Consider the following 57,671-nt stretch of genomic DNA (forward strand, 5'->3'; position numbering starts at 1 on the left):
CAATAAGTTTCGCGGGGTTTTGGAAATGAAGACCATGGGAGCGATGAATTACGACATCGTGACATTGGGAAATCATGATTTCGATATCGGGATGGAAGCGTATAAAAATGCGTTGTCACATGCTTCGTTCAAAGTCGTGAATGCGAATTACGAACTGAGTTCTACGCCGCTTTCGGAAGTTGTTTTACCGCATACGATTGTTCAGAAAGCCGGGTATAAAATCGGGGTTTTCGGTGTGGGAGTTGACTTGCAGGGATTGGTTCCGAACGAAAACTGGAAAGGAATGACTTACCAGGATCCGGTTCAGGCAGCACAGAAGCAGGCAGATCACCTGAAAGCCGAAGGCTGTGATTTGATCATTTGCCTTTCACACCTTGGGTATGAATACAATACAAACCAGGTGTCTGATAAGGTACTGGCAGCTTCCACTTCCGGGATCAACCTGATCATCGGGGGACACACACATACGTTCCTGGAAGCTATGCAGGAATTCAAAAACAAAGATGGACAATCGGTATTCGTGAACCAGGTTGGTTACGGAGGACTGAAATTAGGTCGCATTGATGTGGATATGGTTCATGAAGGGGGCAAATTTACAATTGGAGGACTGGCTTCCGATAACCGCTTCCTGGATGAACAGATTGCTTGATACAAGATCAAACAGTATAAAAACAGCCGGGGCGTTCGATTATCGAGCGCCCCGGTTTGTTATAACAGATCGTTTGATTATTCCACCATGGATTCCAGTTCTTCTTTGGGGAGTTTGATGAGCGCAATCCGGTCAAAGCTTCCCATGATTTTAGCCTGAATGAGGATATTTAGTCCGTTGTCTGCCGTCTCGATGAAGTCACAAACGGTATAAGGCGTGTTCTTTCCCAGGTACTTTTTCCCGATTAAATTCCCGCCGGGAGCGTATACGCTCAGCAAAATCTGGTTGCTTCTCGTAGACGATAAGAACGCTTTGTATTTCGCTCCTTTAATGGAAATCTCTTTGATCAATACCGGTTTTTTCGCATCCAGCTCCGAATGGCCCTGTGCGGGAATCGATGCTGTGATGTCAATGGTCGTTGGAGTCAAAGCCGCGTTGGGATTGTAATACAGATTATCAAAAGAGAAACGCGCCAGTGCGAATTGTGAACTTCCTGACGGAGAAATAGCTGCCAGTCCGCCGTCGAAACCTGCGCCGTTGTATACGCCGGCAAACGTGAGGTCAGGGTTGAGGAAAATCAACGAAAAACTGTAATTGTAAAAGCCGTTCATGACGATGTAATTCTGCTCGGGAGTACTGCTCACGAAGAACGGAATCCGGCTTCCATTGTACGTTACGTGATTCACAATCCGTTCTTCCACATCCGTATAGATATTCACGCTTCCGGATTGTACAATGGATGAAAGATCCGTGGACAAATGATGGATTTCCGTCTGGAAAGTCGTCCGGTTGTAATTCTGGATATATACATCCTGCCCGGAAGCATAAGCATAAGTCGGATACAACACATTCTGAAAATTGGAAACTTCCGTTACCGAATGATTTCCTTCATCAATCTTCAATACGATCGCAAACAAGCCCACTGCGTCCATACAAACGAGGTAGTTTTGTCCGTTTTGGGTAATCAGGTTCGGAACCGCGTTGACGTAGTTGTCCGGAAGTTCGTAGTTCCACACAAATTCACCGGCTTTGTCAACCTTCATCAGGTGGATTCTCCAGCCGTCATAAGCGCTCATAACCACATAGCCGTCATCAACAGATGATTTGGCAATGCTGAGCGGGTAGAAGTGCTTGTTTCCGTTCTGGTCGTCGTAAATTTTGATATAGGAATCCTCTGGTTTGGAATCTTTCTTACAACCCGGTAGCAAAAAAACGGCTCCCAGGATCAGTATGCAGGATATAAACAATTTCATAATCAAGTTCTATACGATGAATTAATGTCTTCTTTTTCTGAGAATTCCCAGTGAGATCGAATTATCGATCGGGAACATGATACTGAGCTGGAAATCCAGGCTCATCAGCTTCAGTTGGTCGAGTACGTCGAGGTATTGAACACTGAAACCGGTGTAATCGGCATAACGGTTCTTGTCATTGACCTGTGAACGGAATCCGTAGCGGAAATTGCTTTCGAGGCTGATTGCAAAGTAATTGGAAAAGAACGTGAGACCTGCACCGGCAGAGATTCCGAAGTTTGCCTTGTTGATGTGTTCCGTCAAATCGGCTTCCTGCGTTCTGTCGGCAGATTTTTTGTCCACGCTTTCATCGATCGTGTAATCGTAGAAAATGGTTTTCCGCGCGTGGTGTCTGAAACTGGTAAAGATTCCGGCCTGGATAAAAGGAGAAAACTGGTTGACCGTAAAGTCCCAGCGCACCATCAGTGGCAGGTTGACCGAGGAAATTTTTTGCTGATGCATCATTTCCATCGCGAAATCGGAACCATTGACGGTATCGGACCACCAATACGCCGTGCGGTAGTTAAAACTGCTCGTTTGGTATGATGGTTCGAACACAACGGAGAATTTTCGGGTGAATGAGAACGACAGGTACAGCCCGTATTGAGAACCTTTGTTCTTGAAGAGGGGTTCGTAATGCTTTTCCATGGGATCACTGCCTGATTGAGGCGTATTGACCAACACGGAATAATCATCCACCACATGCGGTTTGCTGTAGTTCAGACCTCCAAAAAGCCCGATGTATACTTTGTTTTGACGGTGCACGGTGTAGTTTTGTGCTTGTCCGTAATATGAGAACAAAAGAATTGAAAGAAGAAGTCGGATTTTATTTGGCATCTGTTATCTTGAAAGGATTACTTTTTCAGTGAGCGTGACAGTTTCATTGGTCATGAGCGTAACGATATAGGTTCCGTTCGAATAGCGCGACAAGTCAAAATTCACGGCATGTTCTCCCGGGACGCCCGGTGCGTTTGAAATCTTCCCTACGGTTCGTCCGGAAATATCTTTGATTTCAATGTGTACCGTGGCTTCTTTTTGCATCATATAGGTAATGTTGACAGAAGCATTGGCCGGGTTCGGATAACAGCGCATCCATAAATTTTCCTTGAAAAATTCGGATGTACTCAATTCTTTACATTGAATATAGTCGACGCGATTGCTGATAAAATCTTCGAATTTGACGTGTTCAATCGCCGCATCCGGAGCCTGGAACCAGTCTTTGACCACCGAACTGAACACCTGCCGGTAATCATACTGCAATGGAATATTGCCATTCTGCAGGTTCTGCAGATCCGGGTTTTCGCCATAAACTCCCGGATTCAGACAAGTTCCGTAAATCATCATCGGAGCGGCATTTCCGTGGTCTGTTCCGTAGCTGGCATTCGATGCTGCCCGGCGTCCGAATTCCGAAAAAGTCATGGTCAAAACGCGGTCGGCGAGTCCCAGACTGATCAGGTCGTCATAGAATGCTTTCACTGCAGATGAGATGTGATACAGCAATGCGGCATGCGATCCCATCGAGGTGTTGGAATTGATCACCTGGTTGGCGTGCGTATCAAATCCACCGATGCGGCACAGGAAGATTTTTGTCCCGATTCCACCGCTGAGGAGTCGCGAAATGATCTTTAGCTGAGGGGCCAGCGGGTTGTGCAGCGCACCGCTCGGAGCAATGTACGGGTACAAATCCGGGTAAACAACTCCGGAGTTCGCCCCGGCATTGTAAACGTCTTTCAGGCGCTGTGCGTAGTTGTTAGACTGCTTTTCGATCTGCATGATGTATTCAATCTCGTCTCCGGCATGCGTAGGAGGGAAGTTGACAGGAGGATCAGCCCCCACGCTGTTGATCAGGTTGTAAAAAGCATCCGGGTTTTGAATGGAAAGCCCGGCAGGAATTCCCTGTTCGCGGTGAAACGCCAATGAAACCCCGGTTCCGATTTCCAAAGCCAGCGGATCCGGAACAGTTGGGTTCGGATAGCCGATCGGGTAGTCGGGATAGTAGTGTTCGAAATAACGTCCCATCCATCCCGAGTTGAAGTATTCGTTGTAATCTCCGCCCATGAACCAAACATCGCGGCTGCGGAAATGCGAACCGTTCATGTTTTCGTAGGATACGTTTTGCACGATTGCCAGGTGTCCGTTGTCGTACATGGCTTTCGTTCCGGTCATGTCCGGGTGGAGTCCGACCTGTTTATTGGCCGGCAAACTACTGTCGAGCGTAATGTATTGCCGCGAACCGCTTTGCGCAATGGCAATATTCGGCCGCAGGTTGTAATAAAGTCCATACTGATTGATCGGAATGACCATGTTCAGTCCGTCATTTCCCCCGTGAAGCTGGATCAGTACCAGAACCCGGTCGTTGAGGCTGGATTTCGCAATCTGCTGCAGAAAACCGTTTCCTTCGGCTGCGTGTAACGGAACACCATTCAGTGTTAACAGCATTCCGGCTCCCATCAGGGATGAAATGCGTACAAAGTCTCTTCTATCCATGTCCGTTCGTTTTAAAATAATTGGTATTCCGGTGACTGCATCATCGCCATGGCAAGTGCTTCCAGTTGCAGGCGCACGTTGACATCGCTGCTGGTATTGACGTAATTATTCCATTCTGCCGTCCAGTTGGAAGCCGGAAGCTGATCCAGTAATACCGTGTCCCGGAAGTAATTGAAACGGTTGGCATCCAGTGTAATCGGTAGCAGCCATTTCACCAGTTCCTGTACCAGGGTGTCAGCATTACCCGGATCGGAGCAGTGAAGATCCACAAATGCTACGATATCCAGCTTCAGTAAAATGCCATTTGTTCCGGTAAATCCGCTGATAAGCAATTCCGAAAACTTGTAGCGGTTCGCCAGGTAATTGGAAGAAATCCAGTAGCGGTGAAAATCCGGGTACTGGAAATAGGGTTCGTAACCGGCTACGTCATATGGTTCGAAAAATTCGATTCCCTGCAGGCTGAGTTGTCCCAGGAGTTGTCCGTACAACTCATAAAACGAGGGAAGTTGCGTGGATTGATCCGGAACTGTGAGGTTAAACAAACGCATGGTTCCGATTACCAGGTCAACCGGCGATTTGATGATCGCACCGATGTTGTTGTCCTGGGTGATCGCATTATCGATATCGTAAAAATGTTCACTTTGGAACAAGGCTTCGAGCACCGGAAGGATTTCAAAGTTGTTTGTCGTCAGGATCGTTGCCAAAGGCTCAATGATATCCGTTTCGATTTCCGGAGTGATCTCGTAGTAGGCAAACTGCCTGTAAATGCGTCTGCAAATGTGTTTGGCAGTATGTGGTGAATTGAAGATCATGTTGATCATATCGTCCAGTTCGGTGTAAACAGCCGTTACCGCCGCATTTGATCCGGTAACATTCCCGGTTTGAATCACCGTATTACTGAAAGCTGCTGAGAACTGTTTCTGGGTGACATCGTGTTGTGAAGACGTCGTTGCACTTCCTTTTACCTTCCCGGTAGCGATGTTTGTCACCGGGTCTACAGTTTGAAAAGTAGTGTCGATTCCCCAGCCGGTCAAAACCTTCGTCAATGCTTTTACATCGTTTTCCGTAAAGTTGGTGTAATCTCCCAAACTCACTTCTTCGCCTTTCCCAACGGAATACAATTCGAGGAATTCCCGAGCAAAATTCTCTTGCGGAACGCCTTTGATATTGAGGTTTCCATCAAGGTGCACCAGCATGGCATTGTCGATACAAATTGCTTTTGTCAGAGCTTTGTAATTCCCCAAGGCATAGAAGCGGAGCAGGCTCAGGTAATCCAGCGCGAATTGCGGACTGCCTTCAATCCGGCTCATGATCATCGGGAAATGGGAGTGGTAGAACCAAACCATGCGTTCCGTAAGACTCGGCCCTGAAATGCGCATGTTTTCCAGCCACCAGCTGCAGGTATAAGCAGATAGTGTCGGGGCATCCTGGTTCGGATCCATACTGTTCGGATAAACCCAGTTGGTTCCGCTCATCGGGTCGATCGGAAAGGGAGGTGCAAGCTGGTTTTGCGAGAGCGTGGTAAAAGCGGCCTGTGCTGTTATTCCCGAAAAGGCGGAAATATCCTGCAAGGTTGGGCCCATAGTAGCCCGCCGGAGCAAATGTGCGGCCTTTTGCTCGCCCAAAGGACCAGTAATCGGATTGAGAGAAGCCATGAGTACTAGTTGTGTTTAGTTCCTAAAATGGTGTTTAAGGATTAAAACCAGGAACTTACGTGTGAAAACATGAAAAAACCGGGCTGTAATCTTCAAATAGCGCATACCTAAGTTAAACCATTTACATCAAACATTCAATAAAAATGAATGAAGGATTTGTTATCAGATGAGAGGTTGGAATGCACTTAACGACACTCCAACCTCTGTAAGTTTGTTGTTTTTCAACTTAGTAAACGACTACTTTTTGCGTTTTAACCAGGCCCTTATCGGATGCGATTGTCATGTTATAAATTCCTTTAGCCCATCCGGTTGAAGAAATGGTCTGTTCACCGGATAACTGGTTTTCAAACTGATTGCTGTAAACCGTTTTTCCGGTCATATCCGTAGCAGTTAAACGGATTTTCTGAAGTTTGTTGAAATTGTATGCTACCTGGATGTTTCCGCTTTCCGGGTTGCCTGAAATTTGAACACCGTTCGAGAAATCGATTTCTTCGACACCTACCGTGCCCGAGAGGAGCAGTTTGACATCGTCGATCAGTACATTGACAGCAGAAGCCCCGGCCAGCTTTTCAAAACGGAATGTCAGGTTGTGTGACCCGACAGCAAGTGTACCGACATTGACAGAGATATTGACATATGCTCCAATTGAATCGCCGGCACTGATTTTACTTTGCGTGACTCCATCCAGCAAAATGGAAAGTGTATCACCCGGATTTCCTTTCATCGGAACTTTTAAATAAAAATAAAGGGTTCCCGTTCCGGAAGTTGTCGTATTGAACGTTTGGGCCGCTGTTCCTACTTCGGCACTACTCGTACCGCCAAACCACACATACCAGGTCCCGCTATGTGGCACACAAGGCCCGCCACAGGTTCCGCAAGACGTCGCATCACAAAAAGAAGTTCCGAAATTGGAAGAAGTGGAACTCCACGGGCTATTTGCCGGCCCGCTGGCTTCAAAAGAGCTATCAGCAAGAATCTGAGCTGATGCACTTGTACTTAAAAAAGCAATAAACACAAAATGTAAAAAATGTTTCATAGTGTTGAATTTATGATTGATACAGTTACAATTTATAACTTTTTTTCTGGTTTAAAAAAAATGATTGGGTGATTTTTATGTTGAGCGGGGTGGTTTTGAGGGGTGATTTGGGGTGGAAGTGAATTGCTGAATCCCCTGCTGATAAAGGGATTTGCCCGCTATTTCGAACAGAACACTCTGAGACAGAATTTTATCCGGTTTTCTTCCTGTCCCGAATTCCGGATAAAAGTTTAATTTAGCCGGCTTTCGGGTTCATTCCTGAAGATTAAATGAATCAAACCATGCTAAATAAAACAATCTTTTGTATCACCTCTTCCCTGATTTTATGTTGTTTGAATGGGTACGGTCAAAGCAAGGAAGAGCGTAAGGTTCATTCGAAAACGTACAGGCTGCAACAACGGGACTCCCTGAAAAAAGCAAGCTACCCGATGACTGACTACATCGCGTATTTCCAGGCCGGTTTCGGAATCGAGAACGAATTATCCCGTGATTTTGTATCGAAGTTGAATGAAGAATTTGGAGCTATTGCTCAAGATAATTTGGCAGCTGGGTCTTTTGGTATTGGGATACATGCTTATAGAGGCATTCAGATCGGAACCAGGTATTCATATCTTTCAAGAAATTTGTCACTCGACTCCGCAAATCTTCATTTCAGTCAGACTATTTTGGACTATGGAATTTCTTACCGAAGAATCTTTTTCAAACGTTGGTTGCTGACCGGTGGTATTTATGCCGGGATGTATTCGATGAAACAAACAATTGGAGTCCAAGCTGGGACAACTACTGTTTTTGAAGCCTACTCCGGGAAAACGTTTAACATGTATTCCGTTGAATCGAGGTTTCGGTTTATTGCCGGAGTACACCTTGATATTGGATACGGAGTAAATAAATACGCAGAACTATTCCTGTCTTCTGCATACTGGATGCTCCCGGGGCGCTCACAAATCCGGGTGGGAGACATTCCTGTTTCCAGAGGAAGCCTGATGCTAACAGGTGGACTTCGTTTTACCCTGAACAATCTTTAAATGGATCATCACCGTGAAAAATCTCCTGCTGAGCTGCAACAAAAAAAGCTGCCACTTCTGTGACAGCTTCATATGATTTTTGTTTGATTTCAATTCTTACAAGTGAATCACTTCACCGTATGCTGCAGCAGCAGCTTCCATGATTGCTTCAGACATTGTTGGGTGAGGGTGAACTGTTTTGATCAGTTCTTCACCTGTTACTTCCAACTTGCGGATTGCAACGATCTCAGCGATTAATTCAGTTACGTTTGAACCGATCATGTGTGCTCCAAGTAATTCACCGTATTTTGCATCGAAAATCAGTTTTACGAAACCATCTTTTGCTCCGGCAGCAGATGCTTTACCTGAAGCAGAGAACGGGAATTTCCCCACTTTGATTTCCAAACCAGCTTCTTTCGCCGCTTTTTCAGTCATACCAACAGATGCAACTTCCGGAGTACAGTAAGTACATCCCGGGATATTTCCGTAATCCAACGGCTCCGGGTGGTGTCCTGCGATTTTCTCTACACAGATAATTCCTTCTGCAGATGCCACGTGTGCCAATGCAGCTGTCGGAATGACGTCTCCGATTGCAAAATAACCAGGGATGTTTGTCTGGTAGAAATCGTTTACCAAAATACGACCTTTATCCACAACGATTCCCAGTTCTTCCAAACCGATGTTTTCGATGTTTGCCTGGATTCCAACTGCGGAAAGAACCACATCACATTCGATTTTTTCTTCTCCTTTTGCAGTTTTGATTGTTACCAGACACCCTTTTCCTGAAGTGTCAACTGATTCAACAGACGCATTCGTCATCACGTTGATTCCAGCTTTCTTGAAGGATTTCTCCAATTGTTTGGATACTTCTTCGTCTTCGATCGGAACGACGTTCGGCAAGTATTCAACCACTGTTACTTCTGTTCCGATCGCATTGTAGAAATAAGCAAACTCCACACCGATCGCACCTGAACCAACAACCACCATTTTCTTAGGTTGTGTTTTCATGCTCATTGCTTCACGGTAACCGATAATCTTTGTTCCGTCCTGAGGCAGGTTCGGCAATTGACGGGAGCGTGCTCCTGTTGCGATAATGATTCCTTTATCTGCACTGTATTCAGTTACTGCACCGTCTTCTCCGGTTACAGCTACTTTTTTACCAGCTTTCAATACTCCGAAACCTTTGATCACGTCAATTTTGTTCTTTTTCATCAAGAACTGAATTCCTTGGCTCATTCCGTTTGCAACTCCGCGGGAACGTTCAATCATTCCACCGAAATCTGCTTTTGAATCCTTTACGGTAATTCCGTAGTCAGATGCATGTTGAATGTATTCAAACACATTGGCACTTTTCAAAAGCGCTTTTGTTGGAATACATCCCCAGTTCAAACAGATTCCACCTAATGCGTCACGTTCAACAATTGCCGTTTTCAAACCCAATTGCGATGCACGGATAGCTGTAACGTATCCTCCGGGACCACTTCCAATAACTATGATATCGTAATTCATTTCTTTTTTCAATAAAATGGTAATGGCACGAAATTAATCAATTCTCATCAATTGTGCATGAATCTGCTTCCGAATTGAAAATTTCTTGAGTCTCCTTCCTTGAGGAGGGATGAAGGGCGGTGGCAGTAACCGATTATGATCCGTCACCCTCCTCAATCCTCCCTGAATGGAGGAAGCGGAATACTTCTGCAAATACACCTTTTTTCTTTTGGGAATTCCTAATTTTGGACAAAAACTCATCCAATGGTTAAGTATCATTTAGCGATCGAACAGGCGAACCAGCAATATATCCAGTTCAAAGTCATTTTTGAAAACGTCGAACCCGGAGCAATTATCCATTTACCCAAATGGAGACCGGGAAGATATGAACTGGGGAATTTTGCGAAGAATGTCAGAGGATTTAAAGTGTTTGACATGGACGGGAAAGTGGTGAATTTTCATAAAACAGACCTGTCTTCCTGGAAAATCGAACTGAAAGAAACGGCAACCATCCGGGTGGAGTACAGTTATTATGCGGCAGAACTGAATGCCGGATCAACGTATTTGAGTAAAGAGATGCTTTATTCCAACCCGGTAAACTGTTTTGTGTACCAGGATGGGAAAAAAGACGAGGGGTGCGAAGTCCACTTGAACATTCCTTCCGACTGGAACATTGCAGGTTCGATGGAGCGCGAAGGAAACGTGCTGCGAGCAGCCGATTTTGATGAGCTGGCAGATTCTCCCTTCATTTGTTCGGCGTCCCTGCAGTACAACCAATATGAATCCGGGGGAACGATTTTCCATTTGTGGTTCCAGGGAGATTGCCAGATTGACTGGCCGGTCGTGATTCGCGATTTCAAAGCATTTACGGATAAACAGATCGAAAAATTCATCGAGTTCCCCGTTCCGCATTACCATTTCCTGTTTCACATTCTTCCATATAAAGCATATCACGGAGTAGAACACCAGAAATCGACAGTGATTGCACTCGGCCCTACCTATGATGTATTCGGACACCTGTATACCGAATTGCTGGGAGTTTCCTCACACGAATTGTACCATACCTGGAACGTGAAAGCGATTCGTCCGATTGAAATGTACCCGTACGATTACCAGCGCGAAAACCTGTCGAAACTCGGCTATTTGTGTGAAGGTGTGACCACGTATATGGGCGATTTGATGTTGTTCAAGTCGGGAGTTTTCGATTTGAAACAATACCTGCACGAATTCACGGGACAATTGCAGAAGCACTTTGATAATTTCGGTCGTTTCCATTACTCCGTTGTGGAATCTTCCTACGATACCTGGCTGGATGGATATGCACCGGGTGCTCCGGGAAGAAAAGTGTCCATTTATACCGAAGGATGTTTGCTGGCTTTTGTTTGCGATGTGAAAATCCGCGAATATTCCGGAAACAAGCATGGATTAGACGAATTGATGAAACGCCTGTATTTCAATTTTGCGTTGGCAAATAAAGGAGTGAGTGAAGCAGATTACATTGGGCTGCTGAAAGAACTGGCAGGCCCGGAAATCGAAGAGCTGATCACGGATTATTTCTATGGAACACGTCCGTTTGAAGCCATTCTGACCGAAGCTCTTGAGACAATCGGTTTGGAACTGACACATAAGCCCAATCACCGGTATTCGTTTGGAAGAACCGGGTTTAAATCACATCCGTTTGGAGCTGGATTCCAGGTTGCGGCCATATATCCCGGATCTCCGGCAGATATGGCGGGTTTGATGATCAACGATGAAATTATTGCTGTGAACGACTTTAAACTGAATGGTGATTTGGATAACTGGCTTTCGTACCTGGATGATCAGAATAAGCGTTTGACAGTGATCCGCCAGGGAAAAATCCTCGAATTGGCACTTCCGGAAGTACAACGCAGTTTCTACCTCGAATACGGGGTAGAGGTGATTGAAAATCCGAATTCCTTCCAGAAAAAAGCATTTGAACACTGGAAATCGTGATGAACGATTTGTAAGTGGTTTAAGATAAGATGCTTGAATCTGAAAGACTGATTTTTTGAACCCGAAGATTTGTGAAGCCCAGTATTTGCAAAGGGTACGACGCTTATCAATGAAGTGCCGGCGAATATAAATTTTGCAAAAAGCAGGTGAATATATCGTGGGAGAATGACTAGTTTTGTCGAAAATTTCACTCAAATGATCAAGCAACAATTATCTAAAATAGCCCTGGCAGGTGCTATTTTTATTTTCTCGAATACGGTATCTGCACAATTCAAATTTTCAAAAGTAAATGTAGCAGACGGTGTAAAAACAGCAGTGAAATCAGGTGATAAAGTGGATTTACGCCTGAGCCCTGCAGGTAATGTTGAACAAAACTTCGTAGTGGATATTGACATTGCAGCATTTAGAAAGGCATATAAGTACGATGTAGTGATCGTAGGTTATTTGCGGGATGATCAAATGAATTTTTCGTACCTCCACGAGTTTGAATCGGTTTTGAATACCAAGAAATACGGAGGAAAGGGAATCGTTCCTGTTTATGCGTATGATACCAAGAAATTCAAAGAAACAGATTACAGAACACTTGCAAAGGATGGTATTGATTACGAAGGTCCGAAGCCTGTAGTACGTAAATTGGCTATCTACGGAAGTTATATTACCGGTGAAGAAGGGTACTTCGATGCAAACGATACGTACCAGTTCCGCAACAAATATTCCCCGGGAGAATTGTTGGGCTACATCGAATTGAATACCGTTTACAATAAAGCTCAAATAGAAGCCTTTGAAGCCAAAAAGAAAGAGCAGGAATACAATCAGGCGGATAGATATATTGATAATATGCAATCCAACTTCGGACGAAGTGTGATTGAGAACGTGGAACAATACCTGGCTCCTGTTGTAGCAACTCCAATGTATATGGCGTTATCAGATGGTTTGAAGGAAGTTTGGAATTGGAGAGTAAAAGCAGTTCGGGCTCAAAAGTCTCCTGAAAATGCCGACAAATTTATTGCTGCTGTTGAAGAACTTACTAAAGATTTTGAAATCATGAATACGATTTCTAAGAAAGACAAGAGTATCTTGAAAGTCATGAACAAAGAAATCAAAGCGAAAGCCACTGAACAGGAAAAATGGGATTACATTAAATCCAAACTGTAATTGGTTTTTGATAAAAGAATTGTTTTAGTAAAAAATGCTCCTTAAATTTTTAAGGAGCATTTTTTGTTTTTGTAACTCTTGTTATGGAGTTTGAGTGATTTTTGATCACCGATATTTTTGTCCCTTACTCGTTTTATTTCATCAAATGCACGTGTCCGGTTTTTGTAATCTTTCTATCTGACCCGGATGATTTAAAACGAATCGTCCAGGTATAGATGCCCGATTTACATAATTCCCCGTTGTATGTTCCGTCCCAGCCGACCAGGGCATCATTGGATTCAAACAAGGTTTCTCCCCAGCGGTTGTAGATCGTCATGGTATAATTGTACGGATCGAAACCGGAAGTGAAAACAGGTACGAATACATTGTTGAACTCGTCTCCATCTGGCGTGAAGGTATTGGGGATGTAGAAAATCAGTTCCTGCTGGATCGTCACGGTCAGTTTTGCCGTATCCGGACAGTTATTAACGGTATTCGCGATCAGGATAATCGTATAGCTTCCTGCTTCTTCCGGGTAAGTATGGGACGGGTTGAAAGCAGTGCTCGTACCTCCGTCACCGAAATCCCACGAATAAGAAGAAGCATTCGTGGAGGAATTGATCATCTGGAAATCCGAATCCATTAATCCGTGAACAGGATTACCGACCGTAAATCCGGCTACGGCATTCGGGAAGACACAAATGGCGGATGGAAATACAGTTGTTGTGGAACATCCCGCTGCGCTGGTCGAAGTAACCGTAATATCATAGCATCCCGGACTGGTAAACTGGTGGTTCACGTTGTTCAACTGGTTGGAGTTGGTGCTTCCGTCTCCGAAGTTCCAGGTAATGGATGCACTGGAAGGCGTACTCAGGTCTACCAATGTGGCAGTAAACGGTGCACAGCCAGATGCAGATGGAATATCAATCTGAACGTCCGGCATGGCATTGACCTGGATCGATAAGTTAGCCGGTGTAGAACATCCTCCGGAAATCGTATAAGTTACCTGGTGTAATCCCGGTCCGGCCTGAGAAGGCGAAAATTCTCCCGATGCAGCATCGGCAATGCCCGTTCCTGACCAAACACCGCCCGGGATATCTGCAGTCAGGTATACGTTGGATGCGGCTTCGCAGAAAGGACCTGCTCCCGCAATGACCGGAATCTGGGTCGAATTGACTACCACATTGGTTGTTGCAGAAGAAGTACACCCGTTTAAACTCGTTGTAACGGTATACGTTCCGGCTGCACTCAACGTAGCAGGAGTCGATGCGTTTTGTGTGGATGCTGTGTATCCGTTCGGCCCGGACCAATTGTATGTGCTTCCTGCTAAACTGGAAGCCTGAAGCTGCAAGGTTTGTCCTTCGCACAAAGGGCCGTTGTTGGATGCGGTTACTACCGGAATCGGGTTGACCGTTACGGTAGTAGTTGCCGTATTGGAGCAGGCTCCGTTTGTTCCGGTAACAGTATATGTCGTCGTTGTCGTCGGGTTGGCGGTCACTGTCGCACCTGTTGTCGCGGATAATCCCGTAGCCGGAGACCAGCTATAGTTGGATGCTCCGCTGGCGGTGAGTGTGGTCGAACTGCCGTTACAAATACTCGTACTCGGAGTAACGCTTACGGTAATCGGAGTCACGGTCACAGTGACTGTTTGAGAAGACGAACAGCTCCCGGTTGTTCCCGAAACGGTATAGGTCGTAGTCGTTGCAGGACTTGCGGTGACGGACGAACCGCTCGTAGAAGACAATCCGGTCGATGGACTCCAGGAATAATTCGTGGCACCGCTGGCGGTTAGCGTCGTGGAAGCTCCCGTACAAATGCTTGCATTCGGAGAAACTGTCAGGGCAAGCGGTGTGACTGTTACTGTCACCGTTTGAGTGGCAGAGCAGGAGCCGCTCGTTCCGGTTACGGTATAAGTGGTTGTTGACGCCGGACTTGCACTCACGCTTGCTCCTGTAGAAGCCGACAAGCCAGTTGCCGGACTCCAGGAATAATTCGTGGCACCGCTGGCGGTTAGTGTCGTAGAAGCTCCTGTACAAATGCTCGCATTCGGAGAAACCGTGAGATTGATCGGAGTTACCGTCACCGTGACATTCGCTGATGCTGAACACGAACCGTTTGTTCCGGTTACGGTATATGTCGTCGTTGTGGTGGGGCTCGCCGTGACGGTTGCGCCTGTTGTGGCAGACAATCCGGTGGCAGGCGACCAGGTATAACTGCTGGCTCCGGTTGCGGTCAAAGTTGCCGATGATCCGGAACAAATCGTGGTATTGGGAGAAACTCCTACCGTTAACGGAGCAACGGTGACGGTGACTGTTCCGGTGCTCGTACAGCCCGCAGTTGTTCCGGTTACGGTATAAGTCGTTGTTGATGTCGGGCTGGCGGTGACGGTTGCGCCTGTTGTAGCAGACAATCCGGTTGCCGGCGACCAGCTGTACGAACCTGCTCCGCTTGCAGTGAGTGTAGCGCTACCACCGGAACAAATCGTTTGGTTTGCCGGTGCGGTTACCGTTGCGCTGTTGACAGTAATAGTTGTAGAAGACGAAGCATTACAGGGTGCTACACCGATCGAGTAGTTGATCGTGTGTGTGCCCACACCTGCAGCTGCAGGGTTGAATGTTCCTGTGGAAGAAACACCCGGCCCTGACCAGGTTCCTCCCATATCTGCTGCAATTAGTTGTACCGGAGCAGATGAAACACAAAATGGTCCCGCAGGAGTAATTGCCGGGTTCGGAGGGCCTGTTTGAGCTCCCGGAGCCGGTCCTAACTGCAACGTAAAATTACTGGATGATCCACTCCAGTTTTCAACGACAATCATGATTTCCTGTCCGGCAGTAACGTATGGAGCCGGCACGGAAGAGGAACATGGAAATGCCGTTCCGAATTGGTTACAGCCGCCTGGCGAACTGGCATAGTTACAACCGATTTGGTTCGATACATTCTGAATGGCCGTACATGGAGCCTGACCGTTCGGAATATTAAAGACCGCAACATCCAGGAATCCCGTGGAGGCATTTCCGTCGATGAGCATGTTTAACGGACCGGATGTTGTGATGTGCAGGATGATATATCCCATATTCGGGCCCCAGAAATCGAGGCAGGAACTTACAATCGGTCCCGGTGTAACAAATCCGAAGGGTCCGGCAGTTCCCGGAGTACAAATGGACGTGTTGGTATTACACTGCGCGCTGACTTGTTGACTATTGAAAATAGAGAAATAAAGGGAGAGAAGGAGAGTGATGAAAGTGAACTTAATGTATTTCATAACCGCTGTATCCAAAGTGAGTAACTAATTCGCTGATGATTGTGGGGGTGAGTTTTTCATTGCAGTTGATTTGAACAGTCGTAAAATCGCTGCTGAAATCAATGTAATTCAGAAAGGGATAATATGCTTTCAGCCGGAGATTGACTTTCTGCTCGCGCTGTTCATTGACCAGCGGCTGATAAGGCGTAAACGAAAAAGTGTAGTCATCTGCCTGATGAATGATGCAGGACGGATTGTTTCCGGATTGATGCAACAGCAGATCAACCTCAGTGGTAGGCTGATTGGAAGCTATCAATTGTGAACGAAGCTGTTTGAGAGAATCAGCCCCGGTTGAGTTCTGACCGAATGAAATAGTTGATAAAACTATTAGTGTTGCGGTTGAAACGCAGCCGATTAGCTTTGTTTTGCAGTAGTAATACATTGTAATTAGTTTCGTGTTCTAATATAGAACGAAACGATTACAAGTTGGTTGCCCCGGAGTGTAAATTAAAAAAGCGTGTTACTAATAACACGCTTTTTTTAAATAAAGTTAAAATTTATAGCTGACCCCTAAACTCGGCAAGATCGGGAACTGATAGATCTTGGCATTCGTTACGCGGTTCACATAGAAGATGTTTTTCCGGTTGTAAACATTCGTTACGGACGCTACGATTTCCAGTTCTGTTTTGTTTTTGAATCGGAATTGTTTCTTAACGGTAATGTCCAAACGGTGGTAGGTCGGAAGTCGTTTGGAATTGAACTCTCCCAACAATACTCCTACAGAAGAAGAGTTGCTGGAAGTATAATCTGTTGTTACTCCCTGACCGAATGTTTCAGGCTGGTAGAATCCTGCTGTTGGTGTGAACGGAAGTCCTGAACCGAAGTTCCAGCGGGCATTGATCTCCAAATCTTTCTTCTTTCCTAAGGTATAGGATGCAACGAGGTTGATGTTGTGTCTTCTGTCGAATACCGGGTAGTATGTGGTGAATCCGTCCCAGCGTGTCGATTTTCCGTAAGAGTAAACTCCCCACAGGAACAATCTGTTCAGTGTATATTTCAACAATACATCCACCCCGTAAGATTTCCCGCTTTCGATCAGGAAGTTCTTTTTGTACACGTCATCTTCTTTCGAGAATTCAGAAACATCTTCGTATAATTTATTCACGTTGATGTTACTCAACTGCGGGAAATATTTAAAGTATCCTTCAACGTTCAGTGAGAGGTTCTTGGTCAGATCGAGTTCCGCTCCCGCAATGGCATGCCAGGAGTACTGGATTCCGTTGCGTGGATTTTTGGTTTTCCCGTTTTCGGTAATGAATGTTTGCTGTACGTTTGTTGGTGCACTCAAAAGCCCGTTAAACAGGTTCACGATATCCCTGTCCGAAGAAGCAGACGTGAAGTTTTGAGAGTAACGTCCTCCGGATACTTTGAAGCGAAGGATATCCGTTGCGTTGTATTTCACACCCAGGCGCGGTTCCAGGGAAATGGTACTCAAACTTGCGTAAGCCTGAACACGCATTCCCGGCTGAACAACAAAACGCTTGGTAACGAATTTGTAATTTACATAAGCACCGATTTCTACGGTGTTGTTCTCATCCTGGATTTTGGAAGCAACTTCGTTGTATGTCAGGTAATCTGTTTTGAAGATGTTGATTCCGATCCCGTAATCGATCTGGCTTTCATTCTTTAAAAAGTATGAAAAGTCAAAGCCCAGATCCGTTCCGAAAATAGAACTGGTTCGCGGCTGGGAGCCCTGCTCTTCGAAATGCGTTTTATAGTTGGAAGCCGTTAAGTGTCCTTTGATGAATGTTTTTCCTCCTCCCGGTAAAAGAATCCAGGACAAACCTCCACCTGCCTGCTGGAAATCCAGTGCAGCAGACTCATTGTAGTTTACTTTGTCGGTGTTGCTGAACCCGAATACAGATATTTTGGATCCCTGTCCGGTGGCGAAGGTTAGTTTTCCGTATAAATCCGTGAAATTGTATGGGAGGCCGTTTCCGTTATTGACGCCGCGGTAAAGTTCTTTTGCCGTGTAGTCCAGCAAGGAATGTTTTGCTGAGAAGATGAAGGATCCTGCTCCCGGTCTTCCTTCCTTCGCACGGTATAGCGGACCTTCCAGTACCAGTTTTGCCAGGAAAGGAGAAGCGGAAACCTTTCCTCCGAAGTTCTTTTTATTTCCGTCGCGGTAAGTAATGTCCATTACGGAAGAAATTCTCCCCCCGTATTTGGAGTCAAAACCTCCGGTGTAAATGTCTACGTTTTTAACCAATTCCGTTTCGAAGATAGAGAAGAAACCGATGGAGTGGAACGGGTTGTAAATGGTCATCCCGTCAAGTAAAACCTTGTTTTGAATTGGTGTTCCACCACGTACGTACAACTGTCCTCCCTGGTCACCGGTTGTTACAACCCCCGGAGTTACGGAAAAGGCTGCAGTAATATCGTTTTCAGCTCCAACCGAAGGAATGCGTTCCAATCCTTTCTTATCCAGTTTCACAACCGACATCAATACTTCTGTGGTTTTCGCTTTTGTCTCTGCAGAAATCACCACTTCTTCGATCCCAACCGCGTCAACCGGGATCAAATCGATGCGAAGCTCCGTTGTTCCTGTTTTTGATTGTACAACGATCTCCTTATTGTATTCCTTGAACTCAATCGTTTGAACCTTCAGGAGGTACGTTCCGACTGGCACTTTCGGGATGGAAAAAAATCCGTTTACGTCCGTGTTGGCTCCGAGAATTGATTGTGTTTTTTCGGTAGGAATAAGAACCACTTTCTCAAATGGAACCACCTCACTGTTTTCATTATTAAAAACGAATCCGCGGATGGTATGATCCTGGGCAAACGAACAGACAGTGATGGCTAGGAAAGTAAATAAGGAGAGTATTTGTTTCATACGGTTTACCATGAATTTAATCAAGTTTCGAAATTACATAATTAACAGGAATTAACTATCTAAATATTTGAAAAATGATAAAACGTACAGATTATTGATTAAACGGGGTTTAAAGGGAATTGATGCTTCGACTCTGCTCAGCATTTTAATTGAAAAGGGAGGGAGAGTCCGGAGGGAGGACCGAATGAGTCAGGAGACAAGACTTTAAACGATTAAATTGAAAACAAGATAGTTGTCATTCATCTTGACTCCGGTCTCCAAAAATCTAGCTTCTTACCCCAATTGTCTTGACTCTTGTCTCCAATAGTCTTGTCTCTTACCTCTAACAGTCATGCCCCTAAATAGTCTTTCCCCAACATTACATTGTCCGCAAAATCAGTTTCGCCTTATCCCAATACACATCCATTTCTTCCAGCGACATTTCGCCCATATTCTGTCCGTCAGCGGCAATCAGTTCTTCCATTTTTTGGAAACGGGATTTGAACTTCTGGTTCGTTGATTCCAGCGCATCTTCCGGGTTCACATCAATGAAACGGGCATAATTCACCAACGAGAAGAGCACGTCTCCGAATTCATCGAGGATGTGATCTTTTTGACCGGATTGCTGCGCCTCGTGCAGTTCCGAGAATTCTTCGATCACCTTGTTTTTGACATCTTCGATTTCAGACCACTCAAAACCGATTCCTTTTACTTTTTCCTGGATGCGCATGGCTTTGATCAGGGCAGGAAGTGTATTCGGAACGCCTTCGAGAACCGATTTCTTTCCTTCTTTCAGCTTGATTTTCTCCCAGTTCGCTTTGACTTCTTCCTCCGAATCTGCTGTCACGTCGCCGTAAATGTGCGGGTGGCGGTGGATCAGCTTATCGCAGATCCCGTTCAGAACGCTGGTCACGTCAAAAGCACCCAGTTCGGAACCGATCTTCGAATAAAAAACCAGGTGGAGGAACAAATCACCCAATTCGCCTTTGATTCCGTTCAGGTCATTTGCCTGGATCGAATCCGCCAGTTCGTAGGTTTCTTCAATCGTTAAATGTCTCAGCGACTGAATGGTTTGTTTCTTATCCCACGGACACTTTTCGCGCAAATCGTCCATAATGTTCAATAGCCTTTCAAAGGCTGCCAGTCTCGGGTCCTGATTTAAATTATCATTAGCTAATTCCATACTACAAATGTACATAGAACAAAATTTGTAATTTTGAATTATGAGATTTACACTACTCTTTTTTTTACTGCCGGTTTTAGGATATTCTCAGGAAAATAAAGTGGACGATTGGTTCTTTTCGGCAAAAGGAAAATCGGGTTTTTTGGCGGCACATCACGGAACGATGGGACATTTGGCGAAGGATCGGCTTTTTGCCGGGGAATTCTCTTTCGGAAAACGTGTTCGTTCCAAAAATTGGAGTCAGGAATACCGGAATCCATATATCGGGGGAACACTTTACGGATCGAACCTGGGAAACCGGAAAATCCTGGGATACGGCTTCGGAGCATATGGGTTTATTGAATTTCCCTGGTCACGCAGCGAAAAGCATGTGTTTACCTGTAAACTGGGAGCCGGAGCGGGAATCATTACCAAAGTGTACGATCCGGAGAAAAATCCGAAAGATGTAGCGATGAGTACCTACCTGAATGCCATCATTTGTTTGGGAATCCAGGGACGCTGGTACATCAAACCGGAACACGCATTGATCTATAGCCTGGATTTGACGCACTTTTCCAACGGAGCGAGTAAAGTTCCCAACCTGGGGGTCAACATGCCGTTTATCGGTTTGGGATATGCCTATACCTTCAAAAAAGAAGAGCACACGAATATCATTCCGGAAACGTTCGAACGCGTACCGTTCTTTAAAAGCTGGAATGCTTCCCTGGTGGGAATTATCTCCGATAAAGAAAATTTCCCGACGGGTGGAAAGCGTTACCCGGTTATTGCATTGAGTGCGATGCTGCACAAACAATTCAAACCGAAAGTCGGGATGGAAGTAGCGCTGGATATCATTTCCAAACAGTCTATTATGGGCTACCGGGATTACATTCCGAAAACACAATGGTCTATTCTGCAGATCGGAGGTTTTCTCGGGTACAACATTCCACTCGATAAATTCCGCTTTGTGATCGGGATGGGAGCATACATCAAAGACCGCTACAACCCGGACGATCTATTTTATCACCGCGTGGGTATGCGCTACCAGTTTCAGAACGGATTGTTGCTGAACCTGGTGTTGAAGTCTCATTGGGCAAAAGCCGATTACATCGAATATGGAGTCGGGTATACGTTTAACTATAAATCAAGATACCATGCGAAGTAGTTTGCTGCTTTTGCTGTCGCTGGCAGTTGTTTTCGCCTGCAAAAAACCGGAAAACCGTACCTGTTTTAAATTGAAAGGCGAGGATACGACCAAAGAAATTGCATTGGAGGATTTTAACCGCCTGGATTTGAGAGAGCATGTCGAATACGTGATTATCCAGGATTCCCTGAACAAAGTGGTGCTTTCCGGGGGTAAAAACCTGCTGAACCTGATTGATGTGACGGTGTCGGATGGTTTGCTGACGATTGAAAACAGAAACCGCTGCGGTTTTTTACGCAATGCAAAGAAAGTGGTCGTGGCAGAAATTCACTGTACGGATCTGATCAATATTCGTTTCATTGGTACGGAACCACTGACATGTCGTGGGGCAATCAATACCGATTATTTTACCTTCTACTCCCGCGATGGAGCAGGGGATGTCAATCTGAATATCAATGCCCTGTATATCGATGCAGAAGCAAATCACGGCTGGTGTAATTTCACGCTCACAGGAACGGCGCAATCGGCGCGGATTTGTGCCAAAAGCAACAGCTATTGCGATGTGACAGGCTTGCAGGTGAGCGATTCCATTTATGTGGCGTCCGAAACGGTCGGGAATATGAAAATCAATGCAGATAACCTCGTGATTCACGGTTACATTACCGAGTCTGGAAATATTCTGTACAAAGGAACGCCGCTTGGAGTGGATGTACTCTTGAACGGAACGGGGAGTGTGAAGCCATTATAGTTGAAATAAAAAAGTCGGGGCGAAAATTTTTTCGCCCCGACTTTTTTATTTGATTTCGTTTATTTTCCTCTTTTTAGCTGCATCAGCACTTTAAATGCTTTGTCAACGTGATCTTGTTTTACGATGATCGTGAATTCATTTGCTGTGGAAACGATCTCAACAATGTTTAGTCCCTCCCAGGCTAAATGCTTCAGGATGTAGTAATAAATTCCATACACTTCTGAGTTTACTGCCGGCAGTTTCACCGTAATGGAAGCCAGGTCGCGGGTATGTGATTTCAACCGTTCGTTGATCAATAAATTCTCAACGCGTTGTGAAATGCTTTGAGAACAGATCACCGTTGTTTCAGTGACACCGCGGCAAATGGTATAGAAAATATCAGATTCGGAGTTTACGAGCTGAACCAGATCCGCTTGTTTTAAGCGCAGAGATTCAGTGTTTTCAAACGTAAAATCTTCCAGGTTTGAACGAACAAGGAAGTCACCCAGTTCGCCAATGATATTCGTGATTTTGATATTTAAACGGTGGTATAGTCCAGGAGACATGCGCTTGATAGCCATCACAATTGCTCCCTCTTTGACCTCTTTTCCGAGTGCTTCTTCAATTTCGGGTTTGATTTTGCGTGCTAACGAAGAAATGTTGATTAGGTCATCGGTCATTGCTTCACGTAAAAACGGGCTTCTACCGATGATTTCCTCTGTTATTTTTCCAATTGATAACATATTTTGGTTTGAATTAATAGGTGTGCAAATTTACACAATTGCAGGTAGAAAAGTCCGTTAAAATGTTAGATTTTATACAGAATGAATAAACTATTGATTTCAATGAAGGAAACTGAATATTTGATGAACATTCTGTTTGACTAAGATTATGAAGCAATTAAATTGGTAAACCTTAGTTATCGTTGGTGTTAAGAGGTTGTTTTATTTTTAACAATGCCCAATACATAGGCCAACTGCTCCTGTTCGTCCATGTCAGAATTGTCCACTACAACTGCGTCTTCGGCTTGTGTGAGCGGGCTGATGGCACGCGTGCTGTCGATGCGGTCGCGGTGTTTCAGGTTCTCAAGAATTTCTTCCAGGCTGTTTGTTTCACCTTTGGCCTGGAGTTCCAGGAAGCGTCTTTTAGCACGGATTTCAGGTTTTGCAGTAATGAAAAGCTTCAGTTCAGCTTTCGGGAATACCACCGTTCCGATGTCTCTTCCGTCCATCACCACGCCACCGTTTCTGCCCAGCTCCTGTTGTTGTTTTACGAGAAATTCACGCACTTCACGGATGGCTGCAACTTCGCTGACGATATTGGCGACTTCCAGCTGACGGATCGCATCCGAAACGTCTTCTCCGTTGAGTAAAACCGCTCTGTTTCCGTTTTGGTCCGCATCTCCGAACTGAATGGTAATCCGCGGAAGGGAATCCACGATGCAGGACAGATTGATTTTGTGCGCTCCCAAAACACAACCGTTTCTAATCGCGTACAAAGCAACGCAGCGATACATCGCTCCCGAGTCGATAAAAGTGTAGTGTAACTTTCGGGCCAGTGCTTTGGCCAGGGTACTTTTTCCGCAGGAAGAAAAGCCGTCGATTGCGATCGTAATGTGTTGCTCTGAATGCATGCTGCGAATTTAACTGAAAAGAATGAAAACCTTCGTTTCCGGGCATAAAAAAGGCCCGTCAGATGACGAGCCTTTATATTTTGTTAGATTTCTCTAAAGATTAGAATCTCCAACCCAAACGGAACATTCCCATTACGTTGTTAGAGAATCCGCTTTGTTTCATTTCGTTACCTTTGTTAGAAACAGTAACACCAGCTGAAGTTACAGAAGCTGTTCCTTCTTTAACAGTGTACGTGTTGAAACCAAGACCTAACTCAACTCCTAAGTAGAAGTTTTCAACGAAGTAGTAATCTGTACCAGCTACCAAACCAATACCGAAACCACCTGTTTTTTGCTCAGACTTCTCAGAGTAGTCAGTTGCAACCCAGTTAGCACCGTCTGTTTGAGTACCTTCAGTTGTAGCTTTACCCATACCGAAGTTGATATCCAAACCTGCGTAAGGAGACAATTTCTCAGTTCCTTTGAAGTGGTATTCACCTCCGATTCCGATAGTTGTTGTTCCCAATTTAGTTACGTAAGTTCCAGAGTTTCCAGAGTTGTCAACTTCGTTTTCGAAGAAGTTCTCAGTTCTTTTTGCACTGCTGAATCCTAAAGACAAACGAACAGCGATCTCGTCAGTTACGAAGTAACGGAAACGCAATCCCGGAGCAACGATAGATGGAGTAGTACCTCCGTTAGTTGTTCCGTTCAAGTTAACTGCAGAAGAGTTACCGAATCCGAAAGCAGACAAACCAGATACTGTTCCTTCCAATGACATTGGAGCTCCTTCAGTTGGCTGTTGAGCCATAACAGCAGTAGATAAAATCACACCACCTAAAAGTAAACTTAACTTTTTCATGTTTTAAATTATTATTGGTTTGGGCAAATTTACGTATTAAATAGATTCAGGTTGCAAAAAAATGTTAACAGATTTTAGTGAATAACTAAGGTGTTCGTTAAGGATGTTGGTTAGGTCTTTGTAATCAGCAGGTTGCCGGCTATTTTTTGGAAAGCAAAAAATTGAGGGTTAATCCGTGCTGGCTGCCTGCCGCGGAGTAGATATACCAGCCGTAGTCGATGCTGAAACGTTTGAATGCCATTCCTGCTCCGAAACTGAATCCTGCCAAACCACCTCTTCCGGTAATGGCAAGTTCTTTTCTGCGCTGGTAATCGAATGCCGTACGGATCTGCAATTTTTTTCCGATCAGTACTTCCAGCTGGATTTTAGCGTGGCGTGCCAGGTTTTCGAGGAATCCGGCATTTTTAACCTGGATGGTGTCTCCTGTTAGGGGATCAACACGTGGTTTGGCGTTCGGGTCCACATAGGAGATATTCCATTTTTGTAAATGTTGCGCCACCAAACTGATTCTGAAAGGAGCGTGTCTTAATTTATGAGAAATCCCAAGTTGTACTTCCAGCGGAAGCGGATTCTTGACGTTTGTATATCCTTTCCACTGAACTCCCAGGTTCTTGATCACACCGACTACATTGATGTTGCGGGCGCTGTCACGGTAAAGTCCGGCAATATCCAGGCTGGTTCCGAATGCGGTGTAAGCATCCAGCTGCGAATAAAGCAGGTTCAAAGTAGCTCCTACCGACATGCGTTCGTTGAAACTGCGCTGACCGCTTACTCCGAGGATAAAATCTCCGGGAGTAAACGTTCCCAGGTTCGTTCCGTCAATATCTGTGCGATCCATTTTTCCGTAAGAAGCGTAACGGAAATGAACCATTCCCATGGTTTTATTCATCTTGCGGGCATAGGTCAGGGCGCCGGTATTGACACCACTGGCCATAATAGACTGGTTGAATCCGAACCGTCCGTGCATTTGATAATTCAGAATAGCGGGGTTGTTCAATCCCAGGTTCTGGTCGTTGTCGTAAATCGTAATTGCATCTCCGCCCAAAGCCATCGTCCGGGCATTGTACTGAGAATTTAAGTTCTGAAAAGCATGAACTCCTCCTGTTTGTGCCAATGAAACAAAAGGAAGAAAGGTTATGAATATGAGTCTCAGTTTGTTTTTCATATGTGGCAATAACGATTAATTTTTGTCTTCATTGTTCAAATCCGATCTTTTTCCGAATTCAATGACCTCCATTTGTTCAATTTTATCTCCGTTTATTTGGAACCGGAGTGCCGTTTGAATCGAGTGGAATCCTTTGTTTCCGCAGGCTCCCGGGTTCAGCCACAGCAGGTTTTTGCTTTTGTCCTGTTGCACCAGCAATATGTGTGAATGCCCGCAGACAAAAATATGGGGTTTGGTTTCGCGGATCAAATCCGATGCATGCTTGCTGTATTTTCCTGGTCGGCCGGCAATGTGCGTCATTGAAACAACTACGTCTTCTACCTGGAAAATCTGGTCTTCCGGGAATTCGGAACGGACGTGCTGATCGTCGATGTTTCCGTAAACCGCCCTCAATGGTTTGAATGCTTTTAAGCGATCCGTTACTTCAAGATTCCCGATATCGCCGGCATGCCAAATTTCGTCCACATCTTTGAACAATTCAAAAACGCGTTCGGGAAGAAAGCCATGCGTGTCCGATAATAAGCCAATCTTAACCATTCCAAGAATTAGAGTCCTCACAAAGCTACACAATTTAATAAAAGTCCAGATTGAAAATAGAGAATGGGCAATTGAAAAGAGCAGAACCTTCATTCCATTCGTAATTCGGCTTCATAATTCGTAATTAGTAATTATATTTGTCCGTTAAACAAGCAAAAATTGGTAAGCATGGCTACGAAAACAGCTTCAAAACCATCAAAAACAACAAATAAAAGTGCACTGAAAAGCACGGCTAAATTCTCCAAAGAAACATATATCAAGTGGTATAAGGATATGCTTTTGATGCGTCGTTTTGAAGAAAAAGCAGGACAATTGTACATTCAGCAGAAGTTTGGAGGTTTTTGTCACTTATATATCGGTCAGGAAGCAGTGGTTGCAGGAACGGTTAGCGCTTCCCGCCCGACGGATAAACACATGACGGCTTACCGCGATCACGCTCATCCGATCGGATTGGGAACAGACGTTCGTGTGCTGATGGCAGAGCTGTATGGTCGTACTACCGGATGTTCGAAAGGAAAAGGTGGTTCGATGCACTTCTTTGATAAAGAGAAAAACTTCATGGGTGGACACGGAATCGTTGGGGCGCAAATCCCGATGGGAACAGGTGTTGCCTTTGCAGAAAAATACAACGGAACAGATAATGTGGTATTCGTTTCAATGGGTGATGGGGCTGTACGCCAGGGAGCACTGCATGAAACATTCAATATGGCGATGAACTGGAAATTACCGGTAATCTACATCATTGAAAACAATAACTACGCGATGGGAACATCCGTAGAGCGTACGACCAACGTAACAGATTTGTCTAAAATCGGAGCTTCTTACGAAATGCCTTCCAAATCAGTAGACGGAATGTCGCCGGAAGCAGTTCACGAAGCAATTGAAGAAGCTGTTGCACGTGCAAGAAGAGGAGACGGGCCAACGTTGCTGGATATCCGCACGTACCGTTACAAAGGACACTCCATGTCTGATCCGCAGAAATACCGTACGAAAGAAGAGGTGGCAGAGTGGATGGACCAGGATCCGATCGAACATTGTTTGAAGATGATCCAGTCTAACAAATGGCTGACAGATAAAGAAATTGAAGAAATTGATGCATGGGTGAAAAAAGAGGTAGAAGAATCAGTGACCTTTGCTGAAAACTCGCCTTATCCGGATGCAGATGACTTGTATGAAGACATCTACCAGGAGCCGAACTACCCTTATATTATTGAATATTAATAGAATCTAATAGAAGAAATCGCAGATGGCTGAGATTATATACATGCCCAAATTGAGCGACACCATGACAGAAGGTGTTGTTGCTGAATGGCACAAAAAAGTTGGCGACCCGGTTAAATCAGGTGAATTGCTGGCTGAGATTGAAACAGACAAAGCTACGATGGAGTTCGAATCTTTCTACGACGGGGTGTTGTTGCACATCGGGGTGGAAAAAGGAAAAACAGCTCCTGTTAATTCCCTGCTGGCAATTATCGGAAATGCAGACGAAGATGTGAAAGCATTGATCGCAGGTGCTGGTTCGGGATCTGAAGCTCCGGCTGAGGAGAAGAAGGAAGAAGCAAAACCTGCAGCTGAAGAGAAAAAAGCAGAAGAAGTAAAAGCTCCTGCAAGCGCTCCGGCGGCAGCGGCTCCTAAAGCAGCAACTCCGGTTGTTTCAAATGTATCAAACGGACGCATCCTGGTTTCTCCGCTGGCGAAAAAACTGGCAGAAGAAAAAGGAGTAGATCTGAGCTTTATTACAGGAACAGGAGAAGGTGGAAGAATCACCAAACGCGATGTAGATCATTATGTTCCTTACGATGCGCCTGCAAGGCCTGCGGCAGCTTCCGGAGCGGCAATGAGCGAATCATTCGTAGACGAGCCGATCTCTCAAATGCGTAAAACGATTGCACGCCGTTTGGCTGAATCCAAATTTACAGCACCACATTTCTACCTGACGATTTCACTGGACATGGATAATGCTATTGCAGCACGTAAAGCCATGAACAGCCAGGAAGGTGTGAAAGTATCTTTCAACGACATGGTGATCAAAGCAGTAGCAATGTCACTGCGTAAACACCCTGCAATCAATTCATCCTGGTTGGGAGACGTGATCCGCAGAAACAGTCACGTACATATCGGAGTTGCAGTTGCGGTTGACGAAGGTCTTCTGGTACCGGTGGTTCGTTTTGCAGACGGTAAAGGCTTGACTCAGATCGGAGAAGAAGTGAAAGTACTGGCGCAAAAAGCAAAAGAAAAGAAATTACAACCGGCAGAGTGGGAAGGAAATACCTTTACGATCTCTAATCTGGGGATGTTCGGAATTGAGCAGTTTACTGCCATTGTGAACCCGCCGGACAGCTGTATTTTAGCTGTAGGAGGCATCTCCCAGGAGCCTGTAGTGAAAAACGGACAAGTTGTTCCGGGGAATATTATGAAGGTAACCCTTTCCTGTGACCACAGAGTGGTTGACGGGGCAACAGGAGCTTCATTCCTTCAGACATTCAAGCAATACATGGAAAACCCAGTAATGATGCTGGTTTAGAAATTGATAAATCAATTAAAAATGCCTCCCGAAGCGGGAGGCATTTTTATTTTTCCACATATTTTTTAAAATAAATAGCTCGTATTCCATTTATTGTTACATCTTTGTTCATCAAATAAAAGAATATGAATAAAGGAACTGTAAAGTTCTTTAACGAAACTAAGGGTTTTGGTTTTATTAAAGAAGATGAGTCAAACAAAGAATACTTTGTACACGTATCAGGATTGGTTGACAAAGTAAATGAAAACGATGCTGTAACGTTTGACCTGGAAGAAGGAAGAAAAGGATTAATGGCTGTGAACGTAAAACACGCCTAATTATATACGTATTTTCTTTGCGGAACCTCATTTGTCAACTGGCAAATGAGGTTTTTTTATTGAATGATTTCCGTTGTTTGTATGAAAAGCGCTTTTCTCCCAGGATCAGCAATACCTTCAGCTTCGGAATTTTTGAGGTGTGAAGGGTAGATTTATCCAGCTGAATGCAATACCCGAAAGCTGCCACCTGTTTTTCATTGAAATACCGGTATGCTTTCCGGCGGCTCAATTCCCGGTGAATGCGCTGTTGAATCTGCTCGTATGTATAGAAATCAAGCGGAACTTCTTCCGGCTCCGGATCTTCTTTTGTTTTCTTTGGTTTTGTTTTTCCTTCATACAAATTGAACCCACCTTCCGGACCATTTTTGTTGTAGTGAAAATGGCCTTGCTGTTTCACCAGCGGAATTTCAAACGAAACCACTTCAATGAGTCCGAAACTGCAGCTGGAACCAAAGAAAATGCGCCGGATTCGTTTTTCCAGCCGTTTCTTCCGTTCATTTCCGGTCGGCATAATCACATGAATCTGCTTCACACACAACGTTGCCAACTCCGTAAGAACCAGGCTCTGTCGTAAAGTGTCGGCCCGGTTGCGATCCGCCTTTTTCAGGAGTTTGTTCAGCAGTTGTTCAACTTGTTCGGTCGAATCGGAGAAATAGTTGTATTTCCCCGAAGCACTGGCATCTGCCTGAAAAGAAAAAAGCGAGTCCCTGCGTGGCAACTGGCACTGCGCATTTCTAACGAACTCGCTTTGAGCAAAGCAGCCGATTGAAAACTGAACGAATAATATGAAAAAGAACCGTCTCATAGAACAGAAAGAATAGCTGAAGAAACTTCATCGGGAGTTTTGTCGCGGATATCGATCAGTGTAATGTTCTTCACCCGTTCTCCTTTCAATGCCTTGGCAACTCCCAGTTTTTTATTTCCCAGGTCAAACACCAGGTAAGAACTCTTGAAACAATTAACCGGCTGTGCAGACAGCGTTTCGAGGTAGAAATTCTTAATCGGATCAACGGTAATTACCTGCGGCGGTGTATCGTGTTGTTTTCCTTCCTGATCAATGAGTTGTGGAGCTGTCTGTACCAGGTAATCTCCCGGTGTTCTTTGGAAAAAATCACAGTTCACCAACCCGAAACTGGCCAACCCGAATTCCAGGCGTCTGGGATCGTTCAGCATGGAAGGATTGTTCGACTGGTTGATCATCGCTATCGCACGACTGATGAGTGACAAACGCAATTGTTCCTCAGCGGTCTCTAATTGACCTTCGATGCTGTTTTCATAAGCGGTTAACTCTTTTTGATCTCTCGTACGTGCCGTTTTGAAACCCGTTTCGAACCGTTGGGTGTTGCGCTGAATGTGTCTGTTTGAACTTCCGCTCAGTGCCACCGGAAGATTCACAACCGAATCGCGGTATTGGAATACCAGCCGGAAATTGTCGTGGGCCGGATCGGGGATGAGTTTCAGGTTGTTTACCAGGCGCGGAATGAACCGTTGCGATTCTGCTCCGGAGAATTTTTTATTCCGCCAGCCGAAGGTTTCCTTTTTCATGATTTTCAACTGCCGCTTCATTTCCGGACTTACCAGCGTATCAATCACCCATTTTTGTTTGGTCATGGTTTTCCCCACGTGGTTGTTCCGGTTTTGGATCACCATTGCATTGTTTTTTCCTACGGAAAGGTATTTGGAATAAAGCGTGATTTGAGTTCTGTCGAGACGTGAAAATTTCGGGTAAAGGGAGAAAACACGTTCGTTCACTGCTCTGGGAACCATCTTTTTGAGATCCAGTTGGTTGATGGAGTCCGTGATGCGCTTGATGCGTTCGTTCAGGTTGGTAGAGCTCACAGTATCCGAAAGCGTTTTCCATTGGGAAGTCCGGTCATTGAAAGCATACAGTCCGCCGCTATTTGCAGGTTGCAAATCTCCCACTGAAACCTGGATGAGGTTAGACGGATCGGGTTTCAGGACTTCGTTGTTCGCGCCTCTGGCTTCAAACCGAAACATGCCGTTAGAAGCAAAAATCTCTTCCTTGCCGTTTTCATTGAAAGTCATCGGAATTCCAGCAAGCGCCGTCTGAATGGCATCTGCATAAACAGTTAGTTCCACGGAAACCGGGCCGGAGTAGGGCATTCCGGATTGAGTCAGGAAGGCATTTTTCGGGATGTTCATCGAGACGTTCTTTTCGCTGATTGAAGTCTCCTGGTTCGATGGAATAGTGAACGTTTTAGCTGGAATCGTGATCAACGGTTCTACCCGGTTTGCGCTCATGCGTTCCGTTATTTCGGCTGTTTTGCTGATGATGCGGGTGTCCGGAAGTTCCTGTTGCAAGTTAGCTACCTGGCTTTTCGTGAACGCCGTGTTGACAACATCCAGTACCGCCAGTTTTTTCAACGCATACAATCTTGGAATCTGCGCCGGATCAATCTCGTTTAATGTCAGCGTGCGGAGTTTCGGAAGGTCTTTGAGTGCTTCGGGCAGAACAGATGCCGTTAATTCGATGTTGGCAACATCCCGGAAATCAGAAGCATTTTCATTGGAAAGCCAGTCGGGAGAATGACTCAGTCCCACTTTCCGGATAGCGGAAAAACGTGTGAAATCAATCGAAGACGGTCGTTGTACGTGCGACAAATCGAGGTGTTCCAGGTTCATTCGGGATAAGTGTTGAATGCTTTTCGAACTCAATTGATTGCCGTCGATCGCCAGTTCTTTCAAGCGTTTGTTTTCGGCAAGTGTTAAAATCAGGTCGTTGCAGTTGAGCGAAGGATTGGAATGGATATCCAGGTTTTCGAGACTCCACAAAGCGCCCAGTTCATTTCCCTGAAGCTGAATCTGGTTATTGGAAGCGTTGAGCACTTTCAGTTTGGACAGGAACAGGATTTCCACCGGGATGGAATTCAATTGATTGTTGGAAACATCCAGTTGCAGCAGGTTTCCCAGGGATTGCAGTCCCGACCACATGAAAAACAGGTCGTTGTAGCTCAGATCGAGTTTCTCCAATTGAGGAAAAGCCTTCCCGATCGCACTGATTTTCCACGGATTGTAGCTGCAGTGAGACAAATTGAGCTCCTTCAGATTCGGAAGGGAGGTTGTTACGGAGATTTCCGTCACAGGATTGTACGACAAATCCAGCACCTTCAGCGAGGTGAAGCGGTTGAAACTGCTGTCGAGGATCGAAAAGGAAGCATTGCTCAAATGGAGTTCTTCTACTTGAACCGGTGAAATCCGGGCTTCTTCGAGCGAAAAACAGACTTTGCATTGTGAGAAAACGCAGTGACTTGCAAAGAGTGAAAGGACGGTGATTAACTGCTTCATGCGATTGTATTTTCAGGATTAACATACCCAGATGTCAAAATAGTATTCCGGGTAAACACATTTTTGAAAGAAAAAGAGCAAACGATGGATTTCGTTGAATATTGACGGTGCTTGAAGAAACAACGTGTCACTTTCAATAGGGTAGATTTACAGCAAGTATTTTTATTTACTTTGTACAAAAAGAAACCATGAAACACATACTAACGGCCTGTATTTTACTACTCTGCCTGTCATCCTTCGGTCAGTTGAAACTGGAGGGAAGCCTGGAATTCGATTCCCAGGGAGATGTCACCGTGAAATCTGTTTACCCGCTTGGAAAAAGAGGTTTTCTGGCCCTTGCTTTAAGCAATGAATCCGAAGAGCAGAAATACCAGCTGATCTCCTTTTCGGCAAATCTCCAGGAAGAAACAACCGTTGAGTTTACGATGAACAAGCGTACCAAAAACCATGGAATGCTTGTAAACCAGGATTCCACGGAATTTTCGTTTTTGTATGCTTCCCGGTCTTCTTGGTTCGTGAAAACATTTTCTACCGAACGACAGGAACTTACTGAAAAAGAATTCAAAAAACAGAACGCGAGTTTTGTTCCCCTTAATTTCCTGGTACTGAAAGATAAAATCATCATGAACGGATTGCTGCACAGACGTCCGCGCCTGCTCACGCTGGATATTCGTACCGGACAGGAAGAATTGCTGGAAATTCCGGAAATCAAAGCGGTCGGTTCCATCGAATCCATCACGCTGGACGAAAATAAGGAACGCGCAGTCATTTTCTTCCGCAGGGGAAAAGACCAGAAAACGAGTGCCATGAACCTGGTCTTTTTGGATGAAAACGGAGTCTTTTCTTCGCCGCTAACCCTGGAGAAAGATTCGGAGTTTTCGATTATCGACGGACAGGTGACCTGGATCAATAACGAATCGTTCCTGCTTGCCGGAACCTATGGATTGGGGCATTTGTCCAAAATGGCGGCGGGCTACTATTTTTCCAAATGGGAAAACAACGTGCAGCAGTTCATTACCTATCATTCATTTACGGAATTCAGGGATTTTACCAAATACCTGCCGACGCGCCAGGTGAAATCGATCCAAAAGAAAAGTAAACGCTCCAATGCATCGGATTACGTGGAGAATATGGTTGAACTCCACCCGGTTTACCTGACAGATTTCGGTTACCGGATGATCGGGGAAGTCTATGTGCCGACCTACCGCTATGAAACGAGAACGTATATGAGCTCGAACGGAAGAATGAGTACCCGCACGGTGCGCGTTTTTGACGGATTTGAATATACCCACGCTGCCATTTTGGATTTGGATGAAAAAGGAGAGAAGATCAACGATTTCTGTTTTATCCTGAACCTGGAAATCAAGCCTTACAAACCCATCCGGAACCTGCGTGTTTATGATGATGCAGCCGGAGATATGAAAATGGTTTATGCGCAGAACCACAGCCTGGTGATGAATGAAATCGTAGGAAATGAAGTGGAAACGACCGAAATAGGGGGGATTCGTGCCGATATGGACGTAGAGGGGCGCAGTACCAACTTTGTCCGTTGTGTTTACTGGTTCGGAAATACGTATATGATCTACGGAGTTCAGACCGTTTTGTCGGATGACGAAAGCGATCATTCAAGACGGGCTAAGAAAAACCGTCCTACGGTGTTCTTCGTGAAGAAAATGTCCTACAACGATTGATACGCAGCGAAGTTTCTGGATGGTATGTTTTTTGTGAGAAGTTACGTTCTGAAAAGCGACTATGAAACACCTGTTGATACCTCCAATTTTTGCCCTGTTCTTGTGCTTCACCGCGTCTGCCCAGTTCCGCACGGAATCAAGTATGCAGTTGAGTGGGATGGATGAGAAAACCGTGTTGTCGATTCGTCCAATTGGCAGAAAGGGATTGTTAATGTTATTGCGTGATAAGAAGGAAAAATCCTGTAAACTGCTGTCTTTTTCAACCGGACTACAGAAAGAAGCGGAATTACCCATTCATGTGGATGGATCGTGGAAAAACCTCGGGCTTTTTGCAAACGAAGACTCCACGTCATTTACCTTCCTGTTTGTTGGCAAGTCTTCCTGGTTTATAAAGACCTTCGACACCCAAAAGCGAACGCTTACGGAAGAAACCTACAAGATGCTGGACAAAGATTTTGTAGTGAGAGAGTTGGTGCGGTTTAAAGATAAAATGGTGATTAGTGGTTTATTACACTGGCGTCCGCGCATGCTGGTGCTGGATCTCCGAAGTGGAATTCAGGACATTCTGAAACTGCCGAACATGAAAAACAAGGGAAATGTGGTGTCTATGACCACTGACAGCGGGAATAAACGGCTTGCAATCTTTTTCCGGAAAACAAGATCTAAAAAGCGCGGTGAAATGAACCTGGTTTTTATGGACGCAGACGGAAAACTTTCGTCGCCTTTCTTTCTGGAAAAAGATTCCCGCTATGTGATTATTGACGGAAGCGTGACCTGGATTGATGAGGGATCGTTCGTACTTGCCGGAACCTATGGTTTATCCCGTTTCTCCAATCATGCCGCAGGATTTTTCTTCTCCAGGTGGGAAAATTACGTCCAGCAGTCCCTCCAACACTATTCTTTCAGCCGGTTCGAAGACCATTTGGATTATCTGCCCGAAGATCACCGGAAAATAGTGGATGTGGAGAGGCAGCACCCGAATGTGGAGAATTTTGTTCAGAATACGGTTGTATTTCATCCGGTGTATGCCATTGATTCGGGGTATCGCTTAATCTGCGAAGTATACTACCGGAAAGAAGAATATGTGACCACGCAGACGAAAAATCTGAAGGGAGAAATAGAAGAAAAGACCGAAAAAGTGTTCGTTGGGTATGAATACACCGATGCGCTGGTTTTAGACCTGGATGAAAAAGGAAATAGAATCGGAGGGTATTGTTTTCCAATCCATCTGGAAAGGCGTCCCCGTAAAGTTTCCGCGAAGTTGTGGGCGCTTAAAAGTCGATCCGGTGAGTTACAAATCATCTATGCCTATCCCAATGGTTTGATGATACACGAAATCAAAGATCATCAGATCAGGACAAAACGTATTGAGGAACTACAGGAAGAAATTGCTATTCCTGACCGTATCACCAATAATGCCGGATTGATATATTGGTACGGTAACAGTTACCTGTTTTTCGGAAACCAGATGAGTACTGAATACGAGGAGGGCTTGTTCCGGGACTACGAATGGGTTACAGGAAGATTTTATTTTGTGAAGAAAGTCACCTATACGCAGGAAGCATTTCAATGAATTGTTGTTTTTTTGTAAAAAAAACTGCAGTGAAAAATAGTCTTTTGTTCGTATGTGTACTAAACGCATTCTGGTCCTTTTCACAGATTATCAATGGGGAAAGAATTGAAATTGATTTGAAAACAGATGAGCGGATCAGTCAGGTACTCCCGATTGGGGAAAAAGGCTTTGTTACTCTCGAGTTCGAAAATGTAAGAGGAGTACATGATATCTTTCATATTTCCAGGTATTCCAAAGACTTTAAAAAGGAAAGTTCGGTTGATTTTGAACGCGATTCACGTTTTACCAAAAATGCAACTTTATTCTCGGTAGATAGCAGCCAGATCGTATTTTTGTTTTCCAACCGGAAAGAATGGATTCTGAAAATTTACGATGTGTACAATCAGTCCTTGGATGAACGCATCATTGAAAAAGCCGACGCCCGTTATCGTGATGTAAATTATTTGCTGCTGGACGGGAAAATTGTGATGAGTGGATATCAGAAGCGAAAGCCGACTATTTTGTTGATGGATATCGTTTCGGGAGATCAGCAGTTTGTATTGGTTCCGGGAATTAGTTCCGGTAGAATAATCGAATCTATCGCACTGGACAATAAAAATGAAAAAGTGGTGGTGCTTCTGAAGGACGGAAGAGATATGAAAACAGCGACCATGCATTTGCTTTTGATTGAATCGAACGGGGAAATTACCCGTAGTATGGAACTGGATAAAGATCCGAAATATTCGATTATTGGTGGGGGTGTAACGTGGATGAATGAAAACAGTTTTCTGATCGCAGGAACCTATGGAACTTCCAAAAGCAAGGGGTCTGCTGCTGGATATTACCTTTCCAAATGGACGGACGAGAAACAAGATTTTATTACTTATCATTCATTCACGGATTTTGAAACCTACTTAAACTATTTACCGGAAAAGGCAAGGGCAAAAATGGAAAAACGCGTGAACCGCAAAAAAGAAAAGGGCGGAGAGGATATTATTCAAAGTTTTGTCGCTGTTCACCCGGTATGGGTTGTCGGGAATACTTACCGAATCATAGGTGAGGTGTATTACCCGACCTATCGTACAGAATCGTATACGAGTTATGTCGGTGGAAAAGCAGTAACAAGCACCCGTTCGGTTTTTGATGGGTATCAGTATACGCATGCCGCGATTCTGGATTTGGATGAGTCCGGGCAGAAAATAAAAGATTATTGTTTCTCGATATATTTATCGAATAAACCATTTACGGTCATCAAGAATCTGCGAATCACGGAAAACAAAGAAGGAGGAATGAGGATGATGTTTTCTACGGGAATGAATCTGAAGGCAACGACCATCACCCCTGATCGCGAAATGACGGAAACTGATTACGGAAAGATTGTAACGGAGCGGGAAGGTGATAAGGTCAGATATACGGCTTCGTCTTGTTTTTATTGGTATGAAGATAACTACCTGGTTTGTGGGACGCAGGTCATCAAAAACAAAGAAGACGACAAAGTAGCAAAAAAACGTACGGTCTTTTTTATCAATAAAATCAGTTACACGAAATAGGCTTACTGTCTTTTGATCGTTTCCCAGGTCTGGTACATTTTTTCCTGGCTCGGGCGATTGGGTTCCGCTTCTTCCAGTGGGTCACACGGAATCAGGGTTTCGAAACATTCCTTCGGAAGTGCCTGATACAATGCTGTTCCTTTGGTTTTCCAGGCAATCATATCGTCCGAAACCTCTTTGATGACTTTCGCCGGATTCCCGACCACCAGGCTGCGCTTCGGAATGTGCATGTTGGCAGGAACGAAGCACAAAGCTCCGATAATGCATTCATCTTCGATCACCACGTCGTCCATAATAACGGAATTCATCCCGATCAGGCAGTTTTCACCGATCGTTCCGCCGTGTACGATCGCTCCGTGACCGATATGCGCTCCTTTCTTCAACGTAACAGTTGTTCCCGGGAACATATGGATCGTGCAGTTTTCCTGGACATTACATCCGTCTTCAATGATAATCTGTCCCCAGTCACCGCGAATTGCAGCTCCCGGACCAATGTAAACATCCTCTCCGATCAGGACGTTTCCGGTCACAACTGCCTGAGGATGAATAAAACTAGATTTTTTAACAACTGGAATGAAACCATTGAATGAATATACCGCCATGAATACCTATTTTTGGTAAAAATAAACAATCAAAACGGCAAAATGAGTTATTGTGATTATGTTTTAAGCAAACCAAAAGACGATGTTCATCGTATCTATCATGATTTCCATTATGGCACGCCAATTGAGGATGATCACGAGCTTTTCGGGCGTTTGATTCTTGAAATTAACCAGGCAGGATTGTCCTGGGACACAATTTTGAAGAAGCAGGCAAACTTTTCGGAAGCTTTTGACGTTTATGATATAGAAAAGATTGCGAATTACCAGGAAGATAAAGTAAACGAACTGCTTCAAAATGCGGGGATTATACGAAATAAATTGAAGATAAACGCCGTTATATATAATGCACAGCAACTCTTGCTAATCCAAAAAGAATTTGGTAGCTTTAAGTATTGGCTAGACAGCAACTTAGGGAAGTCAAAAGAGGAGTGGGTAAAGTTGTTTAAAAAACATTTTAAATTTGTCGGAGGAGAGATTGTAAACGAGTTTTTAATGAGTACAGGCTATCTTCCGGGAGCACATCAAGCACATTGTTATAGATATAAGGAATTAAATACAGGATCATGAAAGCAAAAATATTACTTCCCGTTATTGCTGTACTTTTCAGCATTTCGTCATATGCACAGGTTGGTCTGATGGTTGGTCCGGGGTTGAATTACGGATTCGGTTCGGGGCAGTTGTTTAAGACTTTGAACCTGGGAGTAGAAATCCCGAGGGATGAGAGTGCATCAATCGTCATCCGTGCGTATGCAAGTCTCAAAAACAACAAACTGGATTCAACCTATGCGGAAGCAAATAACCTGGGAACAAGTCCTTCGGTGATGACTGTGGGGGTTAAAAACGGGGTGACACAATACGGAATCCAGGGAGGAACCAGAAGATATTTCATCGGGTCCAATTTCGATTATGGGTTTGGTCTTTACGGAGGAACTGTGTTTGATTTGTCTCTTTACCATTTAAGCAGCAAGGTAACAGAAGCCATTGATCAGAGCGCATATACCATTCGCGATGCGAATAAGGGAAGCGTGTTCCTGTTGAGTTTCGGTCTGCAGGGAGGAGCGAAAAAACAATTTGCTTTCGGAACATTGTTTATGGATGTTTCCCTTTCCTACGCGATTGTTGCCGCAGGTTCTGCAAAACTTTCCGGAGCGGCAAATACGCAGGTTTCGGTGCTGAACTTCGGGTGCAGTATCGGGTATCGAAAAGACCTGTTCTTCTAATTAATTGAAAAGGTAAAAGTTAAAAAAGTTCACTTCGACTTAGTTCGACAAGTTCACTACAGGTCGCTCAGTAAACTTTTTAATTGGTCTACAAGGGTTTCGGCGGGACTGGGGAAACTTTTCAATTCTCAATTCTTCATTGTCAATTAACGTTAAAAGGGCCACCAGCTTTTTTTGCCGCTGGTTAACTGTTTCTCAAAATCAGCCAGAAATTCCGAATAAGAAGCGTAGCGTTTCTCCATTCCTTTCAGCAGTGCCGCTTTTTGTTCTTCCGGGCTCAGTTTGTTCGGCGGAATGGTAAATTGATGCTTGGCAGCCAGCTTTTGCAATACCGGGCTTACGGATTTATACTTGCTATCCAAACTCGGAAGCGGGTAGGTCAGTTGCAGGTTGGTGGTAATACTCGGATTGGGATCAATGAGTGGCATACGTCCCTGGAGACACGTCCAGCAGGTAATTCCCAATGCAAAATAATCCGTTCGCGGATCAACCAGATCCAATTGGTTTAAGAGTAATTCCGGAGCGGCAAACCCCAGGGGAAATAATGTTTTTCTAGGATCCGGTTCGTTTTTGTTGAGTGCCAGCCCGAAATCAATCAGTGAAACATGTAAGTCTTTTGACGGATCGATGATCAGGTTGCCGGGTTTGATATCCAGGTGGTAAATTTGATTTTGATGAATGTATTCCAGGACAGGCTCCAGCCTTTCCAGTACTTTGAACAGTTCCAGTGCTTTTTCTTTGGATCTGAATTGTTCCAGGTAATCGTTTAGGGTAATGCCGTTTTGAAACGATTTAAACAGCAGGATTTCCGATTCCGTTTCGAAAAAATCCATCGTTTCGGGAAGTCCGTCCACGATGAATGAGAATGAGGCTTCTTTCCTCAAACGTTCCTGGGCCAGTAGATTGTCTTCGCGCTTCTGGATCGTTTTCAAAATGGATTTCACTCCGGAAACCTTATCCTCGGCGAGAAAAACCGCCGCAAACTTTCTTCTCTTGTTTGCATCGATCTGCTCTAAAATCCGGTATTTTTCTGCGGGATTCATCCTGTTCTCCATAACTTCTATGCAAGTTACCACAAATTCCGGTATTTTCAGAATAGTCGTTTTCTTCTCCCGCTGATTGCGCGGATTCCGCAGAACTTCTTTTGACCGCTCTCATAGATGCACCTGTTTTTTATGACGTCCGTCATTTAAGCGAGCCCGGTAGGCTCGCTCTAATCTGTGCATCTGTGGGAACATGATCATTCGAATTAAAAGTCGCAAAGAGTTAAGTATGAATACAATCATCAAATCATCCTCAAAACTCTGACAGACTGCTCAAAGAAAAAAGTACTTTTGAGGATATGGACGTAAAATACCTTATCGCGGATTCCGGTGGGAGCTCAACCAGCTGGGCATTGGTCTACAGCAACAACGAAGTAAAATGGTTGCAGACGCGCAGCATGCACCCCAAATACGTGCTGGCAGATCCGGAAGAAACGTTGAAAGAGTTGCAGGAAACATTCGGCGGACTGGATGTTCCGCTTTATTTCTACGGAGCCGGATGCGCTTCTGATGAAGTTCAGAACGACATGCAGGTATTCCTCAACCGGGCCGGATTTTCAAAGGTGGAAGTATATCCCGATACATTGGCTGCTTGCAGGGCGCTTTACGGAAAGCAGGCAGGTTGGGTCGGAATATTGGGAACAGGTTCTATCCTGGTGAAGTATGACGGAAACCGGATTGTGGAGCGCATTGGAGGCTACGGTTCATGGGTCGGAGATGAAGGTAGCGGATTTTACTTCGGGAAACTGCTGGCACGCTTTTTACTGGAATCGTCCGAATGGGAAGACTCCTGGACAGAATTGTTCGGGTCGAAAGCACGTATTTTGGGTAAGCTGGCAGGCCCCGAATCTCAAAAATGGCTTGCCGGATTAGCACATCAAACTTCCGGACTCAATTTTGATTTTTTGCATCGGAAAAATGCGTTATTATTTTGGGAAAATTACGGCTCAAAAATTCCAAATCCGGATCAAATTGCTTTCATCGGAACCTACGGTTTTGAGCAACGAATCATTTTTGAGGAAGTGTTTAAAAAACAAGGAGTTACTATTTTGAAGTGTCTTGCCAGTCCCATGGCGGATTTGCTCCAATTTCACCTTGTGAATGAATAGTTAAATCATTGTTAAGAATTTTGCTATTGATACTGAGTTGATTAGTCGAAAATATTAAATCTTTCGTAGAAAAGTACCTTGTCGTTTGAAAAATAATTCACAACTTGCAGAAGCGAAAGTGAGAAATGGATACATTATTAATTCAGGCAACTGCTCAAACCCCCTTGGTAGATTTTAATCCTGCTACAGGAATCATGGAAATCAAAGGTCGTTCGATCCCGGATGATCCTGAATCTTTTTGGGGTGTTGTTTTAACATGGTTTGATGCTTACATGTCGAATCCGTTGGATGAAACCCTTGTGAAAATAGACTTGGAATACTTCAATATTACGTCATCCAAACGCATTTTATTCTTGCTTTACAAACTCAACGAACTGGTTGATTCGGGCAAAAAAGCAAAGGTTGAATGGTACTACAGACAATCCGATGAGGATATGTATGAAGTGGGCCAGGATTATGCTTTTATGGTTCATGTACCATTCGATTTCCGTGAGTATACGGATAATGATTTGGTGGTCGCTTAATTTTTCTTCATGACGTTATTGGAGTGGTTTTTAAGTATCAGACTTATAATCCATAGATACAGGGCCTGAGACCGAAAACCGGTCCGGAGTCTTTTGTGTTGCCTCTTTTGTCTTTTTCTTTTTTCTAGTCATAATTACTTAAATTATCAGTCAGAAAAAGCCCCTCTTTTTCCATTTTCATTATTTTTGTCAGTATTATGCGTGTAATTGCTGATATCCCTCATCCCCGTTACAAGATTCAGATTTTCTTGTACAATGCAAAATACCTGGTGAAGATTGAATTGGGTCAATTCGAACAAACCTTTAAGATTGCAGAAACCGATGTAGACGGGGGAGTGGAAGCAGTGAAGCGCATGGTGACAGATCAATTATTACGTAACTCATTAGACCGGTTTCTTTCCATGCGTACTGACTGGGAGGAAGCATTTAAAAACAAATAAGTATGAAATTAGGACAGGTTATCGCAGCAGGTTTGATTCTTGGATTGACAACATTCGCGTGTTCGGACAAAAAGGAAGAGGCTAAAACAAAAGAAGAAACTCCTCCTGTTGTTCCTACGGTAGATTCCAAAGGATTGAAAATTGCATTTTATTATTCCGACAGTCTGAAAGAAGGCTTTACGTATTATAAAAATGAAGATGCGCGCATAACCAAAAAAGGAGAGGCATTTCAAAACGAATTGATGTCGAAGCAGCGTTCACTGGAGCAAAAAGCGCAGAATTACGAAAAGTACATGCGTGAAGGAACCATGACCGGTGCAGATATGCAGAGCCTGGAAAACGAAATCGTACGTTTGCGTGAGCAATTGATGAATATGCAGCAATCACGAGGTGCACAACTGGAAAAAGAAACCAGTGAGGCATTGACGGTATTATCCAAAAAGATTGAAGTAGCAGGGAAAAAGTACTGTGAAAAATACGGGATTGATATTTTGTTGATTCACGGTCAGGGAGGACAGATTAATTTCATTAACGACAAAATGAATGTAACACGTTCCTTTATCGACTTCCTGAACCACGAACAAGAGATGATGGACAAAGATTTGGGGAAATAAACTATGTTGATAGCACAACAAAAACTCAGGGAAAACGTCGCTGAATATATTTTATACATGTATCAGGTTGAAGATTTGATTCGTGCTTATCAATTCGACCTGGATCGCATCATGAAAGAAGTTGTGGAACCCAATCTTCCGGATAAAGCTTATCTGGAAAGTTACCGTTCCTGGTATTCCGGCCTGATCCGGGATATGAAATCCGAACGCATTGTTGAAGCAGGACACCGCCTGGAATTGCAGGATGTACTCGTAGAATTATCGTACCTGCACAATTCACTGCTGACGGTGGTAAACGATGAAAAATACCGGACACTTTATACGACCGCACTTCCATATATCGAAGACTTTATCGAGCATTCGAACCTCAAAGGAATGAACCACCTGGAAGTTTGTTTTCACGCGCTGTATATGAAATTACTGCTGAAACTGCAGAAAAAGGAAATCAGCCAGGAAACAGAAGAAGCTTTTGACGCTATGCGTATTTTGTTGGCTTACCTGACACGTTCTTACCACCAAATGAAAGGCGGGGAAGGGCAGTATTGGAACAACTAACGCACCCTTCGACTCCACTCAGGGTGCTGAAAAACGCTTTTTTAATTCAAAATGCAAAATTCAAAAGGTTTTTTCGGAAGGACATTTTTGAATTTTAAATTGGTCATTTTGAATTAGTAGAGGTCGAGTTTACTCACATTCAAATCCACATCTCCGTCGATTCCCGGAAGTCTTCCTGATTCTGAAAATTGCCAATGAAGTACTTCGCGGTCAGTCATGTATTGCGGTTCCCGGCTGTATGCAGCGATCCAAAAGTTGTAGCCATCCATCTTTCCACGGAATTTGGTCTCGTAGAAATTCAAGGAAGTATAAATGATCGGTTTGATTCCGGTTGCTTTTTTGATCTCTTCGCACCAAATCAATACTTTGGCTCTCAAATCCTCATCCGAAAATCCTTCGTCTTCCACATCCAGTACGGGAGGAAGGTCGATGCTTCGAATCTGGTAATTCGCCAGGAAAAAAGCCGCCTGAGGTCTTGGAAGCGATTTTGGGTTGAAGTAATGGTATGCACCGTTTGAAATGCCGTGTTTGTTGAGATAATCCCGGTTGCGCTGCCATTGCGTATCGATGTGATCCGATCCTTCGGTCACTTTGCAGTACACGAAATCGATAATGGTATCGAAGCCTTTTTCGGTAAAGAGCAAATCCCAGTCGATGACTCCCTGGTGGTGCGAAACATCCAGCCCGACGCTTTTGTAGCCCGGGGGAATGATCTCGTGAAAATGAGTGGAAGTTTGAACCATTCCCTTCGATTGGTACCAAAAGAAGATAAATCCTGCAATTCCTGCGGGAATCAGTACCCAGAAAAAGAACTTTCCTTTCGTCTTTTTCCCCTTTTTTGACCTGCGTTTGGCAGGTTTTTTTGAAACTCTTCTTTTAGCCATGAATCGGCTGCAAATTTAGCCTAAATTCCATACGATCCGTTTCTTTTTAGAATCGAAGGCCGAAATATACACGCAGCTGGTTCAGGTCTCTGTTTACCAGGCTTTTGTCCCTGCGATACAGGAGGTTGTTGTCGTAAGCGATCCCGAGGTAACCGATGCACGGAACTGTTCCCAAACGTCTTTCCAGGCTTGCCGCCAGGCGGATTCCGAAAGTGTTAACATTCGATTTTGCCACGCCGTGACGTCCCACCAGCAAGGAAGGCCCGAAATGAATGGCAGTCAGCTTGGAAAGCGGGATAGGAACTCTTACTCCGAAATTACCGGAAACACCCCAAACCGCTTCTTTGAATTGATTGGAATCACTGGTTTTCTGGTAGCCGTTACTGACGTAAAAATCACACCCGATCAGCGTATAGATTTGTTGTGCACCCAAATCACCAATCTGGAGGTTCAACCCGTAATGGAACAGGTTGTTCTTTCCAAGGCGCGAAAGCTGTGCAGAATCACGTACAAACTGTGTTCCTGTTTCTATTCCGAATTGCACCACGCGCATGTTTTTCACAGGAGTACGCAGGTACGCAATACGGGCTGTATCGGAAGTTGTTTTCGGTTGTTTTTCAGGATGAACGATCTGGCTGAATGCGGTAAAACTTGCCAGCGAAGCAATCATTAGGAGGTATTTCATACATTGATTTTGTACGAAAGTACTGATTTTATCGGCTAAAGCTTATAAATGACCCAGTTTTCGTTGTTGACGACGGTAGGTAATTCGAGGTACAAATCACCGCCGAGATAACGCTTCAAAACAACAATGTATTTGCATCCTTTTTGGCGGATTGATTCTCTGAAAGTTGGATCGAGAAGCTCGTCATTGCTTGCCACCCAACCTTTGCGGTGCGCAAAATAAATTGCAGTCGGGTTATCTCCCGTATTCACGGCAATGAGATCCGTTCGTTTCGAAAAATGATCCAGTTCTCCTTCCAGTTTCACAAAAGCCAACTCGTGTTCTTTGATTCGGAAATCATGCAGCTGATTGAGCGTTCCTTCCAAAACAATCGCGGTTAGAAACAGGATTTGAATCCACTTTTTGGAAAACTGGCTGATTCCGTAACCGGCTGTCAGAGCCATGACCGGAACAAACGGAATGATGTAGTAGGAGTGATGTGTAAAGGTAAAACCGGCTTTCAATGCAATGACTGCGAATGCGGCGAAACACAAAACGAGGATGCGCAGAAGCAGTTTGTTTCCTTTCCGGAACGCGAAGAAAATTCCGATCAGGAAAGCCCCGAACCCGATAAATTTCAACGCGGCATCGTAAAAATGCTTCAATCCGTCGTGCCAGTTTTCGATCAATTCTCTGGCTCCGGTGCCGATGGGTTTTCCCATGAAAAAATGCCAAAACTGGTATTTCTCCACTAAGTAAGGAACCCAGCTGAAATACCACCAGGCAACGGGGGCTAGAATGATGCCGCTGACGATGAAAAAAACGATTTTCAGGTTGACCTGAATGCGCTTATCGAAAAAGAAAAAGACGTATAAAATCAGCAGGAAGCCGACCGGGAGTTTTGCCAGGATTCCGAATAAGGTAAAGAGCGCATACAAGGTCAGGTAGATCCATTTTTTTCCTTCATCCTCAAAGTATTTGCAGGCGTAGAAAAATCCGATCAGTAACAGGGACGTCGCAAAGGTATCGGGCATGATTTTACGGCTGTAGGCAAACCAGATAGAGGCCAATAGAATAATCGAAGCATTAAAAGCCGTTTCCCGGCTGAAATACCGTTTCAGAATCCGGAAGAAAAACCAGATTCCCAAACTGCTCACGATCAGGTTGATCAAACGTCCGTACCAGTGCTGGTAGCCGAATAATTCCGAAACCCAGTAATCGATGTAATTCAACAGCGGGAATTCCATCCCGGTAATTCCGGTTTTGTCTCCGGCAAAGTCAACACGCGGGTAGAAGATATTGGCCGATTCCTCGTAAAAATTCCGCGTAACCATCGTTCCGGTAGTCTGTCGCCAGTTGTGGGCAACTTCCAGCGGCGGATTCATAATTCCAATCATACGGATCAGGAAGAATAGGATAATCCAGAAGCGAATGTCTTTGAAAATGGGAAGTCCGAAGAATGATTTCACGTTTGTTTTTTGAGTCGGACTAAAGTTAGAAGAAAAGTTTGAAATTGCGGACAGGCGTTTGCACATTGCTCATCATCTGAAGGAGAAACTCCGGTCAGCGCTTTTTAGGCTTCAGCTGTTTTTCGTACACTGCTTTTCTCTTTTTGAGTTCCTTGATTGCTTCGTCACTCTGCGAACTGAGGTCTACCCCGAAAATAGCGTTGATGTGTGTTTCAAGCTGTTTGATCCGTGAGATGCGTTCGTCATAAAAGCGGGCATCTACCGGTTGTGATTTATCCGGTTTTACCAATGCAATATCCAGTTCGTAGTTAAAAAGAAAGCGGAGTGTGGGAACGCTGGAATAGTGGTAGCTCTCATCCACAAATGCGCGGGAAAACAAGGTGTTTTTTTGAACCCAGATTGAATCCAGTACCTGGTTGCAAGCATAGTTTTCCTTGTAGATGCGTTGTTTTTTCGCTTTCTTCCGGATGGTTTTATAAGTCGGAATTTCATTCAGCAAACTGAAAGCGGGGTGAATGGGAGCATGAGACTGCGCCATGAAAACCGGATCGGGATTGTAGTAGGTGCGGTCTACGGAAATAAGTGTAAAAGATTGGCTGGTTTTCGAAACCGGATTAAAGACCGGAATTTTTGTTTTCGAAGCGATGTGTGTCCAGGTTGGGTCCATGAGCATCCAGGTTCCATTAACCCGCACTACATTCCATTGGTGGTTGGTTTGGGTGCTCATCCGGTGAAATTTGCGCCCGATGAATTCAAAGATGCCCATTTTGGTTTTTCCGATGATCGAAAAACAGGGAATGTTGCTTTTCACGCAGAGGTATTCAAACACGCGCGAAAAATCCCTGCACACTCCTTTGGATCTTTTAGCGGTGAGCTCCGGGTTGTAGAAAGGCGCTTTTAGGTCTTTCATGCGCTCGCGGTCGTACTTGAAATACGTGCCCAGGTAGCCGAAATAGAGCCATACTTTTTCTTCGTCGTTCTGACCTTTGGAATCAAGAAAACGCTGTGCGAGTTCCAGGTCTTTTCGTACGGGAAGTTCCATGGATGACACAATGCTGTCGAGACTTCGCTTGCGGGAATCGGAGATTTGACAAAAGGCCTGTGGTGCAAATGTCAACAAAAAGAATAGGAACAAAAATGCTTTTTCGCGATTCATCAGATGTTGGGATAAGCTGAATTGGGTGTTTGGTTACTAAAAAAGCGGAACCCAATTGAATTCCGCTTTTCTATCGTGGGTTGAATTTATTTCTTCTTGAAGTTCGGAGCAACAACCAGGTCTTTCGTTCCGTGTGTCCAGGAATAGAATCCTTCTCCGGATTTCACTCCTTTTTTACCTGCAGTAACCATGTTTACCAACAGCGGGCAAGGTGCATACTTCGGATTTCCGAAACCGTCGTGCAATACTTCCAGGATAGCCAGACACACGTCCAAACCAATGAAATCTGCCAGTTGCAGTGGTCCCATCGGGTGAGCCATTCCCAGTTTCATTACCGTGTCAATTTCTTCTACGCCGGCAACACCTTCAAACAAGGTATAGATGGCTTCGTTGATCATCGGCATCAGGATTCTGTTTGCTACAAATCCAGGGTAATCGTTTACTTCAACCGGAACTTTGTTCAGTTTCTTAGACGTTTCCATGATCAGGTTGGTCACCTCATCGGTGGTGGAGTATCCGCGGATAATTTCTACCAGTTTCATCACCGGAACCGGGTTCATGAAGTGCATTCCGATGACTTTCTCCGGACGATTGGTTACCGAAGCAATTTTGGTAATTGAAATGGAAGAGGTATTGGATGCCAGGATCACGTTCTCAGGAGTTAATGCATCCAGTTGCTTGAAGATATTCAGCTTCAGGTCTACATTTTCCGTTGCAGCTTCTACCACCAGTTCAACACCTTTTACACCGTCTTCCATAGAAGTGAAAGTCGTGATGTTTGCAAGCGTTGCCGCTTTATCCGCTTCCGTGATTGCTTCTTTCGCCACCTGGCGGTCCAGGTTCTTGGTGATTGTTGCCAATCCTTTATCCAATGAAGCCTGAGCAACATCGATCAATGATACATTATATCCAAATTGTGCAAAGGTGTGGGCAATTCCGTTCCCCATGGTACCTGCTCCGATAACTGCTACGTTTTTCATGAATTGAGTTCTTATTTTTTCGTGGGCGAAGATAATGAAAGTCTGCTATAGTTGTGCATTTTAGAACGAGTGGTTTGCACTTTTAAATCGATGGAATCTCCGGAGTTTCAATCAATCGTTTTGGATGTTTTACCAATAAAAAGGCAACTGAACGCTTGTTGCTGTCGTTAGTCTTTTAAAATAAACCAACTACTATGAAAACGAAAACACACCTGGTATTACTGGCAGTTCTTTATTTTACAACTGCATTTTCCCAAAACGAAGTGAGTACGGTTTATTGGGGAACGACCATTTTTGACTTTCGGGTTTCTCCGTTCCAGATTCTTTCCACTTCGGTTGCTGATTCCCATGAATGTGCGGCTTCGATTTGTGACGAAGACGGGAACCTGCTTTTTTATTCCAATGGTGGAGAATGTCCGGGACTTCCCGGTATTTCCGGAATATGGGGTGCTAACGGTCAGTATTTGCAAAACGGACAATTTCTCGATTCGATGGGGTGTCGCAGTTCGTCGCAGGGAGCAATTGTTCTTCCCGATCCGGCCGGAATTACAGCTTCGAGTAAAAAATATTACCTGCTGACAAAAGATTGCTTCGAAGCCTTGCTACCAACAATGAATCCGGATCCGAACCTGTATAGCAGCGGGTTTTCGTATGCAGTCATTGATATGCTGGCAAATAATGGGAGCGGGGCAGTTGTTTCAAAGAACCATGTGGTTGTTCCGCATATGCCTGGAACCAACCCGGATTTTGAGCCGATTACTGCCGTACCGGATACCTATACCGGTTCGGCAACCGGGTATTGGATCTATTCTTTTTCAGTCGATTCACTTTACAAGATTCACTTCGGTGTAAACGGATTCGATTCGTTTGAAAAGCTGTTTTCAACAGGAGGGAAGCTTACCGTATCGCCGGATAGAAGGCACCTGCTGGTTAAAGGAAGCATGTATGCATTGGATCTGCAAACGGGTTCTTTGCAGTTGGTGCATGCATTCAATACGTATTCAGAAGGTGCATTTTCTGCCGATGGACGCAAAGTCTACATCATCGAAAACAGCATCTTGAATCAATACGACCTGGATCAACCGAACTGGCAGACGAATCCTACGGAGTTGGGAACGTTTGCACTAGACGAATATTATTTTTCCATGTGCCTGGTGCCTTCGGGAAGCATCTTTATATTCAACATATTTGATCCCAACTACATCGATGCGGTGATCAATTGCCCGAATACTTCCGGAATCAACTGTAGATTTGATTCTACGAATGTGTCTATCCAGGGAGGAACGCTGGGGATTTGCTCTCCGAATATTCCTGCTCATTTCCTGTACAATACTCAATCCAATTGTGAGTTAGGGCTTTCAGAACCGGAAGTCACACCGATTTCCCTGGTTCCCAATCCGTCGAACGGGAATTTTACCGTCCATTTCGGAAATTCGAACGGACGCGATCTGACGATGCGGATTCATGATTTGACGGGAAGAACCCTGCGGATGATACCGGTTTCCGGGTCGAATACCGGTCAGGTAGCTGTTCAGGCTGACGATTTACCACAGGGCGAATATTTCCTCGAAGTGAGTTCGGATGGAAAACCTTTCCGGGTAGAGCGATTGGTAGTGCAGGATGCGTTTTAACTGATTTTATCGTTTTTTTCATTTCCGGAATGTTATATTTACTTCATCAAGTGACAGATCTTGATGCCTTTAAATACCAAACAACCTATGGAAAAGGAAAAGCGCTTATCACGTACGGAACTGACTGCTATTGCCAATCACAGCGACCTGACTCCGGAACAAAAAGCCAGAAGTTATACCGAACAAATCCCCATACACGGAGAAGAATACCGGCAATTTTTGAAATGGATTCTGCTGGTTGGAGGGATTTCACTCCTGGGATTCGGATTGGTTTTCTTCTTTGCCTTTAACTGGAGAGACATGCCCGCATCGTGGAAATTTACCACTGTTTGGGTTTTTCTGCTGGGTTTTCTTGTTCCGGTATTTTTGCCGAAATCATCCCAGCTCACGAAGAACCTTCTCGTAACTGTGGCTTCCTTGCTGGTCGGTGTACTTTTTGCGGTTTTCGGGCAGGTTTACCAAACAGGCGCTTTCACCTATCAGTACATTGCATTGTGGCTGGCTTTGATTGCTGCCTGGGTTTTGATCATGCATTTTGCGCCGTTGTGGATTCTTTTTCACCTGCTGGCCTGCGTGGGCTTGTACGATTATTTTGACCAGTATTTCGCTGTTTATGTTTACCTCTTTGTCGTTGTGGCACTCACCGTGGTGTGGAATGAAGTGAAACCGGCAAAAGCATTTCCGTATTGGTATTTGCTCACGGTACTCACTCCGGCAATTGTTTTCAGTACGGCCCGAACCAGTGCAACCATTTTGGGCGATTCATTCCTGGCGCGCTTCGATTGGACGGAATTTGCTGTTTTCATTTTCTGCGAAGCGGCTTTATTTGGTTTGGCACTCTACAAAAAGTGGTTGATTCCGGTTGCGCATATTGCTTTGTCGCTGATGGTGGTGATGGACGCAAAATTGATTGCAGTCTATCATGACAATTTGATTATCCCGGCCTTTGCAACCCTGTTGGTACTGACGGTAAGTATCTTTTTTCTGATTTATTTACGAAACTTCTGGAAGAATGGAAAATCAAAAGCATGACCAACCCGCAGAGCGCTGGAAACAGTTCTTCCCGGACGCTGTGATGGAAACTGCACGGGTGGAAAAAGACCTGAATTACCATGGCGCACATTTCGGAATCCGGGCTTTGGAGTATGTGGTATTTATGGGAACACTCATTACTCTGGGGTTGTTCGGAGCGGCCATTTACCAGATCGCTGAACCCGGAACCGGTTTTTATTTCTTTATTGCCCTATTATTCCTCGCAGGAACGGTGGTTTTACACCGCACGGTTCACAAACGTTTGATAGATGCTCTTGGTACGGGACTTGCGCTGGTCGGAACAGTTTCATTGATCGCCGCATTGTTTTCGCTCGATACGTTCAATGACCGCGAGGTTCAGGGAATCATCCTGGGGGTGATTGTCATCCTGGTGCTTGTTTCGCGTAAAAACCTGCTCACGATTTTGGGAGTAATTGCTTCCTTTTGGATTCTGAACTGGCTTCTGGAGTCGCGTGATTTCAGTGAAGACCGCTTCGATACTTTCCGGTTGGTAGCCATGATCTTTATTTTGCTGCTTGGTGCACTGGTCTGCCTGGAAGGATTCATCTTCAGCCATTATTCCCGCTTGGTTCACTTTTCCAATTACCTGAAACACGGAGTTTTCCTGGCCTTGTGCAGTTACTTTGTACTCGACTTTGATTCCTGGTCCTGGTCGCGGTGGACAACATTCAACAGCGCCAAGTGGCTCACTCTTGCCATGTATGTGGAGTTGTTGCTGTTCGCAGTTTTGCTGTTTGTTTGGCAGTACCGCCGTTTGAAGCGGGAACACCTGCCGCTTTGGATCGTGGTATTGTTGCCTTTGAGTTTGTTCTTATTGGGCTTCTTCAGCGTAAAAATTGCTTTTTTCCTGTTGGCTTTCCTGGCTTTTTTGTTCACGCGGTCTCTTTTCGGAATCATTACCGGCGCGCTGGGATTGATCTATGCCGTGATTCATTTCTATTATGAACTGAATTGGACGCTCATGCAGAAATCGCTCGTGTTTATCGGGTTGGGAGTCTTGTATCTTGGATTATTCTTTTTGTTGAATGCTAAAAAAATGCCGCATGAATAAGTTGAAATGGAGTTTGATTGCAGGAAACATCGTGCTGCTTGCGGTGATATTTACCTGGATGCTTTTGGGAAAAGAGCAACTGCTTCAAAAAGGAGATATCCTGGTGTTGAAGTTGCAGCCCGCCGATCCGCGTTCGTTTATGATGGGAGATTACATGACCCTCAACTACGATATCAACGACGAAATCCCGACCGGAAATTCTTTCGAAGACTTCCGGTTCTACCGGATCAATGAAAAAAAGCGTGCTCAAGTTGTAGTGAAAATGAATGACAGTCTGGCTGTTTTTGTCCGTTTGTACCAAGCCGGTTCTCCTCTAAAGAAAGGAGAATTTGTTCTTTCGTCCGAAAAAGCGTTTTTCAACTACCGCATTCTGCCCAATGAATATTTGTTCCAGGAGGGAAGAAGCAAGCACTTTGACCGCGCCGAATATGCACAGTTCCGTGTAAACCGTTCCGGTGATGTCGTCATTGAATGTTTATTGGATAAAGACCGGAAAGAGTTGAGGTAGAGTCGTTCAGAGAAGCTCGGTAAAACCGGGATGTTACCACCACCAGATTGAAACCGTCCTTTTTAACCTTATGTATACCGGCAGTCAATGGTCAGGTGGCATATGAAATACTGGATCAAAACAACCTGTCGGCTACATTTGGTTCTTCAAACTTCACAGGGAACCATTCAGAAGCGGGTGGTAAAGGAGTAGAAATGAGTTTCAGGAAGCAATAAAGCAGTTTTGTTGATGCCATCTTAGATTTTCAACTGCCGGGTAAAAATGTGGATTGCCTGGCAGGAGAATTTGTTTTCCATCAAATTGACCGAGAGAATACGGAGAGTCATTTTCAATCACTGTTGGTGAAATTTTGACCAGGTAGTCATCGGTAATGGTGATCAGGCCGCGATCATAAGCCCGGTGAAGAGTCGGTGATAAGGAAATGCCGTTGGTGATGGTATCATCTTTCGAAAGCGCAAATGGCTTGATATGGCAGGCGTCGATCATTTGAACCTGCGTTGCAGCTTCTATCCGCATTTCCGAAATGGCACAGTGGAAAGCGTAGATTTTCGGGATTTCCCGCTTGAACACACCTCCGCGCACAAAAATTTCTTCTTCATACCTTTCTTTCGGGAGATTTTTCTGTAGTTCAGAAATACGCTTGCGGTAGGTGACCGGGTCATCCTGAAGTATTTGCATTTCAAGTTCCGAGAATAAGTCGTGCTTCGGAGAAGAGAACATGCTTTTTGTTTCAGGGAAGTATTGATCTAAAAGTGCTTCTTCCAAAACCAGTAAATGAACCGGATTCTGCATCTGGATAAACACCTGCGGATCAATTTCAGCAAATGCAACAGTTTGCTTTAAGGCAGTGAAACTTTTGATGCTGTTGGAAGAAGTCACCGGAATTTCCATTCCAGCGCGTGGAACTAATTTCCAGAAAGGTTCCGATTTCATGTGAAAGAAAGGCAGTGAAAAAGTGGGAGTATGTCGTGTAACAACCAATTTGCTCCAGATTGATTTAAATTCCAGTACGAGTTCAGGTGTAATGGCAATCCGGTTATTGGTGATTTCGCCCTTGCGAATCAATTCTAAAATGGCCAATAGCAAAATGGGCTTATGAGGAGCGCCGCCGAGTTTTCTGTCACGGCGAAGCCTGGAGAAATCAGAAAGGACTTTTTGAAAGATCATTTAAAACAGCAATAATAAGTCTTACTAAAAAAATCAATGTTGAGTTCTACTTGTACGGCATCCCAGATAAAAAAGTTTGCAGTTTTCGTTTTTGCATTAAAATCATATACCCGGTATAATTTCCATTTGGGATCACTTTTCATAACGGAAACTTCATTCATAGACATATAAAAAGGGGCTTTTTGATTTCCCGCAGTCGTTTTTACTTCTATATGAATCTCCTGGCCATTTTCATCATATGATAAAAAGTCGTAGCCTACGTAATCCTTTTGCTTTATAACTCTTTTATCTTTTGAGATAATACCTTTTTCCTGAAGCTCTTTTAATCTTTTTTCTTCCTGGATTAAAATCAGTTTTTCACCGGTGTCGCCTAGTTTTTTGTTCTCCCTATTCCGTTTTTCGTAAATCGATCCGGATGGTTCGTTCAGGACATTGGAATAGAGTGTTTTATCTTGAAACACGTATTCTCCCCGGGAGCTCTTTTGGGGTAACGGATTATTTTCAACTTTTGTCAGTTTCATCTGAGTTAAATCCATTGAATCCAAATGCAGATTTTCCAATTCTTCCTTTAGGTCAGAGCTGTCTAACAGATTCTTTATCTCAAAATAATGATGCAAATTATCTTGAATGAAGTGTTTACTGAAATTGATTAATTGATCAAAATTTTGAAAAGATCGGAGATCGATAAGATACCATCTGATCCATTGTCCTCTATAAAATTTAGTTTCTACAAACTTGTCAAAAAGAGCAACTTTGTCGTGACTTAACCGATCCGAACCACTAAACTTACAATGTAATTTGATGATCAGACTTCCTTCTTCAGCGTTACATTCGACATTAAAAAACAATTGGTGATCATCCGGATTGGGAAATATTCTGCACCAGGCGTATTCTTTAAAGGTAGATTGATAGGTATTGAGCCAATTATTTCGACCTAAAGATGAAAAACCTAATTGCTTAGCAACTTGTTCTCCCCAAAAACTCACTTTGTCAAAAATAGTTTTCCGGATTCGCGAGCCTGTTCTGATATCTTGTTGATTTTCTTTGTCGTATACTGTGTTTGCATGTTCAATATAGAAATTCAGGTCTTCTTGAGTGAAATAGTTCATATGGGTAGAGTTTGATTATTCTGCTTTCAAACAAGCCTCTTTCCTTTCCGTCACCACGGGAACTCTGATCGTTCGGGTTCCCCATTCTTCATCGACAACGATAGCAGAGACTTTGAGGGTAACACTTACTCCTGAAACAGCATTGTCATTACTCAGGCAGATGTAGTAATAGCCGTTGTAACCCGGTGTAGGAGTCATTCTTCCGGAGGTGTTGACTACAAGTCCTTTTCGCAGGGAATTGAAAGCAGAACCTGATAAAAACAACTGCACATTGTCATAGTCTGTGATGTAAAATTGGATGTCTTCATCACCTTGAACAGCTGGTAAGATTCCTGTTACGCCCAATGCAATCGCAGCTACAGGACCAACTTCCGGAATGCCGGCAATTTTGGGAGCCAAACGGGAAAGGTTTCCGGCAGCTTCTTCAAAGGCTTTTTGCCCGGCTTGATTCACATCGATGTAATAGGCCCAGGAAACAGTGTTTTTGGGTAGTTTGAACTTGGAAGTACTCGTATGACCATTTAGATTGGTCTGCGAGTGAACTTTCGAAACCTGATCCAGCAGATTGACGATAGAAGTATCCTTTCTGATGAGGTATTTTTCTTTTTTCTCCTGATACGTAGTGTCATACACTGTTTTCCAGCTAACCGTGGAGTTGAAATTTCTACCGGTTTCATCTTTCGGAATGCGTTTGATGGTAAAATGAACCACCTGGTGATGGGAGCTGAGGTTTGAAAAGTGAATGGTGTAAATGTTGTTTGCAGGAATACGGACGATTTGGCTTTTTATCTTTTTGACATCCATATCCGAAAATAAGACCTGCCCCTTGTACTCCGAAACCGAAATCTCACTGAGACGATGCCCTTTTTCGGTTTTCAAATCCAACACCAATTGATCTCCTGCTGCAAAGCCGAAATGAAATTCTTTCTTCCCGGAAGCATCCAATTTCAGAGTAGATTCAATCAGGTCAATAGCTTCCTGGGAGTAAGCAGCCAAAGAACTGAAAAAGAGCAGCGCAAGAGTCATTGATTTCATTGTAACAAAAAGGTTTTCGCGAAACTAAGCAAATGCTTTCTGAATAAAACCCGGTTTGACTCATTTTCAGTGTTTCCCGCATGAAAAAATGTGGTTTTCCGTAGTGAAATTTCCAAAGAGCACTGAGCGGAGTCGAAGTGCGCTTTTGGTTTAATCCCTGTCTCCGATATTATAAGAAATCCCGATGCCGAATGTAGGAGTCCAGATTGCTCTGAGTGGAATGTCCAGATTGTTTGTTCCCAGATTATCTCCAACTTGGAAGCCTGGTGCAAGTACATTTACTTTTTGGATCCCGAATCCGGCATTGATTCCAAATCTGCCATATTGATTCTGAAAATTGGTAGTCCAAAGAATGTTGAAATTGGGTGTCATATCAACGTTGCTTGTAAACTGAAGCGGAATACCGATTCCAAGAGCAATTCCCATCAGGCAGTCGTTCAAACGCCAGGTTCCGTTCAGATATGTTCCAAAAGATGGTACAATATTGCTTCCGTTTCTGCGAACGATTATCGAATCTTTATTGCTGTAAATTCCGGCAAATTTTCCATTGTAGATCATGCAATGTGCTCCGATGGAAGAAAAGATTTTGAAACGCTGATATTGAATAAAGGTTAATTGAACTAATTCTTCTGCTTGTCCACTTTTATTGTTTCGTTGGTATTTTTTGATGGAAACGGTAAATTCTTCTTTGGAAGGGAAAAATGTTTTTTGTTTTTCGAAAACCAGATTTTCAGCTTCTTGTGATAAGATGTTGAATAAGTCAATGGATTTGTGTAATTCGGTTGCAAGGGATAAAAAATCGATTTCACGGGATGATAGTGTAGAAACCTTTTGTTCACAGAGCTCTTTGGTACGGTTGATTTCATCCAGGAAAAGTGTTTGCTGTTGAGGATTGATCAGCAAGTTCTTTTTTTGATTCAGATAGTATAACTTGTTTTGGACGAAGTTGATATTTGAAACAAAATCTAATGAATCAAGTCTTCTTTTTGCGTTTTGTTTTTCCTCGCTCAAGATCTGAATACTATCATTTAGGATTTTTATATCCTCTTCTGTTTGATGAAGGAGATTCGAGTATTTTTTTTCGCCCGGACTTTGCTTTTTCTTATTATTCTGTTTTTTCGCATTATTTAAACGGTTCTGATAATCATTTTTTTTAGCAATTTCTTCCCGTAATTCTAATTGTTGCTGTACTAATTTTTCACTGAGCAGATTATTGTTTTTTTGTTGTTCCCTTATTTCACTTGCAATTGCAGTAGAGGATACTGAAGTAGCCCCGTTGGATTTAATGTATCGATAAAGTGAATCCTGGAACCGATTGGCTTCATCTCCGGTAATCCTTACATCTTGTTCAGAAACGGAAAGAACCAGAGAATCACTGGACGAAATGTTGCTCATTTTGATATTGAGCGCTTTTCCCTTTCGGATATACTGCGTGCTGTTATCAGTAGACGTTTTTCCTGTTGATCTTCCACTATTTGATGTTCCATTTCTTTTGGAGGTCGAAAAGGTTGTTTTCCCGTTCGAGGTGTCAACAGTGAGTTCATGAAGCTTTTCGCTACATGCCGTCAGCAAAAAAATGATGGAGAGTAGTGCGAGGATAGAAGCTGGCGTTTTCATAAATCAGTTTTTAATGGTTTCTTCCACAAACCTCTGAAAAACAAAAACACAGCAAAAGGGTGTTTTTCCCGTTTGAAAAAAGGGATTTTATACGTGCTGTCTGAAAGAAAACTTCCGGATTACGGATAGTTCAAAAACGAATGATATAAACCAAGCCGGTATTACTCCCCGAACTCATCACCGACGCTTTCGCTCAAATCGTAGAGCAACCACTGCTTATTGAGCACCTGTTCCTTTTCGGTTTGAAGCAGGCGGATAAAAT

52 protein-coding genes (2 of these 52 cut by a window edge) are annotated in these 57,671 nt (G+C 44.2%); 23 read left to right on the forward strand and 29 right to left on the reverse strand.

Annotation, left to right across the window (positions count from 1 at the left end):
* Window positions 1-649: the 3' portion of a metallophosphatase gene (locus tag ABDV94_RS00195; RefSeq protein ID WP_343603742.1), read on the forward strand. Its footprint begins 278 nt before the window's first position; the window shows 649 of its 927 coding nt (coding positions 279-927); its start codon lies off the left edge, out of view; the stop codon is at window positions 647-649.
* 77 nt (window positions 650-726) lie between these two features.
* On the opposite strand, the gene ABDV94_RS00200 is transcribed toward ABDV94_RS00195, so the two are convergent.
* The 5 genes from ABDV94_RS00200 to ABDV94_RS00220 form a co-directional block, all read right to left on the reverse strand.
* A complete protein-coding gene (locus tag ABDV94_RS00200) occupies window positions 727-1,902 on the reverse strand; it encodes a hypothetical protein (RefSeq protein ID WP_343603744.1) in 1,176 nt (391 codons plus the stop codon).
* 21 nt (window positions 1,903-1,923) lie between these two features.
* Complete coding sequence (locus tag ABDV94_RS00205) at window positions 1,924-2,778, reverse strand: hypothetical protein (protein ID WP_343603746.1); 855 nt, start codon at window positions 2,776-2,778, stop codon at window positions 1,924-1,926.
* A 3-nt stretch (window positions 2,779-2,781) separates the two neighbouring features.
* Complete coding sequence (locus ABDV94_RS00210) at window positions 2,782-4,428, reverse strand: DUF1501 domain-containing protein (RefSeq protein WP_343603748.1); 1,647 nt, start codon at window positions 4,426-4,428, stop codon at window positions 2,782-2,784.
* Between the two features lie 11 nt (window positions 4,429-4,439).
* Entirely contained in the window at window positions 4,440-6,083 is a 1,644-nt protein-coding gene (locus ABDV94_RS00215; RefSeq protein WP_343603750.1) for a DUF1800 family protein, read from the reverse strand.
* Between the two features lie 226 nt (window positions 6,084-6,309).
* Window positions 6,310-7,119 carry a T9SS type A sorting domain-containing protein gene (locus ABDV94_RS00220; RefSeq protein ID WP_343603752.1) on the reverse strand — a complete coding sequence of 270 codons (810 nt, stop codon included), beginning with the start codon at window positions 7,117-7,119 and terminating at the stop codon, window positions 6,310-6,312.
* A gap of 281 nt (window positions 7,120-7,400) precedes the next feature.
* Here ABDV94_RS00220 and ABDV94_RS00225 point away from each other — a divergent pair, with 281 nt between their 5' ends.
* Window positions 7,401-8,144 carry a hypothetical protein gene (locus ABDV94_RS00225; protein WP_343603754.1) on the forward strand — a complete coding sequence of 248 codons (744 nt, stop codon included), beginning with the start codon at window positions 7,401-7,403 and terminating at the stop codon, window positions 8,142-8,144.
* Window positions 8,145-8,240: 96 nt separating this feature from the next.
* Here ABDV94_RS00225 and lpdA read toward each other — a convergent pair whose 3' ends face one another.
* Window positions 8,241-9,632 carry a dihydrolipoyl dehydrogenase gene (gene lpdA, locus ABDV94_RS00230; RefSeq protein ID WP_343603756.1) on the reverse strand — a complete coding sequence of 464 codons (1,392 nt, stop codon included), beginning with the start codon at window positions 9,630-9,632 and terminating at the stop codon, window positions 8,241-8,243.
* Window positions 9,633-9,875: 243 nt separating this feature from the next.
* Here lpdA and ABDV94_RS00235 point away from each other — a divergent pair, with 243 nt between their 5' ends.
* Window positions 9,876-11,585 (forward strand): PDZ domain-containing protein, encoded by a 1,710-nt coding sequence (locus tag ABDV94_RS00235; RefSeq protein ID WP_343603758.1) that lies wholly within the window; start codon window positions 9,876-9,878, stop codon window positions 11,583-11,585.
* Window positions 11,586-11,780: 195 nt separating this feature from the next.
* Window positions 11,781-12,740, forward strand: coding sequence for a hypothetical protein (locus ABDV94_RS00240; RefSeq protein ID WP_343603760.1), 960 nt, complete (start codon window positions 11,781-11,783; stop codon window positions 12,738-12,740).
* Window positions 12,741-12,873: 133 nt separating this feature from the next.
* On the opposite strand, the gene ABDV94_RS00245 is transcribed toward ABDV94_RS00240, so the two are convergent.
* From ABDV94_RS00245 to mazG, 4 genes are all read right to left on the reverse strand, one after another.
* Window positions 12,874-15,981 (reverse strand): PKD domain-containing protein, encoded by a 3,108-nt coding sequence (locus ABDV94_RS00245; protein WP_343603762.1) that lies wholly within the window; start codon window positions 15,979-15,981, stop codon window positions 12,874-12,876.
* Entirely contained in the window at window positions 15,968-16,402 is a 435-nt protein-coding gene (locus ABDV94_RS00250; protein WP_343603764.1) for a hypothetical protein, read from the reverse strand. The genes ABDV94_RS00245 and ABDV94_RS00250 overlap by 14 nt, the downstream gene beginning before the upstream one ends.
* Window positions 16,403-16,510: 108 nt before the next feature.
* Window positions 16,511-18,853, reverse strand: coding sequence for a carboxypeptidase regulatory-like domain-containing protein (locus ABDV94_RS00255; protein WP_343603766.1), 2,343 nt, complete (start codon window positions 18,851-18,853; stop codon window positions 16,511-16,513).
* A 358-nt stretch (window positions 18,854-19,211) separates the two neighbouring features.
* On the reverse strand, window positions 19,212-20,015 hold the full coding sequence (mazG, locus tag ABDV94_RS00260; protein WP_343603768.1) for a nucleoside triphosphate pyrophosphohydrolase: 804 nt from the start codon (window positions 20,013-20,015) through the stop codon (window positions 19,212-19,214).
* A 40-nt stretch (window positions 20,016-20,055) separates the two neighbouring features.
* On the opposite strand from mazG, the gene ABDV94_RS00265 reads away from it, so the two are divergent.
* Window positions 20,056-21,159 carry an acyloxyacyl hydrolase gene (locus tag ABDV94_RS00265; protein ID WP_343603770.1) on the forward strand — a complete coding sequence of 368 codons (1,104 nt, stop codon included), beginning with the start codon at window positions 20,056-20,058 and terminating at the stop codon, window positions 21,157-21,159.
* Window positions 21,149-21,886, forward strand: coding sequence for a DUF2807 domain-containing protein (locus tag ABDV94_RS00270; RefSeq protein ID WP_343603772.1), 738 nt, complete (start codon window positions 21,149-21,151; stop codon window positions 21,884-21,886). Before ABDV94_RS00265 ends, ABDV94_RS00270 begins: the two co-directional genes overlap by 11 nt.
* Window positions 21,887-21,945: 59 nt before the next feature.
* Here the strand turns inward: ABDV94_RS00270 and ABDV94_RS00275 are convergent, their stop codons facing one another.
* The 5 genes from ABDV94_RS00275 to ABDV94_RS00295 all read right to left on the reverse strand — a co-directional run bounded on the left by ABDV94_RS00275 (window position 21,946) and on the right by ABDV94_RS00295 (window position 26,038).
* A complete protein-coding gene (locus ABDV94_RS00275; protein WP_124746298.1) occupies window positions 21,946-22,608 on the reverse strand; it encodes an aspartate kinase in 663 nt (220 codons plus the stop codon).
* Window positions 22,609-22,796: 188 nt separating this feature from the next.
* The gene (gene cmk, locus ABDV94_RS00280; protein ID WP_343603775.1) at window positions 22,797-23,498 is read right to left on the reverse strand and encodes a (d)CMP kinase; all 702 of its coding nucleotides are present in this window, start codon (window positions 23,496-23,498) and stop codon (window positions 22,797-22,799) included.
* Between the two features lie 100 nt (window positions 23,499-23,598).
* On the reverse strand, window positions 23,599-24,336 hold the full coding sequence (locus ABDV94_RS00285; protein WP_343603777.1) for an OmpW family outer membrane protein: 738 nt from the start codon (window positions 24,334-24,336) through the stop codon (window positions 23,599-23,601).
* 139 nt (window positions 24,337-24,475) lie between these two features.
* Window positions 24,476-25,501, reverse strand: a complete 1,026-nt coding sequence (porQ, locus tag ABDV94_RS00290; RefSeq protein ID WP_343603779.1) for a type IX secretion system protein PorQ — start codon at window positions 25,499-25,501, stop codon at window positions 24,476-24,478.
* Window positions 25,502-25,516: 15 nt separating this feature from the next.
* Window positions 25,517-26,038, reverse strand: a complete 522-nt coding sequence (locus ABDV94_RS00295; RefSeq protein ID WP_343603781.1) for a metallophosphoesterase family protein — start codon at window positions 26,036-26,038, stop codon at window positions 25,517-25,519.
* Window positions 26,039-26,206: 168 nt separating this feature from the next.
* Here ABDV94_RS00295 and pdhA point away from each other — a divergent pair, with 168 nt between their 5' ends.
* The 3 genes from pdhA to ABDV94_RS00310 all read left to right on the forward strand — a co-directional run bounded on the left by pdhA (window position 26,207) and on the right by ABDV94_RS00310 (window position 28,879).
* On the forward strand, window positions 26,207-27,259 hold the full coding sequence (gene pdhA, locus ABDV94_RS00300; RefSeq protein ID WP_343603783.1) for a pyruvate dehydrogenase (acetyl-transferring) E1 component subunit alpha: 1,053 nt from the start codon (window positions 26,207-26,209) through the stop codon (window positions 27,257-27,259).
* A gap of 25 nt (window positions 27,260-27,284) precedes the next feature.
* Window positions 27,285-28,562, forward strand: coding sequence for a pyruvate dehydrogenase complex dihydrolipoamide acetyltransferase (locus tag ABDV94_RS00305; RefSeq protein ID WP_343603785.1), 1,278 nt, complete (start codon window positions 27,285-27,287; stop codon window positions 28,560-28,562).
* A gap of 125 nt (window positions 28,563-28,687) precedes the next feature.
* Window positions 28,688-28,879, forward strand: a complete 192-nt coding sequence (locus ABDV94_RS00310) for a cold shock domain-containing protein (RefSeq protein WP_343603787.1) — start codon at window positions 28,688-28,690, stop codon at window positions 28,877-28,879.
* Between the two features lie 34 nt (window positions 28,880-28,913).
* Here the strand turns inward: ABDV94_RS00310 and ABDV94_RS00315 are convergent, their stop codons facing one another.
* Entirely contained in the window at window positions 28,914-29,684 is a 771-nt protein-coding gene (locus ABDV94_RS00315) for a hypothetical protein (RefSeq protein WP_343603789.1), read from the reverse strand.
* Window positions 29,681-32,185: a leucine-rich repeat domain-containing protein gene (locus ABDV94_RS00320; protein ID WP_343603791.1), complete on the reverse strand. Its 2,505-nt coding sequence runs from the start codon at window positions 32,183-32,185 to the stop codon at window positions 29,681-29,683. Before ABDV94_RS00320 ends, ABDV94_RS00315 begins: the two co-directional genes overlap by 4 nt.
* A gap of 188 nt (window positions 32,186-32,373) precedes the next feature.
* Between ABDV94_RS00320 and ABDV94_RS00325 the strand changes: the two genes are divergently transcribed.
* The 3 genes from ABDV94_RS00325 to ABDV94_RS00335 all read left to right on the forward strand — a co-directional run bounded on the left by ABDV94_RS00325 (window position 32,374) and on the right by ABDV94_RS00335 (window position 36,978).
* Complete coding sequence (locus tag ABDV94_RS00325) at window positions 32,374-33,876, forward strand: hypothetical protein (protein ID WP_343603793.1); 1,503 nt, start codon at window positions 32,374-32,376, stop codon at window positions 33,874-33,876.
* Window positions 33,877-33,937: 61 nt separating this feature from the next.
* Window positions 33,938-35,449, forward strand: a complete 1,512-nt coding sequence (locus ABDV94_RS00330; protein WP_343603795.1) for a hypothetical protein — start codon at window positions 33,938-33,940, stop codon at window positions 35,447-35,449.
* A 29-nt stretch (window positions 35,450-35,478) separates the two neighbouring features.
* Window positions 35,479-36,978: a hypothetical protein gene (locus tag ABDV94_RS00335; protein WP_343603797.1), complete on the forward strand. Its 1,500-nt coding sequence runs from the start codon at window positions 35,479-35,481 to the stop codon at window positions 36,976-36,978.
* A gap of 2 nt (window positions 36,979-36,980) precedes the next feature.
* On the opposite strand, the gene ABDV94_RS00340 is transcribed toward ABDV94_RS00335, so the two are convergent.
* Window positions 36,981-37,580: a transferase hexapeptide repeat family protein gene (locus tag ABDV94_RS00340; RefSeq protein ID WP_343603799.1), complete on the reverse strand. Its 600-nt coding sequence runs from the start codon at window positions 37,578-37,580 to the stop codon at window positions 36,981-36,983.
* Between the two features lie 42 nt (window positions 37,581-37,622).
* Here ABDV94_RS00340 and ABDV94_RS00345 point away from each other — a divergent pair, with 42 nt between their 5' ends.
* Together ABDV94_RS00345 and ABDV94_RS00350 are read left to right on the forward strand one after the other, a co-directional pair.
* Window positions 37,623-38,147: a DNA-3-methyladenine glycosylase I gene (locus ABDV94_RS00345; protein WP_343603800.1), complete on the forward strand. Its 525-nt coding sequence runs from the start codon at window positions 37,623-37,625 to the stop codon at window positions 38,145-38,147.
* Window positions 38,144-38,800 carry a hypothetical protein gene (locus ABDV94_RS00350; RefSeq protein WP_343603802.1) on the forward strand — a complete coding sequence of 219 codons (657 nt, stop codon included), beginning with the start codon at window positions 38,144-38,146 and terminating at the stop codon, window positions 38,798-38,800. The genes ABDV94_RS00345 and ABDV94_RS00350 overlap by 4 nt, the downstream gene beginning before the upstream one ends.
* A gap of 152 nt (window positions 38,801-38,952) precedes the next feature.
* On the opposite strand, the gene ABDV94_RS00355 is transcribed toward ABDV94_RS00350, so the two are convergent.
* Window positions 38,953-39,843: a protein kinase gene (locus ABDV94_RS00355; protein ID WP_343603804.1), complete on the reverse strand. Its 891-nt coding sequence runs from the start codon at window positions 39,841-39,843 to the stop codon at window positions 38,953-38,955.
* 299 nt (window positions 39,844-40,142) lie between these two features.
* Here ABDV94_RS00355 and ABDV94_RS00360 point away from each other — a divergent pair, with 299 nt between their 5' ends.
* The 5 genes from ABDV94_RS00360 (at window position 40,143) to ABDV94_RS00380 (ending at window position 43,085) form a co-directional block, all read left to right on the forward strand.
* Complete coding sequence (locus ABDV94_RS00360; RefSeq protein WP_343603806.1) at window positions 40,143-40,952, forward strand: hypothetical protein; 810 nt, start codon at window positions 40,143-40,145, stop codon at window positions 40,950-40,952.
* A gap of 125 nt (window positions 40,953-41,077) precedes the next feature.
* Complete coding sequence (locus ABDV94_RS00365) at window positions 41,078-41,476, forward strand: DUF1987 domain-containing protein (protein WP_343603807.1); 399 nt, start codon at window positions 41,078-41,080, stop codon at window positions 41,474-41,476.
* 197 nt (window positions 41,477-41,673) lie between these two features.
* Window positions 41,674-41,916, forward strand: coding sequence for a hypothetical protein (locus ABDV94_RS00370; RefSeq protein WP_343603809.1), 243 nt, complete (start codon window positions 41,674-41,676; stop codon window positions 41,914-41,916).
* A gap of 2 nt (window positions 41,917-41,918) precedes the next feature.
* Complete coding sequence (locus ABDV94_RS00375; RefSeq protein WP_343603810.1) at window positions 41,919-42,530, forward strand: OmpH family outer membrane protein; 612 nt, start codon at window positions 41,919-41,921, stop codon at window positions 42,528-42,530.
* A 3-nt stretch (window positions 42,531-42,533) separates the two neighbouring features.
* Window positions 42,534-43,085, forward strand: a complete 552-nt coding sequence (locus ABDV94_RS00380) for a DUF4924 family protein (protein WP_343603811.1) — start codon at window positions 42,534-42,536, stop codon at window positions 43,083-43,085.
* Window positions 43,086-43,198: 113 nt separating this feature from the next.
* On the opposite strand, the gene ABDV94_RS00385 is transcribed toward ABDV94_RS00380, so the two are convergent.
* From ABDV94_RS00385 to ABDV94_RS00405, 5 genes are all read right to left on the reverse strand, one after another.
* Window positions 43,199-43,969, reverse strand: a complete 771-nt coding sequence (locus tag ABDV94_RS00385; protein ID WP_343603813.1) for a GH25 family lysozyme — start codon at window positions 43,967-43,969, stop codon at window positions 43,199-43,201.
* A 46-nt stretch (window positions 43,970-44,015) separates the two neighbouring features.
* On the reverse strand, window positions 44,016-44,654 hold the full coding sequence (locus ABDV94_RS00390) for a hypothetical protein (protein WP_343603815.1): 639 nt from the start codon (window positions 44,652-44,654) through the stop codon (window positions 44,016-44,018).
* Between the two features lie 35 nt (window positions 44,655-44,689).
* Window positions 44,690-46,102: a glycosyltransferase family 39 protein gene (locus ABDV94_RS00395; protein ID WP_343603817.1), complete on the reverse strand. Its 1,413-nt coding sequence runs from the start codon at window positions 46,100-46,102 to the stop codon at window positions 44,690-44,692.
* A gap of 94 nt (window positions 46,103-46,196) precedes the next feature.
* Window positions 46,197-47,258 carry a transglutaminase domain-containing protein gene (locus ABDV94_RS00400; RefSeq protein WP_343603819.1) on the reverse strand — a complete coding sequence of 354 codons (1,062 nt, stop codon included), beginning with the start codon at window positions 47,256-47,258 and terminating at the stop codon, window positions 46,197-46,199.
* A gap of 86 nt (window positions 47,259-47,344) precedes the next feature.
* Complete coding sequence (locus tag ABDV94_RS00405; RefSeq protein ID WP_343603820.1) at window positions 47,345-48,238, reverse strand: 3-hydroxybutyryl-CoA dehydrogenase; 894 nt, start codon at window positions 48,236-48,238, stop codon at window positions 47,345-47,347.
* 194 nt (window positions 48,239-48,432) lie between these two features.
* Here ABDV94_RS00405 and ABDV94_RS00410 point away from each other — a divergent pair, with 194 nt between their 5' ends.
* The 4 genes from ABDV94_RS00410 (at window position 48,433) to ABDV94_RS00425 (ending at window position 52,481) form a co-directional block, all read left to right on the forward strand.
* Window positions 48,433-49,869, forward strand: coding sequence for a T9SS type A sorting domain-containing protein (locus ABDV94_RS00410; protein ID WP_343603821.1), 1,437 nt, complete (start codon window positions 48,433-48,435; stop codon window positions 49,867-49,869).
* 87 nt (window positions 49,870-49,956) lie between these two features.
* Window positions 49,957-50,901 (forward strand): DUF2157 domain-containing protein, encoded by a 945-nt coding sequence (locus tag ABDV94_RS00415; RefSeq protein WP_343603823.1) that lies wholly within the window; start codon window positions 49,957-49,959, stop codon window positions 50,899-50,901.
* On the forward strand, window positions 50,882-51,973 hold the full coding sequence (locus ABDV94_RS00420) for a DUF4401 domain-containing protein (RefSeq protein ID WP_343603825.1): 1,092 nt from the start codon (window positions 50,882-50,884) through the stop codon (window positions 51,971-51,973). Before ABDV94_RS00415 ends, ABDV94_RS00420 begins: the two co-directional genes overlap by 20 nt.
* A complete protein-coding gene (locus ABDV94_RS00425) occupies window positions 51,966-52,481 on the forward strand; it encodes a GDYXXLXY domain-containing protein (RefSeq protein WP_343603826.1) in 516 nt (171 codons plus the stop codon). Before ABDV94_RS00420 ends, ABDV94_RS00425 begins: the two co-directional genes overlap by 8 nt.
* A 201-nt stretch (window positions 52,482-52,682) precedes the next feature.
* On the opposite strand, the gene ABDV94_RS00430 is transcribed toward ABDV94_RS00425, so the two are convergent.
* The 5 genes from ABDV94_RS00430 to ABDV94_RS00450 all read right to left on the reverse strand — a co-directional run.
* Window positions 52,683-53,648, reverse strand: a complete 966-nt coding sequence (locus ABDV94_RS00430; protein WP_343603827.1) for an HNH endonuclease — start codon at window positions 53,646-53,648, stop codon at window positions 52,683-52,685.
* Entirely contained in the window at window positions 53,645-54,757 is a 1,113-nt protein-coding gene (locus tag ABDV94_RS00435) for a DUF3883 domain-containing protein (protein WP_343603829.1), read from the reverse strand. Before ABDV94_RS00435 ends, ABDV94_RS00430 begins: the two co-directional genes overlap by 4 nt.
* 15 nt (window positions 54,758-54,772) lie before the next feature.
* Window positions 54,773-55,792: a hypothetical protein gene (locus ABDV94_RS00440; RefSeq protein WP_343603830.1), complete on the reverse strand. Its 1,020-nt coding sequence runs from the start codon at window positions 55,790-55,792 to the stop codon at window positions 54,773-54,775.
* A gap of 150 nt (window positions 55,793-55,942) precedes the next feature.
* The gene (locus ABDV94_RS00445) at window positions 55,943-57,409 is read right to left on the reverse strand and encodes a hypothetical protein (RefSeq protein ID WP_343603831.1); all 1,467 of its coding nucleotides are present in this window, start codon (window positions 57,407-57,409) and stop codon (window positions 55,943-55,945) included.
* 161 nt (window positions 57,410-57,570) lie between these two features.
* Window positions 57,571-57,671: the final stretch of a polysaccharide deacetylase gene (locus tag ABDV94_RS00450; RefSeq protein WP_343603833.1), read on the reverse strand. Its footprint extends 874 nt past the window's final position; the window shows 101 of its 975 coding nt (coding positions 875-975); the start codon falls outside the window, past its right edge; it ends in the stop codon at window positions 57,571-57,573.

The sequence above is a fragment of the Fluviicola sp. genome, assembly GCF_039596355.1.
Lineage (GTDB): Bacteria > Bacteroidota > Bacteroidia > Flavobacteriales_D > Crocinitomicaceae > Fluviicola.

Bases quoted from the DNA above. Each gene is read 5' to 3' on its own strand.
- ABDV94_RS00200 (WP_343603744.1), bottom strand. From the start codon at position 1,902: ATGAAATTGTTTATATCCTGCATACTGATCCTGGGAGCCGTTTTTTTG.
- ABDV94_RS00205 (WP_343603746.1), bottom strand. From the start codon at position 2,778: ATGCCAAATAAAATCCGACTTCTTCTTTCAATTCTTTTGTTCTCATAT.
- ABDV94_RS00210 (WP_343603748.1), bottom strand. From the start codon at position 4,428: ATGGATAGAAGAGACTTTGTACGCATTTCATCCCTGATGGGAGCCGGA.
- ABDV94_RS00215 (WP_343603750.1), bottom strand. From the start codon at position 6,083: ATGGCTTCTCTCAATCCGATTACTGGTCCTTTGGGCGAGCAAAAGGCC.
- ABDV94_RS00220 (WP_343603752.1), bottom strand. From the start codon at position 7,119: ATGAAACATTTTTTACATTTTGTGTTTATTGCTTTTTTAAGTACAAGT.
- ABDV94_RS00225 (WP_343603754.1), top strand. From the start codon at position 7,401: ATGCTAAATAAAACAATCTTTTGTATCACCTCTTCCCTGATTTTATGT.
- lpdA (WP_343603756.1), bottom strand. From the start codon at position 9,632: ATGAATTACGATATCATAGTTATTGGAAGTGGTCCCGGAGGATACGTT.
- ABDV94_RS00235 (WP_343603758.1), top strand. From the start codon at position 9,876: ATGGTTAAGTATCATTTAGCGATCGAACAGGCGAACCAGCAATATATC.
- ABDV94_RS00240 (WP_343603760.1), top strand. From the start codon at position 11,781: ATGATCAAGCAACAATTATCTAAAATAGCCCTGGCAGGTGCTATTTTT.
- ABDV94_RS00245 (WP_343603762.1), bottom strand. From the start codon at position 15,981: ATGAAATACATTAAGTTCACTTTCATCACTCTCCTTCTCTCCCTTTAT.
- ABDV94_RS00250 (WP_343603764.1), bottom strand. From the start codon at position 16,402: ATGTATTACTACTGCAAAACAAAGCTAATCGGCTGCGTTTCAACCGCA.
- ABDV94_RS00255 (WP_343603766.1), bottom strand. From the start codon at position 18,853: ATGAAACAAATACTCTCCTTATTTACTTTCCTAGCCATCACTGTCTGT.
- mazG (WP_343603768.1), bottom strand. From the start codon at position 20,015: ATGGAATTAGCTAATGATAATTTAAATCAGGACCCGAGACTGGCAGCC.
- ABDV94_RS00265 (WP_343603770.1), top strand. From the start codon at position 20,056: ATGAGATTTACACTACTCTTTTTTTTACTGCCGGTTTTAGGATATTCT.
- ABDV94_RS00270 (WP_343603772.1), top strand. From the start codon at position 21,149: ATGCGAAGTAGTTTGCTGCTTTTGCTGTCGCTGGCAGTTGTTTTCGCC.
- ABDV94_RS00275 (WP_124746298.1), bottom strand. From the start codon at position 22,608: ATGTTATCAATTGGAAAAATAACAGAGGAAATCATCGGTAGAAGCCCG.
- cmk (WP_343603775.1), bottom strand. From the start codon at position 23,498: ATGCATTCAGAGCAACACATTACGATCGCAATCGACGGCTTTTCTTCC.
- ABDV94_RS00285 (WP_343603777.1), bottom strand. From the start codon at position 24,336: ATGAAAAAGTTAAGTTTACTTTTAGGTGGTGTGATTTTATCTACTGCT.
- porQ (WP_343603779.1), bottom strand. From the start codon at position 25,501: ATGAAAAACAAACTGAGACTCATATTCATAACCTTTCTTCCTTTTGTT.
- ABDV94_RS00295 (WP_343603781.1), bottom strand. From the start codon at position 26,038: ATGGTTAAGATTGGCTTATTATCGGACACGCATGGCTTTCTTCCCGAA.
- pdhA (WP_343603783.1), top strand. From the start codon at position 26,207: ATGGCTACGAAAACAGCTTCAAAACCATCAAAAACAACAAATAAAAGT.
- ABDV94_RS00305 (WP_343603785.1), top strand. From the start codon at position 27,285: ATGGCTGAGATTATATACATGCCCAAATTGAGCGACACCATGACAGAA.
- ABDV94_RS00310 (WP_343603787.1), top strand. From the start codon at position 28,688: ATGAATAAAGGAACTGTAAAGTTCTTTAACGAAACTAAGGGTTTTGGT.
- ABDV94_RS00315 (WP_343603789.1), bottom strand. From the start codon at position 29,684: ATGAGACGGTTCTTTTTCATATTATTCGTTCAGTTTTCAATCGGCTGC.
- ABDV94_RS00320 (WP_343603791.1), bottom strand. From the start codon at position 32,185: ATGAAGCAGTTAATCACCGTCCTTTCACTCTTTGCAAGTCACTGCGTT.
- ABDV94_RS00325 (WP_343603793.1), top strand. From the start codon at position 32,374: ATGAAACACATACTAACGGCCTGTATTTTACTACTCTGCCTGTCATCC.
- ABDV94_RS00330 (WP_343603795.1), top strand. From the start codon at position 33,938: ATGAAACACCTGTTGATACCTCCAATTTTTGCCCTGTTCTTGTGCTTC.
- ABDV94_RS00340 (WP_343603799.1), bottom strand. From the start codon at position 37,580: ATGGCGGTATATTCATTCAATGGTTTCATTCCAGTTGTTAAAAAATCT.
- ABDV94_RS00345 (WP_343603800.1), top strand. From the start codon at position 37,623: ATGAGTTATTGTGATTATGTTTTAAGCAAACCAAAAGACGATGTTCAT.
- ABDV94_RS00350 (WP_343603802.1), top strand. From the start codon at position 38,144: ATGAAAGCAAAAATATTACTTCCCGTTATTGCTGTACTTTTCAGCATT.
- ABDV94_RS00355 (WP_343603804.1), bottom strand. From the start codon at position 39,843: ATGAATCCCGCAGAAAAATACCGGATTTTAGAGCAGATCGATGCAAAC.
- ABDV94_RS00360 (WP_343603806.1), top strand. From the start codon at position 40,143: ATGGACGTAAAATACCTTATCGCGGATTCCGGTGGGAGCTCAACCAGC.
- ABDV94_RS00365 (WP_343603807.1), top strand. From the start codon at position 41,078: ATGGATACATTATTAATTCAGGCAACTGCTCAAACCCCCTTGGTAGAT.
- ABDV94_RS00370 (WP_343603809.1), top strand. From the start codon at position 41,674: ATGCGTGTAATTGCTGATATCCCTCATCCCCGTTACAAGATTCAGATT.
- ABDV94_RS00375 (WP_343603810.1), top strand. From the start codon at position 41,919: ATGAAATTAGGACAGGTTATCGCAGCAGGTTTGATTCTTGGATTGACA.
- ABDV94_RS00380 (WP_343603811.1), top strand. From the start codon at position 42,534: ATGTTGATAGCACAACAAAAACTCAGGGAAAACGTCGCTGAATATATT.
- ABDV94_RS00385 (WP_343603813.1), bottom strand. From the start codon at position 43,969: ATGGCTAAAAGAAGAGTTTCAAAAAAACCTGCCAAACGCAGGTCAAAA.
- ABDV94_RS00390 (WP_343603815.1), bottom strand. From the start codon at position 44,654: ATGAAATACCTCCTAATGATTGCTTCGCTGGCAAGTTTTACCGCATTC.
- ABDV94_RS00400 (WP_343603819.1), bottom strand. From the start codon at position 47,258: ATGAATCGCGAAAAAGCATTTTTGTTCCTATTCTTTTTGTTGACATTT.
- ABDV94_RS00405 (WP_343603820.1), bottom strand. From the start codon at position 48,238: ATGAAAAACGTAGCAGTTATCGGAGCAGGTACCATGGGGAACGGAATT.
- ABDV94_RS00410 (WP_343603821.1), top strand. From the start codon at position 48,433: ATGAAAACGAAAACACACCTGGTATTACTGGCAGTTCTTTATTTTACA.
- ABDV94_RS00415 (WP_343603823.1), top strand. From the start codon at position 49,957: ATGGAAAAGGAAAAGCGCTTATCACGTACGGAACTGACTGCTATTGCC.
- ABDV94_RS00420 (WP_343603825.1), top strand. From the start codon at position 50,882: ATGGAAAATCAAAAGCATGACCAACCCGCAGAGCGCTGGAAACAGTTC.
- ABDV94_RS00425 (WP_343603826.1), top strand. From the start codon at position 51,966: ATGAATAAGTTGAAATGGAGTTTGATTGCAGGAAACATCGTGCTGCTT.
- ABDV94_RS00430 (WP_343603827.1), bottom strand. From the start codon at position 53,648: ATGATCTTTCAAAAAGTCCTTTCTGATTTCTCCAGGCTTCGCCGTGAC.
- ABDV94_RS00435 (WP_343603829.1), bottom strand. From the start codon at position 54,757: ATGAACTATTTCACTCAAGAAGACCTGAATTTCTATATTGAACATGCA.
- ABDV94_RS00440 (WP_343603830.1), bottom strand. From the start codon at position 55,792: ATGAAATCAATGACTCTTGCGCTGCTCTTTTTCAGTTCTTTGGCTGCT.
- ABDV94_RS00445 (WP_343603831.1), bottom strand. From the start codon at position 57,409: ATGAAAACGCCAGCTTCTATCCTCGCACTACTCTCCATCATTTTTTTG.